We start from the raw sequence: 57671 nt of genomic DNA, 5'->3' as shown, positions 1-57671 counted from the left end.
AACTCTTTGGCAAGATCTAGTCCGATCAAACCTTTCAAAGAACGCGTCAGTCCCATATCAGGAACCAGTCCCCAACGGCTTTCCATAATCGACATTTTGGTTGCAGGGTGTGCGACACGAATGTCTGCCGCTAAAGCCAGTTGCATACCAGCGCCAAAGCAAAATCCTTCAATCGCGGCAATCACAGGAACAGGCAGTTCTTGCCAAATTAGGAAAGCTTTTTGAAAGAGGCTTTGTCCAGGTTTGATCAGTTCCCATGCGGCATAGGCGCGATTCTTCGGATTGTTCAAATCGGCAAGATCAATGCCTGCACTAAAGACTTGCGCTTCACCAGTGAGGATGACACAGCGAATGCTGCGGTCTTTTTTAATTTTTTCAGCAGTTTTAACCAATTCGCGTAACAAGTCAAAACTCATCGCATTGCGTTTATCTGGACGGTTAAGTGAAACAGTGGCAATGCCATTTTTGTTTTCAATGCGAAGTAAAGCCATGATGAGAACTCTTATTTTTTGCTCGCACGGAGCATAGCATAGCTCTCGTACGGATAAATGACACCAAGAGTCACGTCACAACTTGTCTTAGGTGTCATGCTCTTTTGAATGTTTTATGGGCTATGTTTGATTAAAATTTGCTGTGCCGCATGTTGTACTTGTTCAATCACGACTTTGAGTTCATTGAAACGCTTGATGGTTTCTTGAACAAATTGTTCATCTGCTTTACGACGCTCTTTACGTAAGGTTGAAACAAACTGTTCAAATGTCCCTGTTGCTTCTTGTAAGTTGGGTACACCGACATAGCGTGTTGCACCATACAGGCGGTGTAGCACATGCTCCAATTGTGGGAAATCTTCCATTTCAATCAATTGCTTCATTTCATGCAACTCAGTATCAAAACTGTCCATTAACATACGCAATAAGTCGACCGCTAAATCTTCTTTATTGGCGGCTAACTGTAAGCTTTGCTGCCAGTCGAGCACCTTAGGATCGAGTGCTTCAATCACGATAGCTTTTTCAACGGGTGAGCCTTTATTGAAGCGATCAGTGGTCCAATGGGTCAGGATTTGAATAATCTGATCAATTTGAATTGGTTTGGTGACATAGTCATCCATGCCGACTTGCAGTAGTTTTTGCTTTTCATCGGCCAATGCATGTGCGGTGAGGGCAATGATGGGCAAACGTTTATGGTTTTCAATGGTTGACTCCAGCGCACGAATGGCACGTGTGGTATCGACCCCCGACATGACAGGCATTTGAATATCCATAAATACCAAATCAAAAGCTTTGCTGTCGTGTTCAGCACGCTCTTGTAAAATCTCTAAGGCTTGTTGACCGCTTAAAGCTTTTGTTGTCTTGACATTCAATTCGCCCAGCAGGGCTTCAAGGACAATCAGGTTAGGGAGATGGTCATCCACCGCTAAAATATGTAAGCCTTGACCATTGAAGGACTCCATTTCATCTTCTTCAAATAGCGGTTGATTGCTGAGTAATTGAATCAAAGCACTCCGACTGAGCGGTTGGTATAATGGTCGTGCGCGATACTCATTCAGCGTAGTCAAATCGAGTGACATCTGGTAACCATAAACCGCAAGGTTACCGCTATAACGTTGACGAATTTCTTTTAATAAAGCTTCGGTATCCCCACTATGGTCAACAATCAACCATGTGTTTTCCACATCTTGAGGCAGTCTGTTGAGGTGACTGAACAAGTCTAAAATTGAACTCGATTCGATGTGCTCCACAGCATAGTCTTCAAGATAATGACGCAGAATATTGGCCGTTGCAGGATGTGCCAAATACGAGACCACTTGCATATCGCTAAACTGAGGATGCTCGACGTATTCATCTTCTTCATTGACCATAAACATGGCTGTAAACCAGAAGGTGGAACCTTTTTCGGTGGGTGCACGTTCTTGGTTGTCCTCAAATCCAATTTGCCCCTGCATCAAATGCACCAGTTGTTTGGAAATCGCTAAGCCCAGACCTGTACCGCCAAATTGACGCGTGACTGAAGCATCGCCTTGCGAAAAAGACTCAAACAATTTTTTACGGTCGGTTCCACTGAGTCCGATGCCGCTGTCCTGTACACTAAAGTGCAATAGGCACTGTCCAATATCATCTTGTTCCATTCTTGCACGGACGATGATCTCGCCATCAGGAGTAAACTTAATGGCATTGGAAATCAAGTTGGTTAAAATTTGTTTGAAGCGTAGGGCATCTCCAACCACATGCTTTGGTACATTGTCGGCATAGTAAAAGGCCATATCGATATGCTTTTGTGCAGCAAGAGGAGACAGCATATCCATAACATCAAAAATTGCTTCTTCTAGATCAAAAGTTGCAGTATCGAGTTCTAGTTTACCTGCATCAATTTTTGAAAAATCTAAAACATCATTAATTAGTGCCAGTAAGTGTGCAGATGATTTTCGGATGGTTTGTAAATACAGATTTTGATCATTGTTGAGGTTGTCTTGACGCAGTAAGAGATGAATAAAACCATCAATACTGTTCAGTGGCGTGCGCAGTTCATGGCTGATATTGGCCAAGAATACAGACTTGGACTGACTGGCTGAAATGGCTTGGTCACGCGCTTGACGATAGGTAATGTTTTGCACTTCTAAAGTGTCAAGGGTTCGACGTAAATCGTCTTCCGTCTGCTCAGTGTGTTCTTTCAATTCTAAAAAACTAAAATGCAGGCGTTTCACCACATTGGCAATATCGCGTTGTAGTAAGCGTAATTCACCGGTGCTGTTAATCAGCATGTGTTGATCAAGGGTGTCGGCATTTAAACGTTGCAGCTGCATGCGAATTTCATACATCGGCGCAATCCAGCGACGCGAGTAGAAATTTAAACAGAGTAAAAGCAATAAGAGTGTCAACAGACCTGTCGCAATCAATACAATCAACACGCGATAACGGGCAATTTGTAAGGGCTGGTTATCTAATTCAACCACCAACTGTGCAGGCGTGCCTGTAAATTGGTTGATGGGCAAACCATATACGGTATTACCTTTAAAATTCATCGGGCCAAAAAAATCAGTATTTTTTTTCAGCGCGGGCCAAGGCGCGTGGTCTTGATAGCCAATGCTCAGTTTGTTATTGCCTTTTTCATCAATAATTGCGGCACGAATCAGATGTTTTTCATCTAACATCTTTTGCATCAAATAACGTGCATTTTCATATTGCCAAGGGGAGGCATTCAACAGATTGATCGCCGCTTCCGCATCTAGCTGATAGCGCGTTAAAATTGCAATCGCCATTTGTCGCTGCTGGGCTTTGGCGGCATTTGAAGTTTCGGTAATAACCAGTAATGCACCTACACAAGCCAAAATCATAATCGGCACGAAAATAAGTGCAATCAGCTGTCCATAAGCATGGTTTAAGTGCAGACGATTAAATAACTTTTTATTGATATTTGACATGGTGCAAGTGATTTATTCCCTATGCTTTGAAGTGTAGCACGCTTTATAAAAAATCGATGGTGCTTTAATCACTTTCACGAAAAAGCACGCTAAATGAGTGCAGGGGCTGGCATTTTTCCATACAATAGGCGCACCTCGATCAAGGTAAAAAGAATGAGTACTACATCCACTGATTTTCAAGCAGACGAATTTTTGTTAGATCACTATGTTGGAAAAACGCCACTGGTGCGTTTACAGCGTCTGGCAAGTCACACTCAAGCAACAGTATTGGCAAAGTTAGAAGGCAACAACCCCGCAGGTTCTGTCAAAGACCGTCCCGCGTATAACATGATTATGCAAGCGGAAAAGCGAGGGCAAATCCAGCCGGGCGATACCTTGATTGAAGCGACCAGTGGAAATACCGGCATTGCACTGGCAATGGTTGCTGCGATGCGTGGCTATCAGATGAAACTGATTATGCCCAACAACATGAGTCAAGAACGTAAAGATGCCATGCGTGCTTATGGCGCGGAACTGATTGAAGTAACCAAAGAAGAGGGCATGGAAGGTGCACGTGATTTGGCTTTGCAAATGCAAGAAGAAGGCAAAGGGCACGTACTCAACCAGTTTGGTAATCCTGATAATGTTGAAGCACATTATGTAACGACTGGGCCTGAACTTTGGCAGCAAACAGGTGGAAAAATCACTCACTTTGTGAGTTCAATGGGTACTACAGGTACCATTATGGGGGTCTCTAAATATCTCAAAGAGATGAACCCCGACATTCAAATTATTGGCTTACAGCCATCAGATGGTTCAAGTATCGCTGGGATTCGCCGTTGGCCGGAAGAATATTTACCAACGATTTTTGACCGCAGTCGGATTGATCAAATTATTGATATTCCGCAAATTGAAGCGGAAAAAACCATGCGTAAATTGGCGCAAAAAGAAGGGATTAGCGCAGGAACTTCTTCAGGTGGTGCGGTGTGGGCATCGATTAAAATTGCTGAAGAAAACCCCGGTGCTGTCATTGCGTGCATTATTTGTGACCGTGGTGACCGTTATTTATCGACGGGTCTTTTCTCTGTGGTCGATCCTGAATAAAACAATAAAAGAGAATCTGATATATGCGCCTACCTGTGCTCACCTTTGATATTGAAACCATGACTGATTTGAGATCGGGGGCGCATTTATATGGTTTAGATTTGCCTGAGGCTGATTTGGAGGCGGCACTGACCAAATTGCGTCGCCAAGAATCAGGCATGGATTTTCAGCGTTTGGCTTTGCATGAAATTGTGTGTATTTCAGGCTTATGGCTGGATGACCAAGGCCAGATGAAACTTTTTTCTTTTAGCCGTGAGCAATATTCGGAAGCAGAAATCCTCAGTAAGTTTTTATCCATATTTAATAAGCGCTTACCAACTTTAGTGAGCTGGAATGGTGCTCAGTTTGACTTACCTGTAATTATGCTTCGCGCCATGTATCATGGTTTAACTGCACCTGCTTTGTTCGATCAAGGCGAAATTGACACACAAAAGCGCTATAATAACTATCAGAACCGTTATCATCAGCGTCACATCGACCTGATGGATGTGATGGCAATGTTTAATGGGCGTCATTTCCAAAAGCTAGATGATGTTGCCCATTTATTGGGGTATCCCGGTAAACGAGGCGATGGGGCTTATCATGTACCTGAATATGTTCGGGCACAGGAGTGGCTCAAACTCACCAGTTATTGTGAAGGTGATGTGCTAAATACATGGCTGGTGTATTTGCGTTGGCTCTTGCTCAAAGGGCAATTGCTCGCTCAAGACCACCGTCATTTTATCGATCAAACCATCCAGTTTTTACAGGGTCAACCGCAGCATCAAGACTTTTTGTCGGTGTGGCGCGAGACCTCACAGCAGACGGCTTTTACCGCTGCCGATTTTTCCCCTTCCCATCTTTAGGTACACATGAAACATAGAGCCAAACCTCGTCCAACTCAACAACCCATTTATATTTTTCAGGTTGAGTCAATTTCGCATGAAGGACGCGGCATTGCGCACTATGGTTCGCATCCAGACCATCCTGCAGACAAGCATGGGAAAAAAGTCTTTATTAGCTATGCGTTGCCGGGTGAAACGGTCAAAGCGCAGATTACACATGCTGTAAAGCGCTTAGAGGAAGCTGATGCTGTTCAACTCCTCAGTGAAGCCTCTGCTTTTCGGGTTGAGCCGAAGTGCCCGCATTTTAAAAGCTGTGGTGGCTGTAATATGCAGCACATTCATCCCGATGAACAAATTCGTTTAAAGCAAGAAGTGCTTAAATCACATTTGCAGCATTTTGCTGGGATTCAACCTGAAGAATGGTTGCCACCTTTGCGCTCTTTACGTGAAGACTACCGCCGTAAAGCACGCATTGGGGTGCGTTATTTGCCGCACAAAGACCAATTGGTCGTGGGTTTTCGAGAGCGTCAAACCAATAAACTGACTTCAATTGATCGTTGTTTGGTGTTAGATCAAGCGTTTGGTTCAATCACACGCTTGAAGCAGTTACTCCAAAGTCTAACAGCCAAAGCGGCCATTGGTCATATAGAATTGGCCATGGGGGATTGTGAGATCGCCCTTACGGTGCGACATACTGAAAAATTAAACACCGAGGATGTCAACCGATTAAAACAATTTGCGTTAGACAGAGGGTGGCAGTTGTATTTACAAGTTGCTGGCCCAGACAGTCTAAAGCGTATGGATGATGAGCATGCAGAGATGCGTTTACATTATCGTTTAAGTGATTTTGATGTGGCATTTGGATTTAACCCACACGACTTTACTCAAGTAAACTCAACCATTAACCCGCAAATGGTGAAATTGGCATGTGACTTGCTAGATTTAAAACAAGGAGAACGTGTTCTCGATTTGTTCTGTGGTCTAGGAAATTTCTCTTTGCCTTTGGCTCGATGCGTGGGAGCAACAGGACAAGTGGTTGGTGTTGAAGGCAGTGAAGAAATGGTTCAACGTGGTGCAGAAAATGCGAAACGTAATGCGCTTCGCCAGTTGGAGTTCTTTTCACAAGATTTAACAAAAGATTTCTCGCATCATTCTTGGGCAAATCAAGGATTTGATGCATTATTGATAGATCCTCCACGTGCAGGCGCAGAGGAAATAATGCATTATATGCCTAACTTTGGTGCAAAAAGAATCGTTTACGTGTCGTGTAATCCAGCGACACTCGCAAGGGATGCGGGGCTGTTGGTACAACAGGGTTATCGATTAGTCAAAGCCGGTGTGATGGATATGTTTACCCACACAGGTCACGTTGAGTCGATAGCATTGTTTGAAAAAGATAATGAGATAAACGATTAAAGAATATGAAGCGTAAAAGTGTAGGAGAAGGGTATGGTCACAGTACGTGAGCAACTACCTGGGCGACTCAATGAGTTGTCTCAGGAGGCGACTGTAGAGCATGCCGAACAAGCTCAACATGATTTGGCTGAATGGTTGGATCGTGTTCGAAGCATATTAGATGATGCGAAGCTTGAGCAACTCGAAGAAGTTGCCAATTTGACTTTACAAAAAGAGTTAGAAACCACGGTTAATCATCGTTCCAATACCTTTTATACCGGTATTGAAATGGCAGATATTCTGGCCCATTTACATGTCGATGAAGATACCTTGGCTGCTGCGATGCTCTATCGTGGTGTACGCGAAGGCGTGATTCCATTGGCGGAAGTACAAGAGCATTTTGGCGAACAAGTGCATGCACTGGTCAAAGGCACTTTGGCTATGGGTAAGTTGTCCGACCTCATTGAGCAGAATAAACGCCTCGAAGATCACTTTAATAACAATCAGCGTGAGCACTTAAACGGCATTTATAAAATGTTGATTTCGGTGACGGAAGACGTGCGCGTTGTACTGATCAAATTGGCTGAGCGGACTTATGCACTGCGTGAATTGGCGACTTCATCTAAAGAACGTCAAGAGCGTGTAGCACGAGAAATCTTAACCATTTACTCACCTCTGGCACACCGTTTAGGGATTGCGCAGTTAAAGTGGGAACTGGAAGATTTAGCCTTTCGTTATTTAGCACCTGATCGCTATAAAGAAATTGCGACCCTGCTGAATGAAAAGCGACTGGAGCGTGAGCAATATATTCAGTTTGTGATTGATACATTGCGTGCATCTTTGAATGAGCATGGCATTGAAGCTGAAATTAGCGGCAGGGTAAAACACATTTATTCGATTTATCGAAAAATGAAAAGTAAGAACCTGAGCTTCGATCAGCTCTATGACATTCGTGCCGTTCGAGTCTTGGTTAAAACGGTTCCTGAGTGCTATCACTCGCTGGGGATTGTGCATCAAATTTGGCGGCATATACCGCATCAGTTTGATGACTATATTACCAATCCGAAAGCCAATGGTTACCGCTCACTGCATACGGCTGTGATTGCGGAAAACAAATCACTGGAAGTTCAGATTCGTACCAAGAGTATGCATGAAGAAGCAGAGCTTGGGGTGTGTTCGCACTTTAACTATAAAGAGGGCGGTAAGAATACTGATCACTCTTTTAACCATCGTTTACATTCATTGCGTGCAGTCCTTGAACATTATCAAGAGCGCAATGATGCGAATGTACATAAGTCGGATGAAGACTCTGAAAATTTTGAGCAAATTCAAGATTTTGAGGATTTTGAGAAGATTTATGTCTTTAGTCGTGATGGTGATATTAAAGAGCTCCCACGTGGTTCGACCGTACTCGACTTTGCTTACCATGTACATACTCAAGTCGGTAACAAGTGTTATGCCGCGCGGGTGAATCAGCGCTATGTTCCGCTAACTTATACTTTAAAAACGGGTGAGCAAGTTGAGATTTTAACCAAGAAAGACCGTGAGCCAAACCGTGATTGGTTGGTGAACTCTTTAGGTTATATCAAGACGGCACGTGCGCGTGACAAGCTGCGCCATTGGTTCCGCCAACAAGACCGCAGCAAAAACTTGGAAGTGGGCCGTGACCTGCTCAACAAAGAACTTTCACGTTTAGCAATTCACCCAAAAAGTATTGATTTGAATGATTACTGCAATCATTTTAATGTCAAAGCGGGTGAAGATATTCTGATTGCCCTAGTCAATGGTGACATTAGTCTGCACGCCTTGATCAATCAGGTGAACCGCCATATGCATTTGGATCAGGATGAACCTGAACTGGTGCTGAAGCCGACGTTGAATCCACGTGCTAGTCATACTTTGTCAGCGCATGGCATTTTGATTGATGGTTTAGATAACGTTGAGCTGCATGTGGCGCAGTGTTGTCAACCTGTGCATGGTGAGTCAATTGCGGGTTATATCACCTTGAACCGTGGGGTGAGCATCCATAAAGTGGCATGTTCTGATTACTTACGCATGATTCAAAATGAACCGGAGCGTGCAGTAGAAGCCGATTGGGAAATGCAGCCAACGCGTGGTCAGAGTGTGCAAATTGTGGTGGAGGCTTATGATCGCCGTGGTTTGCTCAAAGATTTGACCCAAGTGATTTTCTCCGATCAAATCAATATTCGTCAGGTCAATACCATCTCTGAAGCAGACGGTATTGCCAATATGAAATTGTTGATTGAAGTTAAAGGTTTATCACAATTATCAAAACTGTTGGCACGATTGGAGCAACAACCAGGCATCATTAGTGCGCGTCGTTTAGTGCAAGGTAACTAAACAAACTGAAATAAAAAAAGCCTGCAATTGCAGGCTTTTTTATTTAGAAAGGTACAAATTAGTCAGGCGGTTGAGAAATTGGGGGCTGATTTTACTCAGTTGAAATAAAAGCTTGGTTTTGGTGCCCACGGCTTGATGCGTTGCTGTGAGTGCCGTATCTTTTGCAACAGCCCTTTGAAAAACGTGTTGCGCTACATCTTCTGCAGTTAAGTGTACCCCCATGTTTTGAATAGTCGTCGCTTGCATATCCTGCACCATGGCAGTTTGTACAAATAGCAGCATGACATCTAATACGCGAATGCCATATTTCTGCCATTCGGTATCTAAGCCTTCGGTGATGCCGCGTACCGCAAACTTACTGGCAGAGTACGAGACCAAATCGGCTTGACCATAGATCGCTGAGGCTGAAGAAAGATTGATGATGCGGGCAAAATTTGCTTGTTTGAGATAGGGTAATGCAGCGTGACAGCCATTCAGTACGCCATTGACATTGATCGACATGGTTTTATGATGTGCGCTGATCTCTGTTCGTTCAAAAGGCCCTGAGAATAGAATTCCTGCATTATTGACCAAGATATTGAGCTCGCCCGCCCATGCGACAAACTCGGCTAAAGCAGTTTGCCAGTCTTGATAGTTGGAAACATCGAGTTGTCCTGTTTTGGCATTTGGGCCGAGGCTGGCTGCCAGCTGTTGGGCTTGAGCACTATTAATGTCATAAATTCCCACTTTGTAGGGATGTGCATAAAATAAGCGAGCGATGGCCTCACCAATACCTTGGGCTGCACTGCTAATCAAAATACTGCGCATTGAAAGGGCTCCTTGTTGCTCTTTTTCTTGATGTTATTGTTGTGATTGGATTGAGCATAACAAATGAATGCCGTCATAATGTAATTTTTATCAATATGATTTTTGAAGAGAGATAAACATGGAACAATTGCTGAACGTGATGCGTGAGTTACGTGAAAAATGTCCATGGGATCAACAGCAAACCCCAGAAAGCTTAACCCGCTACGCTATTGAAGAGGCTTATGAAGTTGAAGCTGCTGTGCGTTCAGGTAACGCTGATGAGGTGCGTGATGAGTTGGGTGATTTACTGCTACAGGTGGTTTTCCAGTCACAGATATATGCCGAGCAAGGGACTTTTAATTTTCAAGATGTGGTTCATGTCATCACAGAAAAACTAATTCGTCGTCATCCCCATGTCTTTCAAGCACAGCAGTTTTCAGCTTTGTCTGCCGAAGATGTGGGCGAGCTTTGGAAGCAAATTAAACAACAGGAAAAGCAGGGTAAGGCACAGTCACGATTAGACAGCATCAAACATGGTCCAGCCTTACAACAAGCGGAACAGATTCAAAAAAATGCAGCACAAATCGGTTTTGACTTTCCTGATGTAGCAGGCGCTTATACCAAGCTTGAAGAAGAATTAGCTGAATTGAAACATGCTGTTCAACAGCAAAATTCCGATGAAATAGCAGATGAATTTGGCGATTGTTTATTTTCAATGATCAATGTTGGGCGTAAACTGGGCGTCTCAAGCGAAATGTCGCTTTTGAGTACGATTCATAAATTTCGTACTCGTTTTGCTTTCATTGAAGATCAGGCTTTGCAACAACAAAAAAAGATTGAGCAGATGTCTTTAGAAGAAATGGATCAACTGTGGGAGCAAGCCAAATTACAACTGAAATAATAAAAATGGTGGCTTGAATTGATAAAAATAAAAGTAAGTTTGTTGATCATCGCGTTGTTATTACTGAGTTTACTGGCGTGTATACCTAGTAGTTATGCACAGTCTTTTGATCAGAACTACCTGAATTGGAAAGCAGAGCAGCAGGCGTGGGATGATCGTATTCAAGCTCCTAAAAGCGTGAAACGTGCTGTGTCTCCTGTTCAGGCTCAACCTGTGTTGAGCACAAATAAAATTAGTTTAAATCAAGCCAGTGTCGATCAATTACAGCAACTTCAGGGTGTGGGTCTAAAAAAGGCACAGGCAATCGTGGCCTATCGCCAGAAACAAGGACAATTTAAGACTATAGATGAGCTGCAGCAGGTGCGCGGGATTGGACCGGCAATTTTTGCAAAAAATAAAGCCCGTTTGGGCTTGTGAAAAAAGCGGTGTCATTTATTGGTGAATTGATCAGAATCCTGCTTTGCTTTCGATAATCAAATTGCCCTTTGATTGTGTTAGATATATGATTAGCGTCATCTTAGAATTTTACGTTTAGGCGTAGGAGACAGCGGCTTTTGCAAACTTTGCGCGCGTCAAAATGTGGTTTATCAACCGCTCAATTACCTTCTTACATTTTAGATGTGATCGATGCATTAACTAAGGCAGGCTATGAAGCATATATCGTCGGTGGCGGTGTCCGCGACATGATGCTTGGCCTAAATCCCAAAGATTTTGATGCAGTGACCAATGCAACACCGTCACAGGTAAAAGAAGTTTTCGGACGACGTTGCCGTATTATCGGGCGCCGTTTTGAGCTGGCTCACGTCTATTCAGGTCGTGAGTTGGTTGAAGTGGCAACTTTCCGTGCACCGCCGAAGAAAGAAGTCACCTCTGCGCAAGGCATGATTTTGCGTGATAACAATTGGGGTACGATAGAGCAAGACTTTGCCCGCCGCGACTTTTCAATTAATGCGATGTACTATCAGCCACGTAAGGGTGTTGTCTTGGATTTCTGTCATGCTGTGGATGACATTAAAAATAAAACCTTACGTCTACTAGGCGATGCACAAACGCGTTTTGAAGAAGATCCTGTGCGAATGCTGCGAACTTTACGTTTTGCTGCAAAATTAGGTTTCTCAATTGATCATCAAATTCTCGACGTTTTCACCTTGGAAATGACGCAGTTGTTGCGTGATGTTTCGCCGCACCGTTTATATGATGAATCTCAGAAGCTGTTCACTATGGGACATTTAAATCGTGTGTTGCCAATGTTGATCGATTTCGGCATTTGGAAGCAGTTATTTGCAGATATCCAACCGAATATCACCCCATTTATTGAACGTGCCGCTAAAAATACCGATCAGCGTATTCAAGTGGGCAAAACCATCAATCCTGCATTTTTCTATGCGGTGTTATTATGGAAGCCGTTCTTGGACCGTTGTGAGTTTTATAGCAGTAAAGGTGTGGTTGCGGCTGAAGCTCGTGCGCAAGCGGGACTTGATGTATTAAAACGCCAAGCCACGCGGACTATTATTCCGAGATTTGCTGAAACCTTCATTCGTGAGGTGTGGGAAATGCAAACTCGACTACTCAACCCGAAAGCACAGCAAATTCAAGCCTTATCTAGCCATGCACGTTTTCGTGCAGGCTTTGACTTCTTGTTGCTTCGCGAAAAATCCGGTGATGAGGGTACGCTCGGCATGGGACAGTGGTGGGATGCCTATCAGTTGATGAGCACCGATGAAAAAGAGCGTGCCATCAGCCAATATAATCGCCAACGTGCAAAATCACGTCGCAGTGGTAAAGGAAGTGCTGAAGAAGCGGCGATTGCTAAAACGGTAAGTCATGAAATTGAGCCTTTAGTTCAAGAGCAAGAATCGCGCAGCCGTCGCGCACGTAAACCGAAGCAACACGCTGAAGCTCGTACCCAGACTGGTAAGGGAACAGGTCACAGCTCGACCGAGATTGGTGCAGACCACCCAATTTTAAAACGTAAACGTGTTCAGCGTGATTTAAGTAGCGTGATTTTTGGACCGACACAATGAGCATCGTCACGTACATTGGTCTAGGTAGTAACTTAGGCGACTCTAAAGTGATTTTGACTGAAGCGGTGCACAAGTTGGCCAGTCTTGGCGATGTGAAGATCTCCAAGCTGTATCAAAGCCCTCCGATGGGACCGCAAGACCAACCCAATTATTTAAATGCCGTGGTGCAACTCAGCACAAACTTAGCACCGTTGGCTTTGCTGGATGAATTGCAACGTTTTGAGCAAGAGTCGGGACGTGTACGTTTACGCCATTGGGGTGAACGCACTTTAGATTTAGATTTACTGATCTATGCAGAAGAGAAAATTCAGAATGAACGCTTAATCGTGCCACATGTTGGTGTGATGGAACGTGATTTTGTGTTGATTCCATTGCTCGATTTAGACCCAGATTTACACATTGATGGTATTGCGTTGAAACAGTTGCCTGTTGTACAACAACCCACGTTGAGCGTGCTGGATGCAGGCAATTGGGCAGAGATTTAATTTAGCCGAGCTAAAGATGTTGAAAGGAATAGTTTGATGATTAGTTTAAATGACTTAAGAAAATTTAAAGCAGAAGGTCGCAAATTTTCCTGCCTGACTTGCTATGATGCCAGTATGGCAAAGGCAATGGAACTTGCTGAAATTGATAGCATTTTAATTGGCGATTCGCTCGGTATGGCCATTCAAGGTCGTGATTCCACTTTGCCTGTTACAGTTGAAGATATGGCTTACCATACCGCAGCTGTACGCCGTGGTAATCAGCATGCTTTGATCATGACTGACTTACCGTTTATGAGCTATGCCACCTTAAATGATGCTTTGCAAAGTGCAAAAGTAGTGATGCAAGCGGGCGCACAAATGGTCAAAGTCGAAGGCGGTGCATGGCTGGCTGAAACGGTTCAGGTTTTGACACGCAATGGTATTCCTGTATGTGTACACTTAGGTTTAACTCCACAGTCTGTACATGTGTTTGGTGGCTATAAATTACAAGCACGGACACGTGAAGCTGCAGACCAACTGATTGCAGACTGTCAAGCGGTGGTTGATGCGGGTGCTGCGCTGTTGTTATTAGAGTGTGTGCCTGCGCAGCTCGGTAAAGAAATTAGTGAGTTGTTCCCACATGTACCTGTCATTGGCATTGGCGCAGGTGTGGATACCGATGGTCAAGTCTTGGTGGTACAAGACATGCTTGGGCTGACTTTTGGTCGTGTTGCAAAATTTGTGCGTAACTTTATGAAAGAACAAGCAGGGGAAACTGCGATTTTGGATGCGTTCAAGGCATACCATGCAGCGGTGCTAGATAGCTCATTCCCTGCGAAAGAACAAACATTCCAAGTCGAGCTGTAAAACATGAAAACTGAAACCACGATCCAAGGCCTATCAGCATCATTGAACCCTGCACGAACGGCTCGAAAAAGTATTGGTTTCGTCCCGACCATGGGCAACTTGCATCAGGGGCATTTGAATCTGGTACGCGAAGCGAAAAAACTCTGTGATGTGGTTGTAGTCAGCATTTTTGTGAATCCGATTCAATTTGGACCCAATGAAGATTTTGACAGTTACCCACGCACATTGGAACAAGATCAGCGCTTGTTGGCCGAGGTTGGTTGTGACATCGTGTTTGCACCATCGGTTGAGCAAATGTATGGCAATAGCCCACGTTTGACCAATATTACTGTTTCAGATATCACCAATGATTTGTGTGGTCTACAACGCCCAGGTCATTTTGATGGTGTCGCTGTTGTGGTGACGAAACTGTTCAATATTGTGCAACCTAATTTTGCTTTCTTTGGTGAAAAAGACTATCAACAGTTGGCTGTGATTCGTCAGTTTGTTCGTGATTTGAATATGCCGCTTGAGGTGATGGGTGTAGCAATTGCACGTGCAGAAGATGGTTTGGCTTTAAGTTCCCGTAATGGTTATTTAAGCGAAGAAAACCGTCAAAAGGCACCGACCATTTATCAAAGCTTAAAGGCGGCAGAACAGTCGCTACAAGCCGGTACAGCTTTAGCGGATGTGTTAGCAAATATAAAGGAGACATTGACACAGGCTGGTTTTGTTGTGGATTATGTGGAAGCACGCACACCTGCATTGCAGAAATTGGATGCGTTTGACCAAGATGTGGTGCTTTTCGTTGCGGCAAAACTCGGGGCAACTCGTTTAATTGATAACTTGAAAGTGAAACATATTTAGTCAAGCTCACCTCTAAAAGGATTAAGATGAAGCGCATTTTAATTGTTACAGGACAGTCTGGTTCAGGTAAATCCTCTGCATTACAGGTATTGGAAGACCTTGGTTATTACTGTATTGATAATTTGCCTTTGGCCTTACTCCCAGAGATTGTGGCTAAGCTAGATCGGGAAAATAACCTTGAGCAGTTGGCGCTTGGCGTGGATGTACGCAGTACGCGTGCAGATTTGCAAGAGTTCGACTTGGTGTTTGAACAATTGCAGAGGCATGGTACGGTCGATATTATTTATTTGACCACACGTGACCAAGAACTGATTGCACGCTTTAGTGCTTCACGTCGTCCGCATCCGTTGGCGACACGCTTTCAAAGTTTGAATCAGTGCATTCAAGAAGAAAAGACCCTTTTATTGCCGATTAATTTGCGCTCAACTGTGCATATTGATACCACCGATAAAAGTGTGCACGACTTAAAGCATACCTTGCTGTCAAAGTTGGGGCAGTCAGATAGCCTGATTTTGATTTTGCAGTCTTTCGGCTTTAAACATGGCATTCCATTAGATGCTGACTATGTGTTTGATGTTCGACATTTACCCAATCCGCATTGGGATTTAGAACTGCGGAAGTATTCTGGACTGGATGCTCCTGTGCAAAAATTTTTGGAACAAAGTGAGCAAACACACGAAATATTCCAAGATATTTATAAGTTTTTAGATAAATGGTTACCAGCTTTTGCTGAAGGGCATCGTCACTATATGACTGTGTCAATTGGTTGTACGGGTGGGCAGCATCGCTCTGTATATATTGTGGATAGACTAAAAAAAGCCCTTGAGGCAAAATGGTCTATTCAAGTCCTCCATCGAGAAATGAAGCACTGGGCATGATTGACACAACTGTTGACGTAATTAATAAACTAGGGTTACATGCGCGTGCATCTGGCAAGCTCATTGAAGTGACCACCAAATTCCGTTCTTCAATCCAAATTGGAAAAGGAGACAAATTGGTGGATGCCAAAAATATTATGTCCCTCCTGATGCTAGGCGCAGGAAAGGGCACCACTTTACGCTTGGTGCTTGAAGGCGCAGATGAAGAACAAGCTTTATCTGAGATTCAGGCACTATTTGCAGCAAAATTTTACGAGGCAGATTAATCGTGGCACGTCGACCGCATAGTTTTACTGAAGAGGACTTTGAATCTTTAGAAGGACGTGCAAGTAAAACTGAACAGAAAAAAGCCGTACAACGTATGGCATCTTTGGGTTCTCAACTTGCAGAGTTGAACACTAAACAAATTCAAAACTTACCTGTTGAAGAGCGTTTGATTGAAGCCCTTTTGGATGTGAAACTGATTACATCAAATGAAGCTCGTCGTCGCCAATTTTTACGCATTGGGAAGTTGTTGCGTAATGAAGATGAAACGGTGATTTTGTCTTATTTGACACCGCAACAAGGCGCGAAAAAAACCGCTCAATTGCAGCGTTGGGTTGATCGTATGATCAAAGATGGTGATGTAGTCATTAATGAGTTTTCCAAAACCTATAATGCCGCGGAACGTCATACCATTCGTCAGCATGTATTGCGTATTCACCGTGATATGAAACAGCAGGCTGATGAAGAACAACTTAAAGCTTCGCGTTTGAAGTTGTTTAACTACATTCAGCAAGTGGCTTTAATTTCAGATAATTAAGTCATTTAGACATAAAAAAAGCGACCTTCAAGGTCGCTTTTTTATTTGAGAGTATTTGCTTGTATAGACTGCTGAATGTTTAGCTAAACTCGCCCGTTGCACGCTCTTTGGCCCAATCGCGTAGAACAAATTTTTGTAACTTGCCTGTCGACGTTTTTGGAATTTCTGTAATCACTACATCTTTCGGGACTTTAAAACGTGCCAGATGTTGCTTACAGAATTCAATGATTTCCTCAGGTGTGGTTTCTTTACCTGCTTTGAGTTCAATAAATGCACAGGGCACTTCTTGCCAACGAGGATCGGGTTTCGCGACCACCGCAGCCGTTAAAATAGCAGGATGTTGATAGAGAATTTCTTCAACTTCTAGTGATGAAATATTCTCGCCTCCAGAAATGATCACATCTTTAGAGCGGTCAGTAATTTTGGCATAGCCATCGGGTTGGCAGACTGCAAGATCGCCTGTATGAAACCAACCACCAGCGAACGCTTCTGCGGTCGCCTCAGGGTTTTTGAGGTAGCCTTTCATCACAATGTTGCCACGGAACATAATTTCACCCATGGTTTGACCATCATGCGGTACAGGTTGCATGGTATCTGGATCAAGGACTTTCATGCCATCTTGCAGTGGGTACGGTACACCTTGGCGTGAGTGCAGCTGCGCTTGTTCTTGAATCGATAAGTCTGACCAACCTGCTTGAGAGGCACAAAGCGCAGAAGGACCATAGGTTTCAGTGAGACCGTAGACATGGGTGACATTGATGCCAATATTACGCATGCCTTCAATGATTGCAGCAGGAGGCGCAGCACCTGCCACCATCACTTCGACACGGTGCTCAAAGTGAACCCGTTGCTCTTCTGGAGTATTGATCAGCATTGATAACACAATCGGCGCACCGCAGAAATAATCGACTTTGTGTTCAGCGATGAGTTTAAAAATGAGTTCAGGGTCAATTTTACGTAAACAGATGTTGGTGCCACCATTGGCTGCCATAGTCCATGCAAAGCACCAACCGTTGCAGTGAAACAGTGGTAAGGTCCACAAGTAAGTCGCACGTGGCGTCATGCCACAGGCAATGATGTTACTGGCTGCATTGATATAAGCGCCACGGTGGTGATAAACCACGCCTTTTGGGTTGCCTGTGGTGCCAGAGGTGTAGTTAAGGCTAATGGCATCCCATTCATCTTGAGGTAAATGCCATTCAAAGTTCTCATCGCCTTCGGTTAACCAGTCTTCATACTCGATTTGCCCAATCGGGGCTGCAAAACAGTTTTCGTACTCAGCATCATCTACATCAATCACGAAAATATCGCGTCCGACCAAAGCCAAGGCTTCTTGTGCAACCGATGCAAACTCTGGATCCACCAATAAGACTTTGGTTTCTGCATGATCAAGCATAAATGCGATGGTTTTGGCATCTAAGCGCGTGTTCAATGTGTTGAGCACACCACCTGCCATTGGGACTGCAAAATGTGCTTCGATCATTGCAGGGACATTGGGCAGCAAAACAGAGACAGTATCGTTTTTTGTGATTCCCAGTTTTTGTAATTGTGAGGCAAATTGGCGGCAGCGAAGATAAGTTTCACGCCATGAAATATGGCGGTGCCCATGAATGATGGCATCTTGATGAGGGTAAATATAAGCAGCTCGTTCTAAATAACGCAGCGGTGACAAAGCCACAAAGTTTGCTGGGGTTCTTGGTAACTCATCATAAGCACTCACCATGTTGATCACTCCTGAATTTGGTATTATTTTTCCATTGATTAAAAGATATGCATTTTTCAGCCATCTTGCATTTATGCTTTAGTCGAGTTGCGCTTTTTAGATGAATTTATTGAATTTTTTTGTTTAGTTTATCTAAACTGAATCTATGGATTCTGTGCGATATAAACCTTTTTAGTTAGATTTTAGTTAGATTTTAGCCTGCTTTTTAAGCAAAATGTGTATGCTTGTGTTGCTGTATTGTTCAATAAAAAGTGACCGATAGAGTCATTATAAAATGTAGCGATAAGGATTGCGGAACATCAATCCCCCTCATTTTAGGGAGGCTGATGGATTGGCAAATAAATTCAAAATGCGCTGAAACGTGAATTTTATAGGGGAAAAGGTTTAATCCTGTGGATAACACGTGTAAAATTCGACTGATTTTATTTATCCACCGTTTTTATCTTTTGAGGTTTTACCTCGATCATAATCTCGCGGTGATATGCTCCATGGTACGGGGCATCACTCCTTAAGGATTTTTTATGCCAATTATCACTTTGCCAAATGGCGATCAAAAACAATTTGATCAAGCTGTATCTGTGATGGACGTTGCACTGAGCATCGGTCCGGGTCTTGCGAAAAATACAGTTGCAGGAAAAGTCGATGGTCGTTTAGTTGATGCATCTGACTTGATTACCACGGATGCCAGCCTTCAAATTATTACGCCTAAAGACGAAGAAGGTGTCGAAATCATTCGTCACTCTTGCGCTCACTTGGTAGGGCATGCGGTTAAGCAATTGTTCCCTGAAGCGAAAATGGTGATTGGTCCTGTCATTGAAGATGGCTTCTATTACGATATTTTTAGCGCAAAGCCATTTACGCCAGAAGACATGCTAGCCATTGAAGAGCGCATGAAAAAGCTCATCGATCAAGACTATGATGTCATCAAAAAAATGACACCACGTGATGAGGTGATTGCAGAATTCACAGCGCGTGGTGAAGATTATAAATTACGCTTGATTGCAGACATGCCTGAAGAAACAGAAATGGGCTTGTACTACCATCAAGATTATTTGGATATGTGCCGTGGTCCACACGTGCCAAATACTAAATTTTTAAAAGCATTCAAACTGACTAAAATGTCAGGCGCTTATTGGCGCGGGGATGCGAAGAATGAACAGTTACAACGTATTTATGGTACAGCGTGGGCAGACAAAAAACAGCTTGCAGCTTATATCAAACGTATTGAAGAAGCTGAAAAGCGTGACCACCGTAAAATTGGTAAAGCTTTAGACCTGTTCCATATGCAAGAAGAAGCACCAGGTATGGTGTTCTGGCATCCAAACGGTTGGACCATTTATCAAGTACTTGAACAATACATGCGCAAAGTACAACAAGATAATGGTTACCTTGAAATTCGTACCCCGCAAGTGGTTGATTTCACGCTTTGGGAAAAATCAGGCCATGCTGCAAACTATGCGGATGGAATGTTCACGACGCATTCAGAAAGCCGTAACTATGCAATTAAACCGATGAACTGTCCTTGTCACGTACAAGTGTTCAATCAAGGTTTAAAATCATACCGTGATTTGCCAATTCGTTTGGCTGAGTTCGGTTCGTGTCACCGTAACGAACCATCGGGTTCATTGCATGGCATTATGCGTGTTCGTGGCTTTACTCAAGATGATGCACACATTTTCTGTACCAAAGAGCAAATTGGTCAAGAAGTGGCTGACTTCATTCAACTGACTTTAGATGTCTATAAAGACTTCGGTTTCGAAGAAGTGCAAATGAAGTTGTCTACACGTCCAGAGAAACGTGTGGGTGATGATGCACTTTGGGATATAGCTGAAAAATCTTTAGCAGATGCTTTAGATGCTGCTGGTTTGGAGTGGGAACTTCAACCGGGTGAAGGCGCATTCTATGGTCCGAAAATTGAATTCTCACTGAAAGACTGCTTAGGCCGTGTATGGCAATGTGGTACAATCCAATGTGACTTCAATTTGCCAGAACGTTTAGATGCGTCATATGTCACTGAAGACAATGATCGTGATCAACCTGTAATGTTGCACCGTGCAATACTTGGCAGTTTTGAACGTTTTATTGGTATACTAATCGAACACTATGCGGGCTTTATGCCACCTTGGTTAACACCACTCCAAGCATGTGTGATGAACATTACCGATTCACAAGCGGAAGCATGTGAGTCAGTCGTTGCTAAACTTAAAGAAAACGGTCTCCGTGCGATTTCAGACTTGAGAAATGAGAAAATCGGCTTTAAGATTCGTGAACGTACATTAGAGCGAATTCCTTACTTACTGGTTCTTGGCGACCGTGAGGTAGAGGAAGGTACAGTGAACGTGCGTACCCGCTCAGGAAAAAATTTGGGTACTATGTCAATCGACGCTTTCGTTGACCTAGTAAAAGCAGCCGTTGCCGAACGCGGCCGGTACATTGTGGAGTAACAGCGATTAAACAGCCTGACCGTAATCAACAGGGCGGTAACAAATCAAACCGTCCTGCTTTGAATGATGAAATTCGTGCGAAAGAAGTCCGTCTTGTAGACGAAAATGGTGAGCAAAAAGGTATTGTTAGTTTGGCAGAAGCATTACGCGCTGCTGAAAGTGTTGAGCTTGATCTTGTTGAGATCGTAGCAAACGCTGAACCGCCTGTTTGTAAAATCATGGATTTCAACAAGCATTTGTTTGATCTAAAGCAAAAGCAGAAAGAGGCGAAGAAAAAACAGCATCAAGTACAGGTGAAAGAAATCAAACTCCGCCCGGGTACTGATGTTGGTGATTACAACGTAAAACTACGTGCAATCACTAAGTTCCTTGAAGAAGGCAACAAAGTAAAAATTACTCTTCGTTTCCGTGGTCGTGAAATGGCGCACCAACAGCTTGGTTTGGCTCAACTTCAAAAAGTTGAAGCAGATGTGGCTGAAATTGGTGTTGTTGAGCAATCACCAAAAATGGAAGGTCGTCAAATGGGTATGTTGCTTGGTCCTAAAAAGAAAAAGTAATCATCTGTCTTGTCCTGAAATAGATTGACAGTATTCCACTTCAAACCGAGTTAAGCAATTAGCTCGGTTTTAGTTTGCTCATACGTCTGATTCGGGGTGTTCATATTTAAACTTAAATGTGGTCTATAACAATTATAAATCATGATAGATTCCGTAATTAAGTGATCTAACTCCTTCATGGTTTGACATCGTGTAGTTAAAAACTCCTGCTTTAATATTCCATTAATCCGCTCTGCTAATGCATTTTGATAACAGTCTCCTCCATCTGTCATGGAAGGACATATCCCATAATGGCGCAATGCCGATTGATATAGCTCAGAGCAATACTGTGAGCCTTTGTCTGAATGATGAATCATCCTGGCTGCCCGATCTGTCACATGCTGCATCGCCATATGTAGAGCCTGCACAACATTCTCCGCACGCATATCATTCGATAACTTATAACCTTTAATCTGGCGGGTATAAGCATCTGTCACTAAGGATAAATAATGTACGCCTTCAGCACTCTCAACATAAGTAATATCACTAACAAAGACTTCATTGGCTTGCACTGCTGAATAATCCTTTAATAAATTTGGATGCTTCTTCATCCAGTGCTTGCTATCCGTAGTTTTTGTGTAACGACGCTTGGGGCGAATCAATAAATTATTTTCTTTCAATATTTTAAATAACTGATCCCGTCCACACTTTAAACCACGCTGCAACAATTTGCCTTGAATAAGCCAATACAGGTTACGTGTTACGATACTTGGCATGAGACAACGATATTCCATAACCAACTCGAGTATTTGTTCGGTTACTTGTGCAGTCATTTGAGCACGTTTTTCTGCTTGATAATAAGCTTGTCGAGTGATTCCTAACCACTGACAATAACGTGAAACGCTTAGTCCTCTTTGGCTTTGCCAATCTTTGAAACGTGCTCGGTATACTTTTTTCCAAGATCAGTCCCACACTCTTTATCAATGTGATAAATCACATCCTGTATAAATTCAGTTTTGAGCTTTTCTGCGGCTAACTGTTTTTCTAATTGGCGGATTCGTTGTTGGGGTGTCAATTGGCGTTTAGAAGAAGTCGGCATATTCGAAGTCCAGTCCTGTTGTCCGTGCTTGCGTAACCATACCAGCACAGTTGATCTTCCTTGAATACCATATTTTGCCTGAGCTTGTTTATAAGTAATTTGCCCTTTTTCTACTTCATGTACAACCATCATTTTAAAGGCGAAGCTATAATCACGTTGTGTACGTTTAACTCGTTGTTCTCGTGCATGTTCCATAAAATAAGTCTCTTAAGGTGTAAACTTATTTCAGGACGGAACAATCCAATCATCAAAAAAGCCCTGCTCGAATAGCAGGGCTTTTTTGATTTAAAGCATAATTACTCAGTGCTTACAGTTTTTTCTATAGAGTCAGGCTGATCAAGTAAAAGTTTTTTCTTACCAATTGGGATTTCGCGTGGAAGTTTCTCTTCTGGTATGATTCGTTCCAACTCAATGACCAATAAACCATTCTCATAATCAGCTTGTTGAACTTCAATATGTTCATCTAAGCGTAAAGACAATTTAAAGGCACGACGCGCGATTCCTTTATGCAGATATTCAGTTGTTTCTTTCTGAACAACCTCAGGTTTACCTGAAATGGTAAGAAGCTGATTTTCTAGACTAAGCCCTAATTCCTCTAGGCTAAAACCTGCGGTAGCCACCACAATGCGATAACGGTTTTCACCAGATTTCTCTATGTTGTATGGAGGATAATTGGGTGCATCACTTTGCATGGCGTAGTCAATAAAATCATTTAAACGGTCAAATCCAATGCTACGACGAAATAAAGGATGAAGATTTAGATTACTCATGATTAGAACCTCCTGAGGTCAGCAAAGTTTTAAAAATAAGAAGATAAAAACTTAAATCTGCCATGTATAAACATCGACAGAATGTTAAAAATCGTCATTTCTAACACAATAATTAATATGTGTTTGAGTTTAAAAAAATCAAGTTAAAGATCTATTTTTTTAAATAAATTTTATATATGTTTGATAATTATAAAATTATTTTTAATTTTCAGAGCTTGTTGTTTCTTTTTAAATCTATTAAGGTGTGTAAAGAGCCACCATCTACGGTGTATGGAGAATAATTTTAAAATGATTGATCTTTATTATTGGGGAACACCCAATGGACATAAAATTAGCATTGCATTAGAAGAGATGGGTTTGGAGTATCAAGTTTTTCCCATCAATATTTTAGAAAATGATCAGTTTCAACCCGACTTTCTGCGCATTTCACCCAACAATAAAATCCCTGCGATTGTCGATCAAGAGGGTCCTAAAGGTGAAGCCATTTCTGTGTTTGAGTCAGGGGCGATTTTGCAGTATTTAGGGCGTAAAACAGGGCAGTTTTATCCAAGCGATGAACAGGCTCGTGTTGAAGTTGAGCAGTGGTTGATGTGGCAAATGGGTGGTTTTGGTCCAATGCTTGGACAGAACCATCACTTTAGTAAATTTGCACCCGAACGTATTGCGTATGCGACTGAACGGTATGTCAATGAAACTAAGCGCTTGTATGCTGTACTAGACAAGCAGCTTTTTGGTCAAAACTATGTGGCTGGCGAGTATTCGATAGCGGATATGGCAATTTTCCCATGGATTTTGCGTTATGAGTGGCAGCAAATTAATATAAATGACTATCCAAATGTGAAAGCTTATATGGAGCGTATTCAAGCGCGTCCTGCAGTTCAGCGTGCGTTGGCGCTTCAAGTGAATTAGTTACAGAAGCGTTGACTTGAACTGTGTTAAGCTTAGCGCTTTCAAGGTATAAACCATTCTTTAAAGCCACCGATGGGTGGCTTTTTTGTTGAAAGGTTGTTTGGACATTAGTGTAATGAAAAAAGAGTTTTTCCTCAATTTAACCCGTATTATTGAAGCGAATCCTAAAATCTATCTCAGTATTATTGTGGGGATTGCGGGATGTTTGGTGCTATTTGTAGCTGAAGCGGTGCACATTCAAAAAATCATTGAACTGCTGAATACCAAAGATCAGATTGTACTCCGAGCTGCAATTGAACCGATTGCCGATAAATATTCATGGTCACGTTGGTCTTTGTTGATTCTGGCATTGATCTGGTCAAGTTTTGCCTATAGCTCAACCAAGAAAAAGCTGGGTTTAAAATCATAAAATGATGTGGGCCTTAGGACTACTTTTCCTTTCTGCTTTTGGAGCAGCGACACTGCTGCCGTTACAGTCAGAAGCAGTCTTGGTGGGATTGTTGGCTCAGACTCAATACTCAGTGTGGTTATTGATAGCTGTTGCCAGCCTAGGCAATATTTTAGGTAGCTGTGTGAATTGGTGGCTCGGCTTGAAAGTTGAGCAATACAAAAACAAAAAATGGTTTCCCTTCTCAGAACAAAAGATGTTGCAGGCGCAGGACATTTATAAAAAATATGGTTTTTGGTCTTTATTGCTCAGTTGGGTACCCATTATTGGTGATCCGATCACCCTCATTGCAGGATTGCTCAAAGAAAACTTTGTTCGTTTCTTATTGATGGTGAGCATTGCAAAAATAGGGCGTTATCTTTTTGTGTATTGGATGTTTAGTCAATTCTAATCGGTCTTCAAATACTGTTATTGGCCAAAAGATTTTTAAGGGTTTTTAGATTTGTAAGAAGTCAGGACACGAGCTATCGAAAACTCGTGTCCTTTTAGATTTTAGTGACAAGACTCAAGGTCAAATTCAATCACATCTTTAAATTTAGATTTTTTATAGAGCCACAGTGTACTTGCTGTGCGTTTAACACTGACTTTACTATTGGCAACGGCTTGTAAAACCTGCTGATCAAGCTCATAAATGCCAGAGCCTTTAGTAATCTTGGGCTTTTTCACGTTACCTTGTTTATCTGTTTTGAAGCTAAATTTAACTTGACGGTCATGACCATTTAACTGTGTTGAATCTAATCCAAGCGTAGGTTGAGTTTGATATTGAAAAGGCACTTTTTGTTGCTGTTGTTGCGCAAGCCAGTTCTTAGAGTCAAAGGTGTAGTGACATGCTTCGGCGTTATCTGGCGTTAGGTTTAAATTAAAAACTTGATAACCAATGACGGCAGAAGCACTATCATCTTCAACAAAAGGTTTTACTTTGGCTTGAAGCACAGCATTCACCAACTTTTCATCCAAAGCTTTGAGCCCAGTACTTTCCTGTACGGTGGCTTTGGTCACATCGCCTGTTTCATCTGCATAGATACGAATAATCGCTGCACGGTTTTGCTGATTTAAATCGCTATTTTTATATTGGGGTTTGGGAAAATCTACCCATTGAATACGCGTGGTCAAATGCGCCGATTGAGCTGAACTTTTTTGAATGGTGAGTTCTAATGGTGGCTGAGCTGCATGGCTTAAATGAACGGGCAATGTTGATAATGCAAGCAATAAGAGTGGTTTCATATGATCAATTTCTTTTATAACGCATCCAGTGCGTATGACTTAAATAATGGTTGCGAGTATTTCCTGAATTGAAAAGACTCGCAAGTTATATTGTTAAATTAAAAACTATTTCTGCTCGGCTTGAGTAATGTCGACGCCAAATAAGTCTTTGGTTTTAGCCCAAGTCAGTGCGACCACCAAGAGCGTCATGCTACCGCCAAAAACTGTTGCAATCACAGTGCCTAAATATTTTGCTGCAAGACCTGACTCAAATGCCCCTAATTCATTACTACTCGATACAAACATATAGTCAAACTACTTTATTATTCATACAGGATTCGAAAAAAACTTGAAATAATTCATCGACTGAGTCGATTAACCATTCTTTACGCTTACGTTTAACCCATGCCCAGATCTGTTCTATAGGATTTAAATCAGGGCTGCATGCAGGAAGCCAAAGAATTTTATGCCCTTGTTGTTCCAATAACTCCTGAATATCTGCTCTTTTATGAAATGCTGCATTATCCATAACCACTACACTATTTTCTGGTAATGCTGGTATGAGGAATTGCTCAATCCAAAAATGAAAAACATCTGAATTGATTTTGCAGTCAAATAAACCGACTGAAAATAAATACCCTTTATGGATTGCTCCAATGGCATTGGTCTGATTCTTTAATTACCAATTATATTGCCCTAGACGGGGTACTCCTTTTCGTGAGTAGCCATAAGGTCTGTAATCATGTGACTTAAAACCACTTTCATCCAGATAAATAATCGGGTGGTTTTTTTCTAATTCATTCACTTGCTGAATAAATTTATCCCTGAGCTTTGTATCTGCTTTAGGATGGCTTAACGTCTTTTTTTAACTGTAATATTTAAGCGCTTTAATGCAGCACCAATAGATGAAACACCACAATTAAAACGTGCAGCACGTTCATATTGATAAGCATCAGGATACTTTTCAACATCTTCACGTAAAGCATCATTGTTAATTTTAGAAGGTTTACGTACACGAGTTTTTTTAATCTCTATACGTTTCTTCCATTCAACAATGGTATTTTTATTAATTTCAAATTGTGTAGCTACCGCTCGAATAGAATAACCTTCCTCAAGCTTAGCTAAAATTTTACGTCTAAAATGTTCTGAATAACTCATTGCACCATTGTATTGGTTTTATAATGATTTGACTATAACGTTTACTGCCGCAACACGACCTCGCATATGCTCAGGAGGATAAATTTGTAAAATGGTTTGACGAATTACCACTGAAATACTGTCGCATGCACCCGTCATAGCAAGAGCAAATAAAGACAACCAGAGGTAATTTGAGTAAGCGAACAATAAGGTGAATAGGCCAAAACCTGCAACAGCAAGCAGCATATTGCGCCATGCATGTCGGGTGGGTGGAAAACGAGTCAGCACAATCATGGTGATGAGTGCACCAATCGATGGTGCTGCCCGTAAATAGCCCAATCCTTCAGGCCCAATTTTCAAAATATCTTCAGCAAAGATCGTGAGTAAAGCAATCACACCACCGAACAGTACCGAGACTAAGTCGAGTGAGATGGTCCAGAGGACAATTTTAGTTTTAGCAATAAAGTGAAAGCCTTCACCTAGGCTTTGCAGCACATGTTCTGTTTCAATTTTAGGAAACGTGCGTTTACTTAAAAGATTGACGAGTAAAAAGCACAGACCAAGTAGCACTGCTACACTGATTAAACTAGTTTCACGACCTAAAAAAGCCAGCTTAAATCCACCGAGCATCGGGCCAATAATCACCCCACTTTGCCAACCAATGGTGGTCCATGTGGCACCATTAGCATAAAATTCCCGAGGAATTAAAAAGGGTTTGAGAGACGTTGCAGATGGATTATAGAAACCTCGAATTGTTCCAAGGCCAAAATCACGGCATAAACACCCCATGACAGGGTAGATAGTTCAATGTGCTTTAAGCCATAAGCATGAAATAACCCCCATAAAACCAAGGGCAGTGGAATGGCAAAAAATAAGCGGATTTTCATGATGGTTTGCTTATTAAAGCGATCTGCAAAATAACCGCCCCATAAGGAGAGCGCAATAAAGGGGATTGCTTCTGCCAGACCAATCAAGCCTAAAGTGAGTGGGTCTTTGGTGATTTTATACAAAGAATAAGCCACAATAATTTCCTGAATCAAAATGGCAAGTATCAGACAAAATTGATTGAGTGTAACAATAGAAAAGTCTCGGTATCTGAGAGTGCGGCAAAAGCATCCTGTGTGGCGTTCATAAGGGTACAGGATGGAATGGATGAGGCATTATATAGCTGAATACTTAATTTATTATCACACCTAAAACCATAGGAAATGAGGTTTTACAGATGTTTCCATGTGCTAGTGTTTTTAGAATTTAACTATACGACTTGGACTAAACCTCGGTTATAAATTCATCGCTTAAAGCTTATCGGGAAATAAACTAAGCTTGCTTTTATTGTTGATTATTTGCTTTTGTTTTAGACAAAGTTCGATTAGAATATTCGCTCCCTTACCTGCAGGTCGTTTTGCAATGGTGCAAACGTTCCGAACAGGTGTTCAAAAGAGGTTGTTATGCCTAAGATGAAAACTCGCCGTGGTGCAGCTAAGCGTTTTAAAGCTACTGCTAACGGTTTCAAGCGTAAACAAGCGTTCAAACGCCACATTTTGACCAAAAAATCTGCTAAGCGTATTCGTCAATTACGCGGCTGTGTAATGGTTCACGTGAGTGACGTTGCTTCAGTTCGTCGTATGTGCCCATACATCTAAGGAGATTATAAATGGCTCGTGTAAAACGTGGTGTACAGGCTCATCGCCGTCATAAAAAAATTCTTGCTCGTGCTAAAGGTTACTACGGCGCTCGTTCACGCGTATATCGCGTAGCGTTCCAAGCAGTAATCAAAGCAGGTCAATATGCTTACCGTGACCGTCGTCAGAAAAAACGTCAATTCCGTGCTCTATGGATTGCGCGTATTAATGCTGGTGCTCGTCTAAATGGTTTATCGTACAGCCGTATGATTGCTGGCTTGAAAAAAGCTCAAGTGATTATCGACCGTCGCGTACTTGCTGACATCGCTATGCATGACGCAGTTGCATTTGCTGCTTTAGCTTCTAAAGCTAAAGATGCATTAGCTGCATAAGTCTTTAAGGCTTAAAGAAAGACCGCTTTTTAGCGGTCTTTTTTATGGCCGATTATTTTTTGAATCAAATTTTTTATGGGTCAAAGGTGAGACTGTGATACAACCATAATTACATATGATAAGAAAGACCGCATCAGCGTTAGGCCAGTACAATGAAAAGAATAAACGTAGTTGGTACATCAGCCACGGGCAAATCGACCTTTTCCAGAGCTTTGGCCGAAAAGTTAGATTTGCATTATATCGAGTTGGATAATTTGTTTTGGTTGGACGACTGGCAAGAATGTCCCGATGAGGTGTTCTTTGCCAAAATTGAGTCTGAAACACAAAAAGCGACTCAAGGTTATCTCATTGATGGTAATTATACTCGAGCAATTCCCGTAAAATGGGCGGAGATTGACACCGTTATTTGGTTGGATTTACCGTTTCCAGTCAACCTTTATCGTTCTGTGAAACGTGCTGTTCAGCGTGCATGGATGCAACAGGATTTATGGGAAAACTCAAATAACAGGGAGAGTTTATCCCGTATGTTTGGTCGTGATTCAATTATTTGGTGGATGGTGAAAACCCATGCTAAAAATAGAAAAAAATATCTAAACATGATGCAGATGCCTGAATATCAACATATAAAGTGGATTCATTTAAAAACACCTAAACAGGTAAAAAACTTCTTAGATCAATTGGTGGTTGAGTAAAATATGGTTTAAATGTATTCAACATGAACAAATGAAGTCTTGTATATAAAGCCATGGCCGAGCTTTGGTTACATAAATCTGCTTTAATCTGAAATGTGATAGGTGCCTAATAAATAAAAAGATTGATAAGACAAGGATCGGGGATATGCTTGTAGAGATTATAGGGATGGGACAAGGCAGTATTGCTGTAGAATTACAAATGGTTCCAAGGAAAGGAGAGTCGGTCAATCATTATATTAATCAACATGCTGATGAGCATAAGATACAAATTAAGATTCGACCTTTTAATTATTTAATTACAGCATGATTTAATGCTACGAACTAAAAAAGCGCCCACGATAAGTGTGGCGCTTTTTTATTTTTTGGGAGTTTATAACCCAAAGTAATAGCCCAATACACAAATCAAAATCGTAATTAAGATTAAAGCAAACACCCCAGTTTTCCCCGATTTATGGTGTATTTCATGAGGCTTGCTCTCTGTCGCACTTAATTTAGGTGTTGGATGATTACGTGCATCCAGTGGTGTGGTCGTATCTTTGGGTGTGAGCTGCGCTGTTTGATAGTGATTGGCCACTTTCACAATGAACTTGGTAGTTAAATCATCAACCTTTTGTTCAAAATGACGTAGGTTCAATTGCTCATCTGGCGTGAGCACTTGGCCTTCGGCATTGTAAGGATGTTGAATCTTAGTTTGGATCAATGCTGATAGGGCATCTAAACGATACAGCGTTTGATGTGCATAATCAGCAGCGTAGTCTGTCGGTAAAAGAGAGAGATGGTGGGCATCATCTATGGCATCTTGTTGCCCATAGTAAGGTAAGTCTATCGTCTCAGGCTCTACTAAACCTTGTGCAAATGGCGCACTAAACAGTTCTTGTTCGGTAAAGTTTTCGATTTCATCCCATTTCGGCGTTTGTAAGTCCGCTTCAATACGTTTGCCGAGCTTGTGATTCAGTTCAAAACGCCATAAATTTTCGCTACGGATTGAGCTTTGTTGTGCTTTTGGAATTATAAAATCGTGTTCAGCACTGTACCACTCAGCCAGTTCTTTACCGAAAATCCAAGCTGTTTTTTGCTGTGCTTGATGACTCACAATAATATGTGGTGTAGCAAGCAGTTCAACATTTGGATTGGGGTTCTTTTCATCTGCTAGCAATGTTGAACTATGTAGACTGAGTTGTTTGACCCCTTGTTTTTTTAAGGCTTCAAGCCATACTTGAAAATGCTGAGCCAGTAAATGTTGGCTATTCAGATCACGAAATTGAAAGCAATGTCGGTCAAAAATGGCATGTTCTAACCAACGTTGGAAACTTAGGTTGTTACGCAAATATTCATTGCCATAAGTCACTAAAGTAAGTTGTTGTTGCCAAATAGGATCAAGCGACATCGTTTGTTGTTCTCTTCTATGATGGCACTATCTTAACCTGTTTATAAAACCATGTACTAAACAAATTTTCCTGATCGTAGAGCTTCATCAACGTGCTTAAAAACTGATAGAATATGGGGTTTTATTAATTTTATAAATTGTTGCTTTGAGAGTTACTATGTCACTGGAAGCCCTGACCACTGAAGCGCTTGCTGCGATTGCAGCAGCAGAGGACCTTGCTACACTCGATCAAGTACGAGTGCAGTTTACGGGTAAGAAAAGCCAGCTCGCTGAGCAATCAAAAGCCTTGGGTAAAATGGACCCTGAAGAGCGTAAAAATTTTGGTGCGCAAATTCATGCAGTCCGCGAAGCGATTACCGGTGCTTTAACTGAACGCCAAACACAATTACAACAAGCAGCGTTGGCGCAAAAAATTGCAAGTGAAACGGTGGATATTACTTTACCGGGTCGTGGTCAAACGATTGGTAGTATTCACCCCGTTACTCAAGTGCAAGAGCGTATTTGTCAGTTCTTTACCAAAGCGGGCTTTGTGATTGAAACTGGGCCAGAAGTTGAAGATGACTACCACAATTTTGAAGCTTTAAATATTCCAGGGCATCACCCTGCGCGTGCAATGCACGATACTTTCTATTTCGATGCGACACATTTGCTACGTACCCATACTTCGGGTGTACAGATTCGTACCATGGAAACCCAGCAACCCCCGATTCGTATTGTGTGTCCGGGTCGTGTATACCGCTGTGACTCTGACCAAACGCATTCGCCAATGTTTCATCAAATTGAAGGTCTGTATGTAGCTGAAAATACAAGCTTTGCAGAACTGAAAGGTTTGTTGGTTAATCTCTTAAACGAATTCTTTGAAAAAGACTTAAAAGTGCGTTTCCGTCCATCTTATTTCCCATTCACGGAGCCAAGTGCTGAGGTGGATATTATGGATGAGCGTGGTAAATGGTTAGAAGTGCTTGGTTGTGGCATGGTACATCCAAATGTTTTACAGGCAGCAGGGATTGATCCTGAAAAATACAAAGGCTTTGCTTTCGGTCTAGGTGTGGAACGTTTTGCGATGCTTCGTTATGGCATCAATGACTTACGCATGTTCTACCAAAACGATGTACGTTTCTTACGCCAATTTGCTTAATAGTTTAAACAGTTATTTTAGAATTATTGAAATCCCCCTAAATCCCCCTTTATAAAGGGGGACTGGTCTACCTAAAACGGTGGTGTGTTTTCCTCTCTTTAAAAGAGGGGTTAGGGGAGATTAAGGACATTGAATTTATGAAAATTAGTGAAAATTGGTTGCGTACATGGGTTAACCCAGCCGTTGATAGCAACACTTTATCTGACCAACTGACCATGCTGGGTTTAGAGGTCGATGATTTATCGCCTGCGGCAAAACCGTTCACTGGCGTGGTTGTTGGTGAAGTGTTGACTGTAGAGCAGCATCCCGATGCAGACCGTTTACGTGTTACCACGGTGAATATTGGTTTGGGTGAACCATTACAAATTGTATGCGGTGCACCAAACGTACGGGTTGGTATGAAAGCCCCTGTGGCAACTATTGGGGCTGTGCTTCCGGGCGATTTCAAAATCAAGAAAGGCAAACTTCGTGGTATTGAATCACAAGGTATGCTATGTGGTGCGTCCGAAATTGATCTAGAAGATAAAATTGATGGTCTTTTAGAGTTACCCGTTGATGCACCTGTCGGTGTGGATATTCGTGAATATTTAAATTTAGATGATCATGTGATTGACATCAGCATCACACCAAACCGTGGGGACTGTTTCAGTATCCGTGGTATTGCTCGTGAAATTGGGGTGATTAACCAACTGACCGTGACTGCACCTGAAATTAATGCCGTTGCTGCGACTATTGCTGATGAGAAAAAAGTTGTGGTGAGCACTGAAGGCTGCCCACGCTATTTAGGTCGTGTGATTAAAAACGTGAATACCAAAGCAGCAACCCCAGAGTGGATGGAACGTGCTTTGGTTCGCTCAGGGATTCGCCAACATAGTATTTTGGTTGATATTACCAATTATGTACTGATGGAGTTAGGGCAACCACTCCATGCTTTTGATGCAGCAAAAATTCAAGGTTCAGTCCAAGTTCGTCAAGCGAATACGGCGGAGAAATTAGTTCTACTGAATGAACAAGAAGTTGAGCTCAATGAAAAAGTCATGGTGATTGCGGATGATGAAAAAGCATTAGCGATTGCAGGCATCATGGGTGGCTTGTCTTCATCTGTTACCGATGAAACCCAAGACATTTTCTTAGAGTCTGCATTCTTTGCCCCATTAGCCATTGCAGGTCGTGCCCGTAGCTTTGGCTTACATACCGATGCGTCGCAGCGTTATGAGCGTGGCGTGGATTTTGAACTCCCAATGCTCGCGATGCACCGCGCATCACAATTGATTGCTGAATTGGCGGGTGGCGAGTTCGGTCCGATTACGACTGCGGAACAAGTGGCTGTTTTACCGAAGCGTGAAGCGATTGAGCTAGAACAGGCACAAGTGGATCAATTGCTCGGTTATCGCGTAGATGCTGCATTTATTGCGGATGCCTTAACCCGTTTAGGTTGTGCTGTGACGGTTAAAGCAGAAGGTCAGTGGTCTGTAGTACCGCCTTCACACCGTTATGATATGGCGATTTACCAAGACCTGATTGAGGAAGTCGCGCGTATTCATGGTTATGACAATATTCAAATCAGTTTGCCAAAAATTGAAGCGCAATTGGCTCAATATCAAGACCAATTTGAAATGGCTCAGCTTCGTCAAACTCTCGTGACTTTGGGTTATCAAGAAGCGATTAGCTTTAGCTTTGCAGACTTAAAGCTTGAGAAGCAACTCAATGCGGCGGTGAATCCTTTGGCTTTGGCTAACCCGATTTCAAGTGATTTAGCCGTGATGCGTTCAACACTGCTCTCTAGTTTGATTCCGTGTGTGCAATACAACGTTAACCGCCAACAAAGTCGTGTACGTTTTTTTGAATTGGGCCTACGTTTTGACTATCAAGATGCTGAATCTATTCATGATTTGAAACAAATTCCTACCCTTGCAGTGATTGCAACAGGTGCAAAAACGTCAGAAACTTGGCATGCTAAACCTCAAGCTATGGATTTCTTTGATTTCAAAGGTGAAATTGAAGAAGTATTGGCAGCAGGTCGTGTGCAGGTTGAATATGTTAGCTCTGAACGTAGCTGGTTGCATCCAGGACAGTCTGCTGAGGTTTTAGTCGATGGCAAATCTATTGGTTACTTTGGTCGATTACATCCATCTTTAGAAGATGTGCTGGATTTGAGCACAACTTGGGTGGCTGAACTTGATCAATCGGCTGTTTTGCAAACTTATGTATCTAATTTTACAGAATTATCACGTTTTCCGTCGGTTAGACGTGATATTGCGCTTTTAATTAGTGATAAGATAAATGTAAGTGAAATTCAGCAACTTATCGAAAAAACAGGCGGTGAGCTTTTGGACTCGACTTGGTTGTTCGATGTGTACACTGGGCAAGGCGTTGAAGATGGCAAGCGCTCATTGGCATTTGCACTTCTTTGGCAACACCCATCACGTACGCTTGAAGATGCTGAAATTAAATCTGGTATGGATCATATTTTACAAGTGTTGGAAAACACTTATCAGGCGACATTGAGGGCTTCATGACAGCATTAACAAAAGCGGAAATGGCTGACCATTTAAGTGAGCTCACGAGTTTAAACCGTCGTGAAGCTAAGCAAATGGTCGAGTTGTTTTTTGATGAGATTAGCCAAGCGCTAATCTCTGGTGAGCAAGTTAAACTTTCTGGTTTCGGTAACTTTGAGTTGCGTGATAAACGTCAACGTCCAGGTCGTAACCCGAAAACGGGTGAAGAAATTCCGATTTCTGCACGCCGTGTAGTGACCTTCCGCGCAGGGCAGAAATTCCGCCAGCGTGTGGGAAATGAGCAGATCGATTGATCTGCTTTTTTTTGCTTAAAATTTTGGGTGATCGTTTGGCTGATTCAATGCTTGCAAAATAATAGAATGTCGTTTTTTGATAAAATTTGAGTATAAAAAAAGAGAGCCACAGGCTCTCTTTTTGACTAATCTCTAAGAGATTAGTGAGCTTTAGCTTCAGAAGCAGCAGCAACAGTAGCTTCAGAAGCAGCAGCAGTAGCTTCAGAAGCAGCAACAGTAGCTTCAGAAGCAGCAGCAGCAGCATCTACAGCAACTTCAACAGCTTCAGATGCAGCAGCAACTTCAGATGCAGCTTCAGCAGCAGGAGCTTCTTCTTTCTTAGCACAGCCAACGAAAGCTAAAGTAGTAGCAACTGCAGCAGCAATAGCGATTTTTTTGAATAACATGGCATCACTCTCTAAAATATGAGATTAAAAAAAACCGACGTTAGTCTGTTGTGTGCTTTTATTGTTCCTAATTTTGTTAGGGACTAACAATGCAGGAGCAGCCTAACTGGTCTGCAAATATGCTATCACTGCGCATTTTGAATTGCTACTAGCTGGGATGAAAAAAGTGATAAAAAAGGTCTAAAAACAGGGCTTTTTTAACAGAAAATAACAATCAATGATGAGGTTAGTATTGGATAAGTACTAAATAAACATTTAAAAAGATGAAGGTTTTTATTTCAAATTTTTGTTTATCAAAAACTTGCAAATAAGTTTACAGAGAATGGAATGAAATGTTGCTTTGTGTAAGCTAAGTCAACCAAATAAAAAGGCTGTCGTTAAGACAGCCTTTTTAGGTGAAGCAGGTCGGATCAACTAGTTGCTTTACGCTTCATTTGATCAAAGAAATCATCGTTGGTTTTAGTTTCTTTCATGCGATCAAGTAAGAATTCCATTGCTGCGAGTTCATCTTGGGTATGAAGTAACTTACGTAAAATCCAGACTTTACGTAGATTATCTTCAGACATTAAGCGCTCTTCGCGACGTGTGCCAGATTTTTTAATGTTCATCGCAGGGAATACACGTTTTTCTGCAATACGGCGATCCAGTGTAATTTCTTGGTTACCTGTACCTTTAAATTCTTCGTAGATCACTTCATCCATTTTACTGCCTGTTTCAATCAGAGCTGTAGAAATGATGGTTAGTGAGCCACCTTCTTCAATATTACGTGCTGCACCAAAGAAACGCTTAGGGCGTTCTAGCGCATGTGCATCCACACCACCAGTTAAAACCTTACCAGATGAAGGCACAACCGTGTTGTAAGCACGTGCTAAACGGGTAATGGAGTCAAGAAGAATCACAACATCTTTCTTGTGCTCAACCAAACGTTTTGCTTTTTCAATCACCATTTCAGCCACTTGAACGTGACGAGCAGGAGATTCATCAAACGTTGACGCAATGACTTCACCACGAACAGTACGTTCCATTTCGGTCACTTCTTCAGGACGTTCGTCAATGAGAAGAACGATCAGGAAGCACTCAGGATTGTTACGCACGATCGACTGAGCGATGTTTTGTAACAACATGGTTTTACCCGCTTTTGGTGGCGCTACGATAATTGAACGTTGGCCTTTACCGATAGGTGCAACCAAGTCAACTACACGTGCAGTTAAATCTTCTGTCGTCCCATTGCCAAGTTCCATCACCAATTGCTCGGTTGGGAAAAGTGGTGTTAAGTTTTCAAACAAGATTTTGTTGCGTGAGTTTTCTGGTGTGTCGTAGTTAATTTGGTTCACTTTTAACAGTGCAAAATAACGTTCGCCTTCTTTGGGTGGGCGAATAGTTCCCGTAATGGTGTCACCAGTACGTAGATTGAAACGACGAATTTGAGATGGACTAACATAAATGTCATCTGGGCCTGCAAGGTAAGAACCCGCTGCAGAGCGTAAGAAGCCGAAGCCATCTGACAGAATTTCCAAAACGCCATCCCCAAAGATCTCTTCGCCATTCATCGCATGGCGTTTTAAGATGGCAAAAATAATGTCTTGCTTACGGTTACGAGCCATTCCTTCGAGGCCCATAAATTCAGCAATTTTGATGAGTTCGCCAATCGGTTTTTTCTTGAGTTCGGTTAAATTCATAGGAGGTCAGATAAGAATCAAAAATTCTAAATTACAGGATGAAAAGGAAGCAACATTTAGCCGCAGACATGCAATGAAGTAACGCAATTGTATTTGAACTATAACAATTCAGAGGACTGATTCATTGTTTGAAGAGAAACGTGTCAAAACAATTTGTATTGCCGAGCGGCGATCTTATGTGTTGTGTCTTTTAAGAAAATGACAGGATTGAATAATCCTTTATCTCTTGATCATGCAATATAAGAGAGAAAGTCAGACTTGTCAATTTATAGCCGAAAAAAATACGCTGTTGTTTAGACAGCGTATTTCATTTTCAATCTAAACGGATGCTTAAATGTTTTCTTCAATGAAAGCAGTCAATTTCGATTTTGGTGCAGCGCCCACTTGTTGAGCAACAACTTCACCATTTTTGAACATAAGTAATGCAGGGATGTTACGGATGTTATAGTTCACAGCCGTTGCTTCGCAAGAAGTCACGTCAACTTTAACAACCTTCACTTTACCTTCGTATTCGTTCGCCAATACTTCTAATACAGGTGCAATTGCTTTACATGGCGCGCACCAGCCTGCCCAGAAGTCAACAAGCACAGGAACGTCTGATTGAAGTACATCAGCGTCGAAGTTTATATCAGTTGTATTTACGATATTGCCAGACATGGATAGCTCCAGTTTCAATTTTTGGATAGTTTTATGGCTAATAGTATGTCATAGCCTGCTATCACTGAGTAGATGGATTACTAAATTTTCAACCTTTAGTTTGGATTTGTCTAATTGAAGCTCACGATGTTACTGATCGTGTAACACAATTGTCATATATGCTGAAATTTTAAAAGCTCGTCAATTTCTGACCACAAATGGCTTTTAAATTGCATGGAGGTGAATTAATCTAAGCACAATTCTGTATAGGTTTATATTAAATCATGTCTGATTTTTTGATTGATGAAGAGTTACTTGCTGCCATCGATATGGGGTCGAACAGTTTCCACTTGGCAATTGCACGTGTGGATCATGGCGAAGTGAAAAAAGTTGCGTCAATGTCAGAAAAGGTACAGTTAGCTGCGGGTTTAGATGAAAATAAAAATTTAACAGAAGCTGCACAGCAGCGTGGTTTGGCCTGTTTATCCCGCTTTGTTGGTCGTTTAAGTTCAGTTCAACCAAACCGTTTAAGAATTGTGGCGACCAACGCGCTGCGTCAAGCTAAAAATGGTCATGAGTTTATTCAAAAAGCGGCAGAAATTTTACCTAAACATATTGAAATTATTGCTGGCCGTGAAGAAGCACGTTTGATTTATTTGGGCGTATCCCACACCATGGAGAATAGTGGACGTCGCCTTGTGATTGATATCGGCGGTGGTTCAACTGAGTTGATTATTGGTGAAGAATTTGAGCCGATTCATACCGAATCTTTACAAATGGGCTGTGTGGCGTTTACCAAAGCCTTCTTTGTCGATGGTGAAATAAACCAAAAAAGTTTTGATAAAGCCGTGGTCGCAGCACGTAAGGAGCTGTCAGGGATTGCCAATACCTATAAAGAAGCGGGTTGGGATACGGTGGTCGGTTCGAGTGGAACCATCAAAGCGTGTCGTCAAATTACCGTAAATATGGGTTGGAGTAATGAAAAAGAAGAACTGACCCGTGACGGTTTAGATAAGCTCAAAGAAAAATTGCTCAAATATAAACACGTCTCTGAGATGGAGTTTGATGGTTTAAAAGAAGACCGTCGAGCAGTTTTGCCAGCCGGGATTGCTATTCTTTACGCCATTTTTGATGTACTTGAACTGGATAAGTTGGTGTATTCAGATGGTGCCCTGCGCGAAGGGGTCATGTACGACTTACTGGGGCGTTTTCAACATGAAGATATCCGAGATCGTTCTGTACAAGCGTTGATGGGCCGTTATAACGCCGATCCAAAACAAGCGGAACGAGTTGTGAACATGGCTCAACATTTGTTTGATGGCGTGGCAGAGTCACTAAAATTAACCACAGAAGACAGTGATTTACTGCGTCGTGCGGCTTATTTACATGAAATTGGTTTGGCGATTAGCCATGCCGGCTACCATCGTCATGGCGCATATTTATTGCAACATTCGGACATTGCGGGCTTCTCGCAAATTGATCAAAACCATTTGTCACATTTGGTAGCGCATCATCGCCGTAAGCTGCGCAGTGACGCGCGTGTCGATGTGATGAAAGTCGGCGGCAACAAATTAGTCTATCTGTGTTTGCTACTTCGCCTTGCTGTTTTACTCAATCATAGTCGTAGCGATCAGATGCTTCCTGCCATTGAATTAACAGTAGGCAATGCGCAACAATGGCAGCTGAGTGTTTCTGGTAATGCCGCGCAATGGCCTTTGCTGGTTGCAGACTTGCATGATGAGCAAGCGCAATTTAAGCATTGGGATGTTGAGCTGGATATCCAATCAGAACAATTTGTCGATGAATAAATTGGTCAATTAGGGATTTATGGTTGAGCTATGAAGAATAAAGCTGCGCAATCCAAAGCATGGACGACGGTTCAAATTGCACGTCATCCTGAGCGTCCGCAATTTTTAGATTATGTGAGTGAAATTTTTACCGAATTTGATGCTTTGCATGGTGATCGCTTATTTGGTGATGATGGTGCAATGATCGGTGGATTAGCTCGCTTTGATGGTCAGCCAGTCATGATTGTGGGTCAACACCGTGGTCGTAGTACGCGTGAAAAGTTACAACATAACTTTGGTATGAGTAACCCAGAAGGTTACCGTAAATCACAACGTTTACTCGATATGGCTGAACGTTTTAATCTACCCGTCTTTACCTTTATTGACACCATGGGTGCATATCCAGGTGTGGGTGCAGAAGAACGTGGTCAGGCTGAGGCAATTGCCACGTCTTTGGCACAACTTTCAAGCTTGAAAGTGCCTGTGATTGCAACTGTCCTTGGTGAAGGTGGTTCAGGCGGCGCACTGGGCATTGGCGTGGCTGACCGTGTGGTGATGTTGTCCCATAGTATTTATTCGGTCATTTCACCTGAAGGCTGTGCATCTATTTTATGGAAAACAGCTGAAAAAGCAGAGCAAGCTAGTGAAGCTTTGGCATTGACTGCTGAAAAATTACAGAAAATGGGTGTTGTTGAATATGTGGTCGATGAAGGTGAAGGTGCTCACCTCCACCCAGAACAGGTCATGCATGCTTTAAAAACTGTTTTAAAAGATGCTTTGGCTGAGTTGCAACCGATGGATGCGAATGAACGATGCGAAGCACGTTACCAACGTTTAATGAAGTTTGGCAGCGACAATTTAGGACTAGCGTCTTAACCGAGTTTCAGGATACACCTGAACAGCCTCATTTTTTAATCGGATGTAGTGGTGGCATGGATTCCATGTTACTACTCCATTTGATGTCTCATTTATTTCCCAAGCGCACTCGCGCCATTTATATTGATCATCAATTGCAGGATGTCAGTCCACAGTGGGGCAGCTTTGTTCAAGAACAGTGCTATGTCTTGGATGTTCCATGTGTGATTCAAGCGGTCGATGTTGACACAGGCAATGTAGAAAGCCAAGCCCGCAGTGCACGTTATGCTGCCTTTCAGAAGCATCTTCTTGCCAATGAAATTTTAGTTCTCGCGCATCATCAACAAGATCAGGCCGAAACTATCTTACTCCGATTACTCTCTGGTGCAGGGATTCATGGACTTGCCGCCATGCAGAGCCTCGACATACGAGAGCAATTTACAATTTGGCGCCCGCTATTGGCTTTGTCCAGACAGCAAATTGAGCTGTGGGCTGCTGATATGCAACTGAGAAATATTCAAGACCAAACCAATTTTGATACCAGTTATGATCGGGCATGGTGTCGAGCCGAATTATGGCCAATCTTAGAACAACGCTTTCCGAAAATGCAGCAAGCTTTGGCACGTACCAGTTATTTGATGCAAGATGCTGAATCCATTTTGACCGATGTGTTGGCGCAAGACTGGGCCAGTTGTGGGGATGCTTCGGTTTTAAATTTAACTTCATTTCGTCAGTTATCAGCACCGAGACAGCGACAGCTGTTGTCTGCTTGGATGAAAGGTGAGGACTTATATCGTCCTGCTTTTGATATGGTGCAACGCCTATTTGATGAGGTGATTGAATCCAAAGTCGATGCTCAGGCCGCTTTGCATTGGAATCAATACTATTATGTGCGTTATCAACAGCAACTCTTTCGAGTCCATAAGACCGAGTATTTGGCGGAACAATTTCAGACACTTGAACCAATTGAACAGCATTTTAGCCTACATCAAAGCTATAATCTGGCATCTGGGCAATATCAGATTGAAACACAAAAATATGGGCTGTCTGCTAAATTATTAGAGCAGCCTTTACAAATAAAACCACGTTTAGGCGGGGAAAAATTACATTTACATGGGCGTGTTGGGGCTTGGCCATTGAAAAAAGCCATTCAAAGTGCACAAATTTTTCCATGGCAACGTCACACAATACAAATATTAAGCATAGATAATGTTATGCTTGGTGTTTTTACGCCTAAAGGATTTTGGTTGATCGAGTCAGCTTATTGTGAAGCGGGTGGATGGCAACCAAATTTAATTGCTTAGTTAAAAAATTCGAGATAGAGAAATAATCATGAGCGCAGTGCTGAATCGTAATATTTGTTTTATCGGCGGTGGCAACATGGCTCAAGCCCTCATTGGTGGCTTGATTTCACGTGGTTTACCTTCAACTCGCATTACGGTTTCTGATCCTGTTGAACAAGTTCGTCATTTATTGGCTGAAAAAGACTTGGTGGTGACTGAGGATAACGCATCTGCTATTCGTGAAGCCGATGTCGTGGTCTTAGCGGTTAAACCTCAAGTTTTAGCCCATGTTTTAAAACCATTAAACGGTTTATTTGACGGTAAGTTGATTGTTTCGATTGTTGCAGGTGCTGAAATTGCCACGATTGCTGCACTCGCTGGCAGTGATCGTATTGTGCGTGTAATGCCAAATACGCCTGCTTTAGTACAAACAGGTGCGCATGGTTTATATGCCACTGAGACTGTAGATAAAGAAGACCGTGATTTGGCGAGCCAAGTACTTGCTGCGACTGGCTTAACTTTATGGGTAGGCGAGGAAGCACAAATTGATGCTGTGACTGCGGTGTCTGGTTCAGGTCCTGCGTATTTTTTCTATATGATGGAAAGCATGATCCGTGCAGGTAAAAACCTCGGCCTAGATGAAAAAGTGGCAACGGCATTGACGTTGCAAACTGCATTGGGTGCGGCACAAATGGCAATCACCAGCTCAAATACACCAGCTGAATTGCGTAAAAATGTCACTTCACCGAATGGTACAACCCAAGCGGCACTTGAAGTGTTTGATCGTGCACAAATTTCACAAAATATCCAAGCTGCATTGGCTGCTGCTCAAAAACGCAGTCAGGAACTCGCTCAAGAGCTAAGTGAAAGTAGCAAATAATCGTTTTATTTAGGAAAGTTCAAGTATGGGTGCAAACTCTGCGCTAATTTTTGGCATCATTATTAACGTTGCAATTTTACTGGTGTTCTTCCGCTTTCTCATGCAATTGGCAGCGGTTAACTTTTATAACCCAGTGGTGATGTCGACCGTAAAAGCCACAAAAATTGTGGATATGTTTGGTCGTATTTTTCCAAATGTAGCGAAAGGCCGCGTTAACTTAGCGGCTTTAGTGCTTTTGGTTTTATTGTACTTACTGAAAATTTTTGGTGTCATGTATCTCTCTGGGGCGATGCCAAATAGTCCTGTGCATTTGGTTATTTTAACTTTTGTGACCATGATTCAGGACTTGATTCGTTTCTGTCGTTACTTGATTTTTGCAACGATTATTTTAAGTTGGGTGGTGATGTTTACGCAGTCACGATCACCTTATATTGAGGTAATTCAGGAGCTTGCTGAACCATTGCTGGCGCCGTTTCGCCGTTTATTGCCGAATATGGGCATGATTGACCTTTCTCCAATTGTAGCGTTCTTGGCGCTGTATATTGCTGAAATGATTATGAATGAAGTGGCGATAGTTCTGCTCACTGGTTTATAAGATTGTAGTGATATAAAAAAGGACTCGATTGTGAGTCCTTTTTTTACGGCTGAAATTTTTTAGGTGAAGACGTTTATCTTTCTTCTAGGAGGCAAATGACCTCCATACCAGCCTTCCTCCTAGGAGGAGGAAGGCGCAAATGTTTTAGTGGGCTTCATCCCAGTTCCGACCTTTGCCGACTTCAACCAACAATGGCACAGAAATTTGCAAGACGGACTGCATCACGTCTGCTAGTTTCGAAGCTAGTTCATCTGCAATACTTTCATCAACTTCAAAAACCAATTCATCGTGTACTTGTAGTAGCATTTTGGCTTGATCTTTCGGTAGCATTTGATCAACTGCAACCATCGCCATTTTAATAATGTCCGCAGCAGAACCTTGTAGTGGTGCATTAATTGCAGCACGTTCGGCCGCTTGTTTGATCATTTTATTGCTTGCCATTATATCTGGCGTGTACAAGCGACGACCCAAAATGGTTTCAACAAAACCTTGTTCGCGGGCAATTTGACGGGTACGTTCCATATAGTCGAGTACGCCCGGATAACGTTGAAAGTATTTCGCAATATAGCCACGCGATTCTTCGCGGCTAAAACCGAGTTGACGGGTTAAGCCAAATTCAGACATGCCGTAGAGTAGACCGAAGTTGACGGCTTTGGCCTGACGACGTTGATCTGAGGTGACATCTTCGAGGGCGATACCTAAGACTTCAGCCGCAGTACGACGGTGTACATCTTGCCCATGATTAAAGGCATCGACCAAGGCTTCATCTTGCGAGAAATGCGCCATTAAACGCAGTTCAATTTGGGAATAATCGGCTGCCAATAACACGCGACCTTGTGGTGCAATAAAGGCTTTACGAATTTGACGTCCAATTTCCTCACGCACAGGAATGTTCTGTAAGTTGGGATCAGTCGAAGACAGACGACCAGTTGCGGTCAGTGCTTGGTGGTAACTGGTATGCACACGGTGAGTATCGCTGTTGGCTTGTTTTAATAAGCCATCGGTATAGGTGCTTTTGAGTTTGGATAAACCGCGATAGTCCAAAATTAGCTCGGTAATTGGGTGGTCAATCTTTTCTAAAACACTTTCAGAGGTACTGTACTGACCCGTTGCGGTTTTTTTGCCGCCCTTAAGTCCGAGTTTATCAAACAAAATCTCACCGACTTGCTTCGGCGAGCTGACATTGAAACTTTGTCCTGCCAGTTCGGTAATTTGGTTTTCAAGATTGGCCATAGTATTGGCAAACTCAACACCAAGTTGGTCAAGGAAGCCTAGATCCAATTCAATGCCATTTTCTTCCATGATGGTCAGGACACGCGCAACTGGCATTTCGACATTGTGCAAGATATTGACCAGTTCGGGATGCTTTTTTAGTTTGGCATCTAGCACTTCAAACAGGCGATAGGTCACATGTGCATCTTCAGCGGCATAGTGCGCGGCGGTTTCGATCTCAATTTGGTTAAAGGTTTTTTGTTTTGCGCCTTTACCTGCCACCTGTTCAAAGGTCGTGGTTAAGTGGCTGAGGTAAAGACGAGAAACGTCATCCATCCCGTGGCGAGTCGCCACAGCATTGAGTACATAAGATGCCAACATGGTATCGAAATACCAGCCTTTTAGTTCTATGCCATGATTTTCTAAGACATGCGCATCGTATTTCAAATGATGACCGATTTTTTGAACCGACTCATCTTCTAAAATCGGTTTAATTTGCGCCAAGATCTGTTCACAATCTAACTGTGCAGGTGCATTTTCATAATCATGTGCAAGTGGAACGTAATACGCATCTTGCGCATCGAACGCGACCGAAAAACCAACAATTTGCGCTACGCGATAGTCTAAACTGGTGGTTTCAGTATCAAAGGCAAAACGTTTTTCTGTACTTAAACGTTTGAATAATTGTGCCCACTGTTCTGCACTGAGCACAGTATGATAGTTCGCTTGACCCAGTTGGTCATCGACACTGCTTTGAGTGGCTTGATCTTCTGTATTGATAACAGTTTCAGATTGTGCTGATTTGACAATTTCTTGCGTTGCTTGTTTGTAGGTTGCACTATTAGGATTATTTGGATGATCCAGTGATTGCAACTGTTGGCGGAATTCCAGCTCGGTATACAGTGAACGCAAGGCTTCGGTATTCGGGTCTTGCAGTTTAAGATCGTCGAAGGTCAGTCCTGTCTCTAAGTCGCAGACGATACTTGCCAATTGATGATCTAGAGCAATGCCATCGGCATGTTCTCTGATGTTTTGACCGACTTTGCCTTTAATTTTATCGACATTTTCTAAGATGCCACCAATCGAGCCATATTCTGTTAACAGTTTTGCCGCAGTTTTGGCACCGACACCTGGAACACCCATAATGCCGTCAGAGGCATCACCCATTAAGGTCAGATAGTCAATAATTTGGTTTGGCCACACCCCAAACTTTTCAAACACGCCATTTACATCCATCGGCTTGTCTTTAAAGCTGTCTTCTAAAGTGACTTTATCGGTCACCAACTGTGCCATGTCTTTATCGCCTGTCGAAATCAGCACTTGCTGTCCCGCTGCTTCCGCACGTTTTGCCAATGTCCCGATGATGTCATCTGCCTCTGCACCTGGGAGCATGTATAAAGGGATACCCAAGGCACGAATCAAGGCATGCAAATATGGAATTTGTTCTGATAACTCCTCAGGCATACTTGGGCGGTCACCTTTATAAATGGGCGACAGCACATGACGGAAAGTCGGTTCAGGGGTATCGAAAATGACCGCCATATGCGTTGGTTGAGTACGACGCATCAGTTTCTGGATCGCAGAAATTGCTCCACGAATTGCATTGGTATGTAAGCCAGTTGACGTGGTGAGCGGTGGCAAAGCATGAAAAGCACGAAATAAAAAGTATGAGCCATCGACCAAGACAAATGGTGGCATTGCAAGATTCCTTATCCAAATAACCTGTTCATTGTACGTGATTTTGACGTAGAACAAAGTGTATTGATGTACCGATTGGCATAGATGGTTACCGTTCAGCGCTTAAAGATGCACTACAAGCTGATGTATGATTTGAAGATGAGAAAAAGAGATTGAGAACGGATGCAAACTGGACAGCGTGAAATTCGCATGATGTGGTTAATGGGGCTCACGATTGTTGCTATTGCAGCATGGTTTCTGGCCGTGCCGCTGTTGAGTGCATTGTGTGGAATTGCTTTGATCATGAGTGTTATGCACTATGTTGATAGCATTGAAAACCCTAGTATGACCTTGGCGGAACAACGAGGCATTGCTCTTCAGCCAACGTCAAAAGTGCCGCTTTACCTTGCTGCTTTCGTCATTTTAATTGGCATGGTGGGACAATGGGGCGGACTCATTGGATTGGGGATCAGTGGCTGGCTATTCTTTTTCTTTCGTTGGTTACGTCGTCTAGAATATCTATTGTTATCCGTGCAAGCACAGCCACATCAGGTGATATCTGACCGATTCACAGAATTTGAAAATTCTCCCTCTTTACCCACTACTCTAAACAACACGGATGATTTAAGTCTCAGTGAGCAAGTGAAACGCTGGCTTTGGCAGGGTAATCCTGTCTTAAAAGTTGCGATTGTGATACTGCTGATTGGGCTTATTTTATTATTACGCTTTGCCACCGAACATTGGCAGTTGAGTCTTGCTGTTAAGCTGAGCCTCGTCGCTGCGGTAAGTGTGGGCGTTGTGATCTTTGGTTATGTGCTTCGGCACAAAAACCGCAGTTTTGCTTTGGCTTTGGAAGCACTTGGACTGTCAGGTTTATTTTTGACTTTGTTTTTTGCTTACTACAACGGTGTGATTGCAAGTTTAGCGATTGCAAGCCTGTGCTTTGTGGTGGTGATGGCGGTTACACTTTGGCTCAGTTTAAAGCAGCAGTCGATTGAGCTGGCGTTGATGGCGATGATCATTGCTTATTTGGCGCCTTTTACTTTGCCTGTACGGAATGCCACTGCGATAGAGCTGGTGGTCTATTATTTGGTCATCAATATTGCGGTTGCTGTTTTAAGCACGTTCAGGCCGTGGAAAGTCCTCAATCAAATTGCTTTTATAATGACTGTGGTCGTAGGCGGCGCTTATGCCTTTTATCAGGGTAAAGCGCCTGAGCGAGGCATGCTAGCCGTGTTGGTTTTGGCACATAGTACGGTCTTTATTTGGTTGAGTTTTCGTTATAGCCAACTGTTGGCGCGTGAGGATTTAACTCAGTTTAAGTTAAAACCGATTTTGGATGTAGCTTTGATTTTTGCTGCACCCATTGTTGCTTTTGCTTTTTTGTATGTGATGTATTTTGAGGAAATGATTTGGCAGGCAGGTTTTAGTCTAGGCTTCGCAGCGCTCTATGCCATGCTTTATCAACTGCTAAAAAGAGCCCATAGCGTTGAGCTGATTGCGCAAAGTTATCTCAGTTTGACCTTGGTCTTCTTGGCGCTGATTCCCCCTATTTTACTACCTGATCAATGGGGTGTGGTGGGTTGGAGTGTTGAGGGTGCACTGATCTTTATGTATTCCTTATATCGAAATTCCGCTCTGAATCGTTATTTGGCAATGGGCTTATTGGCGGTAGCAGGACTGTCGAGTCTCTACTATGTGGTGGAGCTTAATCGTTTTCCAACGGAAGTTTATTGGGCGTTGTGTCTGAGTTATTTTGCTGTAGTTGCCGTTGCCAACAGTATAGAGCGCTTTAGACAACAGTTGTCTTTTGCCACGATTGCCTTTTTTTGCTTACAATTGCTTTCAGCAACCAGCATGTTGTTTATTTTGCTTTTAGATGAAATCGACAATAAAAGTCAGGTAACAATAGCGCTACTGATCATTACACTTTTATATAGCGTGTTGAATCAGTGGCTAGTCTACCGCAAAGCCAGTTGGTCATGGCTATTGCCCAAATGGGTTGGCTTGATTCCGCTCTATGCGGTTGCCTTTATTTTCTTAGTTGACCTGAGCCATGATGGCATCATTATGTGGCATTCTGGCTTAGACCGTGTATTGTTTGCTTTAACGAGCGGATTACTCACCTTGCTGTGGTTACGACCGTTACAGGGTGTGGAAGATGAGCTGGAATGGGTGAGTTTGGGTGCTTTATTGAGTTTGGCGCTCACCAGTTTAACCCTCATTCCAAGTATGCCATATCTGAGCATCGTTATTTTACCGCTGGCCTTTGCTGCATGGTGCTATACACAACCAACTCAAACGGGATGGAGACAGTTTTGGCAAGCACGCAATACCTTAGTGCTCATGTTGTTGTGGATTGTGTGTTCTCAGATATTTAGCCAACAAGCTTTTGTAGGGTACAGGTTACCCATTTTTAACCCATTTGACTGGGTCAGTATTGCGATGCTGATCGGTTTCATTTGGATGCTGAATTTACAAATGAAAGCAGGTTTGGAAAAAAGTCTGGGTGCTATTTTGATGATGTCGAGTCTACTTTGGCTTAGTAGTTATGTGGTGCTACGTGCGCTGCATGTCTATTTCCTCACACCCTATAATGAGTGGGAAATGTGGGAAAATGCTTTGGTGCAACTGAGCTTTACTTTGCTTTGGGTCAGTTTAGCCTTCATTTGCATGCTGACAGCAACCAAGCGTAATCTGCGTTCACTTTGGATTTTTGGTGGCTGTATTTTGGTATTGGTGATATTGAAATTAGTCTTGTTTGACTTATCTCATATAGGGACACTCACCCGCGTGATTTCATTTTTAGGCGCGGGTTTGGTGATGTTGGTGATTGCGTACATTGCACCGATGCCTGAGCTTGAGGAAAAGACCAATTAAATAAGTTCAGCTCCTTATGTCTGCAGGGATCATAAGGAGCTGAAGAGATTTATTTGATGTTCGGTTCTCGTTTCAAGGCTTGTGCATTGGCATATTGATCAATTTCTTCATTGGATAATGGACGCGAAAGCGGATGATCGACAAAACCCATTTTCGGCACAGGAATTTCGATTTGGTTATCTAAGAAACCATTACGAATACGTTCCTGCATTTCATCGCGCACTTGCAAAAAGTGTTCTTGCTGACACCACACGGCAAACAGTAACTCAATCGAAGACTCACGAAAGGCAGTAACGGTGACGGCTGGTTTCGGGTCGGCCAGTACCAAAGGATATTTATTAGCCACATCAATCAGTACCTCGCGTACTTTAATGATGTTCTCATGAAAGTTAATCGCTAGGGTGATTGGAATACGCCGTATTGGGAACTTAGAGAGGTTGTGAACAGGCGCTCGAATCAGTTGTTCATTCGGCAGTCGTACATAAATGTTATCCTGAGTGAGTAACTTAACCGAGAGGAGGTCAATTGAAATGACTTCACCTTCAATGGTATTGCCACGTATAAGGGTGATTGAAATGGTGTCACCAATTTCAAAAGAACCTTCACCAATCAGGAACAATCCACTGATTAAGTTGGATGCAGAGGTTTGTGAGGCAAAACCTAAAGCAACCGTCAAAATACCTGCGGCACCTAAAAACACACTCAGTTTAAAACCAGCTTCTTTGAGGCTGGCCATCACAAAAATTAGGAAAATAAAATAAAAAATACCACGACGCCAAACCAGTCGTTGGTGGGCGTTAAACTTGGTGCCAATGGTTCGGATAAAGGTATTTGAAACCAGACGCGCCAAGAGGAAACCAACAAAACACAGCACTAAGGCAATTAAGATTTCCGTTAGTCGTTCTGTATTGATGTTGGTGAAAATGCCTTTTAGGCTACTGGTAATTTCTTGGGGAATATTTGAGTTTGGCATCTGTCCCCCTTAGAAGAATGAATCAAACATATTAAATAATACGCTCGCTGAAGAGCGCGGTGGATGCACATAAATCACTTTGCCTGCATGCGGAGGCGTACGGTTCTCGATACGGATTCTCGGTGGTCGATCAATTCCTTCATGCAAGACTTTAATTTGCGATGTCCAAAGTCGATCCGTACTTTCACTATAAAATAAAGGTAGGGCTGAAACAGGCACGTTCATGCGGTCAAAACGCAGTTGTAAATGGCTGGTGTTGTGGAACTCAATGGGCGTCACTGCACGAAATGCACGGGGTTTGAGTTGATGTAATTCAGTTCGACCATCGACAGCTGTAGCATAGGCAATTTCACCTGTACGGTGGTTTGGCCCAAACCAAGTTTCTTTGGGTAAAATCACAGGAATATCAAATAGGGGATCTCGCTGACCTTCAATAAAACCTGAAATCCATAATGGGGTGCTGATATACAGCGTTCCGCGCTGACCAGCTGGAATATAAATCGGATCGACAGGTTTAATCACGACTGAACGATCGGCCAAACGTGGCATCAGTTGGATCGTATGGTGAGTGTTTTTAAACATGTAGCGTTTAATTTCAACGGGTTGTGGAAAGGCGAAATGTGGGTCTTCTATCGCATGCCATTTTTGCTCATAGTCATACTGAACTTGAGGACGATGAAACTCTAAACGCCACTCTTGTAGACCACGAGTGAGGCGAAAGAGTAATGAGCCAAATTGCCATGCACGGGCTTGATTCAGCTCGAAGTTGTATTCCCCCCACCATTTTAAATTGGGGCTATCCGATTCAAACAGTTCATTCATATTAGGCAACAGCACATTTCCTTATATTGCAAATCAGTGAAAAACAGACTTCACGCTGTCATATGCTTAGAGTACACTCAAAATAATATTTTTCATCATTATTATAATTTTAAGATGCAAGTGCTTAAACAATTACAAATTCCCTATAGTTTTGCGAAGCGTCATGGCGTGCTGTTGCGTTACGAAGGTGATCAAGCCTTTATTGTGCGCCGTGAAAGTACCCCGTTGTTGGCTTTGCAAGAGGCACGTCGTTTTTTAGGTGTGGCAGCACAACATCAACTGTGTAGTGATGAAGAATTTCATCAGCTTTTAAGCAGTAGCTATGCAGGGGACAGTGGCGAATCACAACAAGTGGCCGCTGGTTTAGAAGATCATCCCGATTTACTTAGTTTAGCTGACCAAGTGCCTGAAGCTGAAGATCTGATGGATCAAGAAGATGATGCTCCAATTGTTCGTTTAATTAATGCGTTATTGTCTGAAGCCATTCGTGTTGGCGCATCCGATATTCATATTGAAGCCTTTGAAAAGAAACTGTCGGTGCGTTTACGTGTCGATGGGCAATTACGTGAAATTGTTCAGCCACGCCGTGAACTTGCACCGTTATTAGTATCTCGTATTAAAGTTATGGCAAAACTGGATATTGCAGAAAAACGGATTCCGCAAGACGGCCGTATTTCACTGCGTTTGGCTGGGCGTGAAGTCGATGTGCGTGTATCGACTTTGCCATCATCACATGGCGAGCGTGTGGTGATGCGTTTATTAGATAAACAAGCCGGTCGTTTGAACATGACCCATTTGGGCTTATTGAAACCTGACTATGAGCGTTTAACACAGTTGGTGCACCGTCCACACGGGATTATTTTGGTCACAGGCCCGACAGGTTCGGGTAAAACAACAACGCTTTATGCGGCGCTTTCAGACCTTAATGATGGTTCGAAAAATATATTGACCGCAGAAGACCCGATTGAATACCAACTGGAAGGGATTGGACAGACACAAGTCAACACCAAAGTCGATATGACTTTTGCGAGAGCCTTAAAGGCCATGCTGCGTCAAGACCCAGACGTAGTCATGGTAGGTGAAATCCGTGACTTGGAAACGGCTGAAATTGCGGTACAAGCATCACTCACAGGGCATTTGGTTCTATCTACACTGCATACCAATACGGCCATTGGTGCGGTGACCCGCTTAAAAGATATGGGCATTGAACCGTTTTTGCTGTCGAGTTCTTTGATTGGTGTCATTGCACAGCGTTTAGTGCGCACCTTATGTAGTCATTGTGTGACATGGCGTGAAGCCGATACTTTTGAAACACAACTGTTTCAGCATTTGAATCCAAAAGCAGAACTTCAGTTACCTCAACCGAATGGCTGTGAACATTGTTCACATACGGGGTTCACAGGGAGGACGGCGATTTATGAAATTGTCGCTGTGGACGATCAGATGCGGCGTTTAGTTCATGGCAATGCCGCTGAATATGAATTGGAAAGTTATGCACGACAACACTCTGGCTCTATTCGTGATGATGGTTTGCGTAAAGTATTGGCGGGGAAAACCACACTGGAAGAAGTATTACGTGTGACCAATGAAGCGGCAGAGTAATGAATACAGCTAAAGATTAAAGTTAAAAAATGAAATTTTAACGGGTTCATTTATTTTGAAATGGAATGCCTTTAAAAAATGCAAGTTCCAGTGCTCTGTATTCCGTAATGTCATAACCAACTTTTTGTTTCATTAACTCAAAAAATGCTGTAAATGCTTTTTCATTTTTTAGCTCTTCGATCAGCTTTAAATACTCAATATAAGCTCTGGGCTTTTCTAGTCTGTATTTATGTGGTTCTACATTGTTTAGAAATCTAAAAACACGGCTGTCCCAAATCGCATATTGCTTTGGGTTTATAAAATGTAAGAGTTTTGATGTACCAACAAGTGAATTGTTAAAGGTAGTTTTTAGCGTTGTAAGTTGTTGTTCATTGATAAGTTTGCCTTTTTTGACTTCATTTAATATGAAGAGAACTTCTTCTGTATTTTTAAGATTTAGCGCTTTTAGGATCGTGGGCATCCAAGAATAAGTAAAACTTATTCCGATAACCAAATTCTCTAAATTGATAGATTCTAAATTTTGGAAGTAATTTAAAAAATAAGGATAGGAAAAGAGATAATTTTCTTCAGTCGATTTAAAATTATTTGCAATATTAGTCAGTTGAAGAAAAGTTTCATCATTTGATTTGTCACGTTTCATTTTAGGTGTTTTTCTACATTGTTTAAGTCAATATGGAATATTTGAATAAATTAAATCCACCTAAAAATAATATTTATTTTTAAGTGGATATTCATTTAAAAATTAAACAATCACATTCAACGTCACATCAATATTGCCACGCGTTGCATTTGAATAAGGACAAACGATATGGGCTGCATCCACTAATTTTTGCGCTTCTGCTTGCTCTAAACCTTCTAAGTGAATGTTCAAGGTCACTTGAATACCAAAACCTGTTGGAATAGGGCCAATACCTACATCACCTTCGATATAAACATCAGGTGTAATTTTTAATTGGTCACGATTAGCAACAAACTTCATTGCACCTAGAAAACATGCAGAATAACCTGCAGCAAAAAGCTGTTCAGGGTTGGTTCCACCACCTGCGCCGCCCATTTCTTTAGGAACGGTGAGTTTTACATCTAAAATTCCATCAGAAGAGGTTGCGCGACCATCACGGCCACCTGTCGCTTTAGCATGTGCTGTATAAACTACTTTTTCTAAAGACATTGTGATTCCCTGAATATTGTATTTGAGTTCTTATCCTGTCCTAACTTGCAGAAAGAATAAGCAGTGTTTTTGTAAATTTATATAGAGTATGCTTGCGTTTAAATTGAGGGTTTAGTTAATTAAAAATCAATGGTATAGAATCCTATTGTTGTTTTTTTTAACATTCGCAATCGGGGCTTGTCGATGCGAATGAAAACTGAGAGTGATTCGAGGGATTATTAATTTTTAAAGATAAATAGAGTCATGTATTTTATGAGAGTTAGAGCTACTCAATGCAAGAGCAGCAAATCAATATCAAGTTTTTGTGAGAAGACTGACGTTATTTTAAATGATCGCGGCTTGATTAAAATTGCACTAATTTTCGGTGTTGAATTAACGGCATGCTTTCACGAATTTGAGCTTGTTCCGCCAAGTCAAAAGGAACCGTAATCAACTGTGAGCCAGGGTTAAGAATCAAATCCAAAACTTGACCACGGCTATTGGTTGCTGCTGCATGTCCCCAAGTTTGTCTCTTTTCACCATGCCAACCTTGTTGCGCTGCGCCTAAAACCTGACATTGACTGTCCATTGCACGGGCTTGTAATAATAACTGCCAGTGCATTTGCCCCGTAGTGTAGGTAAATGCAGCAGGAGCAGTCAAAATATTTGCACCACGCGCGCGTAAAGTTAAAGCCAGTTCAGGAAAGCGTAAGTCATAACAGACCATTAAGCCAATATTACCAAAAGGTGTTTTTGCCACAACGACATCTGTACCGGGTTCAAAAAACTTAGATTCTTGGTAACCACCCACAGCATCGCCAACTTGTACGTCAAACAAATGAATTTTGTCATAACGTGCTTCGGTCCGTTCAGGGCTAATACAAAGACTGACTGTACGAACACGACCATCTTCAATAACAGAACCATCTGGACGGAACGGGCATGGGAGAGTGCCCGCGACGATCCAGATCTGATATTGATGAGCAAGATTTTCTAAACGCTTTTGAATGTCTTCAAACTGTGCTGCGGTCTCACGTTGTTTGCCTGCGGCAAAACAAACGAAGTTTTCGGGGAACACAATAAGTTCAGCACCATTTACTTTACTTTGTTGAATGAGAGACTCAATGACAAGGAGGTTTGCTTCGATGTCATTTTGAGAGTTCATCTGTACAACAGAAAGTAAAGTCATAAATGGGCCTACAAAATTTGTTGTTATGCGTTTTGTTGCTGTGACACTTGATCGAGGCTGTCTTGTTCTTTTTGCAACTGTTTGACCAAAGGTTCAAACATATTTTGATTACTTTGATTCAGTTTCATCAAAGTCTTATGTGCATCTAGTACAGTGTTTAACATATTACGATGCGTAATGTGCTCTTCCATCAGTTCGAGGGTACAAACATTTGGATCGCCACAGTAGTTTAAAATCACAAAAACCTGCCCTAGCCCCATACTGTTGGCTAAGGTAGTGATATCGGAGTTGGTGGACAACATGACAGCTTGGATATTATGGATCTGTTTAAGCTTTAAGCCTAACTTTGCCAAAATGCCTAACACCGTGCTGTCGATGAATGTAGTTTGAGTTAAATCTACGATTGCACCAACAACATTTGACTGTTGTTCAATACGGTTTAAAAGTTTGTCTAGACTAATACAAGATTGGGCACGCACTTCGCCAATAAGCTTAAAAATATGCGTTCCATTCAAGCTTGCATATTCAACATGACCTGTTGACATATAAATGCCATTTGCAGAGAAGGATAGGAAATTATCCCATAGGGCAAATACTTACTCAAGTATCTAACAGTCTTAGAAGGTAGGATATTGTAATAAGTTATTGATAATTTGATTAATTCATTCGACGTAAACTTAATATAGCAATATCGTCTGCAACATGTTCTGGTGCTTCAAAGGATTGATTTTGCAAATGATAGACCAATTGTGTGAACTGATCATTCAGTCCACCATTAAAGGGTTCGAGTGCGCCATCGGAGCAAATAATGAAGCGGGCATGGCGGTTGAGCACACATTCATGCTCTTCAACTTCTAGCTCTTCAGTAAGGCCCAAAGGAAAACTGCTGGTATGTAATATTTTTGGAGCTTGATTTGGTTCAAAGATAATTGCGGGGGGGTAATGTCCTGCACTCGACCAACGAAGTTGATGTGTTTCGAGGTTTAAAATCCCTGCAATCATGGTGATGTGCTTCTCAATATTCTCCTGAACCAACATGCCATTGAGTTTCTTAATGAGTTCGCGTGGTGTTTTGGCACGACCATGAAAAGCCGCCATCCAAGAGGTTAATAAGCTGCTGGTGACCCCGTGACCGGATACATCAGCCAAATAGAACATCACTTCTTTATCGCTAATTTTCCAATAATCAAACCAGTCTCCGGACAAATAAGCAGAAGGCTGAAAAAACGTTTCAACGGTGTAGTTTTGGAGTTCTATTGGATTTGGTAAAAGTCGCTTTTGTAACTCTGCTGCGGAAGGTAAATCTCGACTGTCTTGATTACGTTTATATTGCGCATCAATTTTGAGTAAGGATTGTTGAGGATTGCTGGGTAGTTTATTCCACATCCAACCTGCTAAAGCACCGAGTTCCCATGCTTGGGCTAAAGCACTACCTTCATTTTCAAAGGCGAGGACAATGGTAGGCAGTGTCCATTTATAATCTAAATAATCTTGGATATCGGCAATAGCAATAATAGTCGGGTCATAAAGATCAATGTCTTCTATGCGAATCATTTGCACACTTGGTAGTGTGTCTAGCACCTGTTCTAAACATGGAATATGGCGAGAGGGTTGAATGAAATACATAAAAAAAATGGCTTATCCTTAGCATTAAGCTATTGCTTTACTATAACAAGCAAATTACAGCTAGAGAAAAAAATTTCAACTCTAGCTGGAATACATTGTTATTCCGTATCTAACATTTGATGTGATTCATTGGTGGATGGAGGGTTAGATGAATCATCATCACCGACATCATCAATAAACATCCCTTCAGCTTCTTGGCCTTTTTTCTCAGCAATAATGAAGTTTTTACGCTGTAAATAAATATCACGAATTGAAGAATATTTGTCGCCTTGAATCGCACCCTCAATATCAATCAGTTGTGATCGCACATCAATACCACGTAAAGTCTGTTCAGCCCAATACAGGCCTTCTTCATCTTCTAAAATGTATCTTTGAGGACGTGCATAGCCATCAACAACCAAGCCAAAGCCATCACGGAAAGTACTTGGCCCAAAAACAGGAAGTACTAGGTATGGGCCAGATGGAACCCCCCAATAGCCAAGAGTCGTACCAAAGTTTTCATCTTCAGTTTCTAAACCCAAACGCGAAGCAGGATCTGCAAAACCTAAAGTAGTTACCGTATTAATGGTGAATCGACCTAACGTTTTTGCGGCACGGCCAGGACGACCTTGTATAAGTTGGTTCACTGCATTCCAAGGTTCACCTAGGTTTTTACGAAAGCCACTATAAGAGTCACGAATCGGAGAAGGGATCTTTTCTTTATATTCCACCGCAATTGGGCGAACGATCGCACGATCTAAAGCATCATTAACGGCAAAAATTTGTCTATTTAAAGGTTGAAGCGGATCTTTTACATTATCAGGTTGTGCTGCGTTGGCATCTACTTTTAAATCTTTCGCTTTAATATTCTTTAATTCTTTAAGCGAAGAAGATTGAGCTGTTTGCGGATCAGCACTGGTATCTATTTCGCTGGCAGCTGTAGGTGCTACATCTTCAGCAAATGCAAATGTTGTAAAGCCTACAAAGAGTAGACCAGCACATAAGTGGCGAATGTGTTGCATATAAAAGAATTCCGGAACTTTATAATCAGCAGGTGAATTAAAAAAATAATCTCTTAACTATCTTAACAGCTCTTTATTGCTCATTGTTAAATCAAATTTTAAGAAATGTTAGTAAAAAAGCATTATTTTGCTGAATAAATAAACAAGTGGGAGTTTTTTTATAAATAATTGAGAAAAGGGGGTTGTGTTGGGTTAGAAATGCTGTAGAATGCACATCCATCGGCGGTGATGTTGATTAAAACTTGTTGAGAAACAAGGATTTAGCCCAAGTGGTAGAATCTGAAAGTCTTGAATGGGTTTAAAAATAATTAACAAAACCAGTTGACTTCTTCTTGAAAGAGAGTAGTATAGCCGACCTAGCTTGCTGATGACGAATCAGCAAGAAGATCATTAAGAGATTATGAAGAACAACTTGTGTGGATTTTTACTGATTGATCGATCGAAAATATTTCATTGATTGAATGGTAAAAATTACTCGAA

54 protein-coding genes and 2 pseudogenes (1 of these 56 running past the window's edge) are annotated in these 57671 nt (G+C 42.1%); 32 read left to right on the top strand and 24 right to left on the bottom strand.

Translation table 11 applies throughout. The features are described from left to right. Positions 1-491, bottom strand: partial view of a crotonase/enoyl-CoA hydratase family protein gene (locus tag ACG9ZB_RS02410; RefSeq protein ID WP_419323877.1) — the 5' portion only. It extends 298 nt beyond the left edge of the window; only the first 491 of its 789 coding nucleotides appear in the window; it begins with the start codon at positions 489-491; its stop codon lies beyond the left edge, outside the window. Positions 492-604: 113 nt separating this feature from the next. Further along, positions 605-3418 (bottom strand): ATP-binding protein, encoded by a 2814-nt coding sequence (locus ACG9ZB_RS02405; RefSeq protein WP_419323875.1) that lies wholly within the window; start codon positions 3416-3418, stop codon positions 605-607. 153 nt (positions 3419-3571) lie between these two features. Here ACG9ZB_RS02405 and cysM point away from each other — a divergent pair, with 153 nt between their 5' ends. Genes cysM through ACG9ZB_RS02385 form a run of 4 tightly spaced genes read left to right on the top strand, consistent with a single transcriptional unit; the run spans position 3572 to position 9081 of the window. Then, positions 3572-4501 carry a cysteine synthase CysM gene (cysM, locus tag ACG9ZB_RS02400; protein WP_419323874.1) on the top strand — a complete coding sequence of 310 codons (930 nt, stop codon included), beginning with the start codon at positions 3572-3574 and terminating at the stop codon, positions 4499-4501. A gap of 23 nt (positions 4502-4524) precedes the next feature. Then, complete coding sequence (locus tag ACG9ZB_RS02395; protein WP_419323872.1) at positions 4525-5346, top strand: 3'-5' exonuclease; 822 nt, start codon at positions 4525-4527, stop codon at positions 5344-5346. Positions 5347-5352: 6 nt separating this feature from the next. Then, positions 5353-6741 carry a 23S rRNA (uracil(1939)-C(5))-methyltransferase RlmD gene (rlmD, locus tag ACG9ZB_RS02390; protein WP_419323870.1) on the top strand — a complete coding sequence of 463 codons (1389 nt, stop codon included), beginning with the start codon at positions 5353-5355 and terminating at the stop codon, positions 6739-6741. A 33-nt stretch (positions 6742-6774) separates the two neighbouring features. After that, complete coding sequence (locus ACG9ZB_RS02385) at positions 6775-9081, top strand: RelA/SpoT family protein (protein WP_419323868.1); 2307 nt, start codon at positions 6775-6777, stop codon at positions 9079-9081. A gap of 39 nt (positions 9082-9120) precedes the next feature. Here ACG9ZB_RS02385 and ACG9ZB_RS02380 read toward each other — a convergent pair whose 3' ends face one another. Then, positions 9121-9888 (bottom strand): SDR family oxidoreductase, encoded by a 768-nt coding sequence (locus ACG9ZB_RS02380; protein ID WP_419323866.1) that lies wholly within the window; start codon positions 9886-9888, stop codon positions 9121-9123. Between the two features lie 118 nt (positions 9889-10006). Between ACG9ZB_RS02380 and mazG the strand changes: the two genes are divergently transcribed. The 9 genes from mazG to yjgA all read left to right on the top strand — a co-directional run bounded on the left by mazG (position 10007) and on the right by yjgA (position 16649). Next, positions 10007-10768 carry a nucleoside triphosphate pyrophosphohydrolase gene (gene mazG, locus ACG9ZB_RS02375; protein ID WP_419323864.1) on the top strand — a complete coding sequence of 254 codons (762 nt, stop codon included), beginning with the start codon at positions 10007-10009 and terminating at the stop codon, positions 10766-10768. Between the two features lie 18 nt (positions 10769-10786). Continuing rightward, positions 10787-11185, top strand: coding sequence for a ComEA family DNA-binding protein (locus ACG9ZB_RS02370; protein ID WP_419323862.1), 399 nt, complete (start codon positions 10787-10789; stop codon positions 11183-11185). A 137-nt stretch (positions 11186-11322) separates the two neighbouring features. Then, positions 11323-12792, top strand: a complete 1470-nt coding sequence (gene pcnB, locus ACG9ZB_RS02365; RefSeq protein WP_419323860.1) for a polynucleotide adenylyltransferase PcnB — start codon at positions 11323-11325, stop codon at positions 12790-12792. After that, a complete protein-coding gene (gene folK / locus ACG9ZB_RS02360) occupies positions 12789-13277 on the top strand; it encodes a 2-amino-4-hydroxy-6-hydroxymethyldihydropteridine diphosphokinase (protein ID WP_419323858.1) in 489 nt (162 codons plus the stop codon). The genes pcnB and folK overlap by 4 nt, the downstream gene beginning before the upstream one ends. A 36-nt stretch (positions 13278-13313) precedes the next feature. Next, positions 13314-14123, top strand: coding sequence for a 3-methyl-2-oxobutanoate hydroxymethyltransferase (gene panB / locus ACG9ZB_RS02355; RefSeq protein WP_419323856.1), 810 nt, complete (start codon positions 13314-13316; stop codon positions 14121-14123). Between the two features lie 3 nt (positions 14124-14126). Then, positions 14127-14969, top strand: a complete 843-nt coding sequence (gene panC / locus ACG9ZB_RS02350; RefSeq protein ID WP_419323854.1) for a pantoate--beta-alanine ligase — start codon at positions 14127-14129, stop codon at positions 14967-14969. A gap of 26 nt (positions 14970-14995) precedes the next feature. Next, positions 14996-15847 (top strand): RNase adapter RapZ, encoded by an 852-nt coding sequence (rapZ, locus tag ACG9ZB_RS02345; protein ID WP_419323852.1) that lies wholly within the window; start codon positions 14996-14998, stop codon positions 15845-15847. Beyond that, a complete protein-coding gene (locus ACG9ZB_RS02340; protein WP_010325935.1) occupies positions 15844-16113 on the top strand; it encodes an HPr family phosphocarrier protein in 270 nt (89 codons plus the stop codon). Before rapZ ends, ACG9ZB_RS02340 begins: the two co-directional genes overlap by 4 nt. Before the next feature lie 2 nt (positions 16114-16115). Continuing rightward, on the top strand, positions 16116-16649 hold the full coding sequence (gene yjgA / locus ACG9ZB_RS02335; protein WP_005400753.1) for a ribosome biogenesis factor YjgA: 534 nt from the start codon (positions 16116-16118) through the stop codon (positions 16647-16649). A gap of 79 nt (positions 16650-16728) precedes the next feature. Here the strand turns inward: yjgA and ACG9ZB_RS02330 are convergent, their stop codons facing one another. Next, the gene (locus ACG9ZB_RS02330) at positions 16729-18372 is read right to left on the bottom strand and encodes an acyl-CoA synthetase (protein WP_419323850.1); all 1644 of its coding nucleotides are present in this window, start codon (positions 18370-18372) and stop codon (positions 16729-16731) included. A 521-nt stretch (positions 18373-18893) separates the two neighbouring features. On the opposite strand from ACG9ZB_RS02330, the gene thrS reads away from it, so the two are divergent. Both thrS and infC read left to right on the top strand, forming a co-directional pair. Further along, complete coding sequence (thrS, locus tag ACG9ZB_RS02325; RefSeq protein WP_419323849.1) at positions 18894-20816, top strand: threonine--tRNA ligase; 1923 nt, start codon at positions 18894-18896, stop codon at positions 20814-20816. A gap of 5 nt (positions 20817-20821) precedes the next feature. Further along, a complete protein-coding gene (gene infC / locus ACG9ZB_RS02320; protein WP_050796974.1) occupies positions 20822-21373 on the top strand; it encodes a translation initiation factor IF-3 in 552 nt (183 codons plus the stop codon). 50 nt (positions 21374-21423) lie between these two features. On the opposite strand, the gene ACG9ZB_RS02315 is transcribed toward infC, so the two are convergent. Together ACG9ZB_RS02315 and ACG9ZB_RS02310 are read right to left on the bottom strand one after the other, a co-directional pair. Beyond that, positions 21424-22646, bottom strand: a protein-coding gene (locus ACG9ZB_RS02315) for an IS3 family transposase (protein ID WP_419323847.1) whose coding sequence is annotated in 2 segments (ribosomal slippage) — positions 21424-22310 and positions 22310-22646 — 1224 coding nt in all. Because the reading frame shifts where the segments join, the coding sequence is not laid out codon by codon here. A 101-nt stretch (positions 22647-22747) separates the two neighbouring features. Then, positions 22748-23221, bottom strand: a complete 474-nt coding sequence (locus tag ACG9ZB_RS02310) for an Hsp20 family protein (RefSeq protein ID WP_058868963.1) — start codon at positions 23219-23221, stop codon at positions 22748-22750. Between the two features lie 288 nt (positions 23222-23509). On the opposite strand from ACG9ZB_RS02310, the gene ACG9ZB_RS02305 reads away from it, so the two are divergent. From ACG9ZB_RS02305 to ACG9ZB_RS02295, 3 genes are all read left to right on the top strand, one after another. Continuing rightward, positions 23510-24130, top strand: coding sequence for a glutathione S-transferase family protein (locus tag ACG9ZB_RS02305; protein WP_419323845.1), 621 nt, complete (start codon positions 23510-23512; stop codon positions 24128-24130). A gap of 115 nt (positions 24131-24245) precedes the next feature. Continuing rightward, positions 24246-24539 carry a hypothetical protein gene (locus ACG9ZB_RS02300; RefSeq protein ID WP_419323844.1) on the top strand — a complete coding sequence of 98 codons (294 nt, stop codon included), beginning with the start codon at positions 24246-24248 and terminating at the stop codon, positions 24537-24539. A gap of 1 nt (position 24540) precedes the next feature. Beyond that, a complete protein-coding gene (locus ACG9ZB_RS02295) occupies positions 24541-24969 on the top strand; it encodes a YqaA family protein (protein WP_419323842.1) in 429 nt (142 codons plus the stop codon). 101 nt (positions 24970-25070) lie between these two features. On the opposite strand, the gene ACG9ZB_RS02290 is transcribed toward ACG9ZB_RS02295, so the two are convergent. The 5 genes and pseudogenes from ACG9ZB_RS02290 to ACG9ZB_RS02270 form a co-directional block, all read right to left on the bottom strand. Further along, positions 25071-25802, bottom strand: a complete 732-nt coding sequence (locus ACG9ZB_RS02290; protein ID WP_419323840.1) for a TonB family protein — start codon at positions 25800-25802, stop codon at positions 25071-25073. A gap of 105 nt (positions 25803-25907) precedes the next feature. Next, a pseudogene (locus ACG9ZB_RS02285) lies at positions 25908-26087 on the bottom strand (MFS transporter); the annotation flags it as partial. A 4-nt stretch (positions 26088-26091) separates the two neighbouring features. Continuing rightward, positions 26092-26430, bottom strand: a complete 339-nt coding sequence (locus ACG9ZB_RS02280; RefSeq protein ID WP_419324175.1) for a transposase — start codon at positions 26428-26430, stop codon at positions 26092-26094. Positions 26431-26633: 203 nt separating this feature from the next. Beyond that, positions 26634-26939 (bottom strand): IS630 transposase-related protein, encoded by a 306-nt coding sequence (locus ACG9ZB_RS02275; RefSeq protein WP_419323838.1) that lies wholly within the window; start codon positions 26937-26939, stop codon positions 26634-26636. 39 nt (positions 26940-26978) lie between these two features. Then, positions 26979-28050, bottom strand: a pseudogene (locus ACG9ZB_RS02270) (MFS transporter); the annotation flags it as partial. Between the two features lie 316 nt (positions 28051-28366). Between ACG9ZB_RS02270 and rpmI the strand changes: the two are divergent. The 4 genes from rpmI to ACG9ZB_RS02250 all read left to right on the top strand — a co-directional run bounded on the left by rpmI (position 28367) and on the right by ACG9ZB_RS02250 (position 29931). Then, positions 28367-28561: a 50S ribosomal protein L35 gene (rpmI, locus tag ACG9ZB_RS02265; protein ID WP_004278281.1), complete on the top strand. Its 195-nt coding sequence runs from the start codon at positions 28367-28369 to the stop codon at positions 28559-28561. 11 nt (positions 28562-28572) lie between these two features. Next, positions 28573-28932, top strand: coding sequence for a 50S ribosomal protein L20 (gene rplT / locus ACG9ZB_RS02260; protein WP_004692276.1), 360 nt, complete (start codon positions 28573-28575; stop codon positions 28930-28932). 152 nt (positions 28933-29084) lie between these two features. Beyond that, positions 29085-29624 carry an adenylate kinase gene (locus tag ACG9ZB_RS02255; RefSeq protein ID WP_419323836.1) on the top strand — a complete coding sequence of 180 codons (540 nt, stop codon included), beginning with the start codon at positions 29085-29087 and terminating at the stop codon, positions 29622-29624. 145 nt (positions 29625-29769) lie between these two features. Continuing rightward, on the top strand, positions 29770-29931 hold the full coding sequence (locus tag ACG9ZB_RS02250; protein WP_419323834.1) for a hypothetical protein: 162 nt from the start codon (positions 29770-29772) through the stop codon (positions 29929-29931). 63 nt (positions 29932-29994) lie between these two features. On the opposite strand, the gene ACG9ZB_RS02245 is transcribed toward ACG9ZB_RS02250, so the two are convergent. Continuing rightward, the gene (locus tag ACG9ZB_RS02245) at positions 29995-31011 is read right to left on the bottom strand and encodes a hypothetical protein (protein ID WP_419323832.1); all 1017 of its coding nucleotides are present in this window, start codon (positions 31009-31011) and stop codon (positions 29995-29997) included. Positions 31012-31168: 157 nt separating this feature from the next. Here ACG9ZB_RS02245 and pheS point away from each other — a divergent pair, with 157 nt between their 5' ends. The 3 genes from pheS (at position 31169) to ACG9ZB_RS02230 (ending at position 34961) form a co-directional block, all read left to right on the top strand. Continuing rightward, entirely contained in the window at positions 31169-32149 is a 981-nt protein-coding gene (pheS, locus tag ACG9ZB_RS02240) for a phenylalanine--tRNA ligase subunit alpha (RefSeq protein WP_419323830.1), read from the top strand. 137 nt (positions 32150-32286) lie between these two features. Further along, a complete protein-coding gene (gene pheT / locus ACG9ZB_RS02235; RefSeq protein ID WP_419323828.1) occupies positions 32287-34668 on the top strand; it encodes a phenylalanine--tRNA ligase subunit beta in 2382 nt (793 codons plus the stop codon). Next, the gene (locus tag ACG9ZB_RS02230; protein WP_004649746.1) at positions 34665-34961 is read left to right on the top strand and encodes an integration host factor subunit alpha; all 297 of its coding nucleotides are present in this window, start codon (positions 34665-34667) and stop codon (positions 34959-34961) included. The genes pheT and ACG9ZB_RS02230 overlap by 4 nt, the downstream gene beginning before the upstream one ends. A 140-nt stretch (positions 34962-35101) precedes the next feature. Here ACG9ZB_RS02230 and ACG9ZB_RS02225 read toward each other — a convergent pair whose 3' ends face one another. The 3 genes from ACG9ZB_RS02225 to trxA form a co-directional block, all read right to left on the bottom strand. Beyond that, positions 35102-35347, bottom strand: coding sequence for a hypothetical protein (locus tag ACG9ZB_RS02225; protein WP_419323826.1), 246 nt, complete (start codon positions 35345-35347; stop codon positions 35102-35104). A gap of 410 nt (positions 35348-35757) precedes the next feature. Next, positions 35758-37026 carry a transcription termination factor Rho gene (gene rho, locus ACG9ZB_RS02220; RefSeq protein WP_004692266.1) on the bottom strand — a complete coding sequence of 423 codons (1269 nt, stop codon included), beginning with the start codon at positions 37024-37026 and terminating at the stop codon, positions 35758-35760. Between the two features lie 330 nt (positions 37027-37356). Then, positions 37357-37683, bottom strand: coding sequence for a thioredoxin (gene trxA / locus ACG9ZB_RS02215; RefSeq protein WP_419323824.1), 327 nt, complete (start codon positions 37681-37683; stop codon positions 37357-37359). 263 nt (positions 37684-37946) lie between these two features. Between trxA and ppx the strand changes: the two genes are divergently transcribed. From ppx to ACG9ZB_RS02190, 5 genes are read left to right on the top strand one after another with little or no spacing between them, the layout of a single operon-like run. Next, a complete protein-coding gene (ppx, locus tag ACG9ZB_RS02210; protein WP_086209831.1) occupies positions 37947-39470 on the top strand; it encodes an exopolyphosphatase in 1524 nt (507 codons plus the stop codon). Positions 39471-39500: 30 nt separating this feature from the next. Next, positions 39501-40325, top strand: a complete 825-nt coding sequence (locus ACG9ZB_RS02205; protein ID WP_086209830.1) for an acetyl-CoA carboxylase carboxyltransferase subunit alpha — start codon at positions 39501-39503, stop codon at positions 40323-40325. Further along, positions 40262-41608, top strand: a complete 1347-nt coding sequence (gene tilS, locus ACG9ZB_RS02200; protein ID WP_419323822.1) for a tRNA lysidine(34) synthetase TilS — start codon at positions 40262-40264, stop codon at positions 41606-41608. Before ACG9ZB_RS02205 ends, tilS begins: the two co-directional genes overlap by 64 nt. A 28-nt stretch (positions 41609-41636) precedes the next feature. Next, positions 41637-42467, top strand: a complete 831-nt coding sequence (gene proC / locus ACG9ZB_RS02195; RefSeq protein WP_419323820.1) for a pyrroline-5-carboxylate reductase — start codon at positions 41637-41639, stop codon at positions 42465-42467. 25 nt (positions 42468-42492) lie between these two features. Then, a complete protein-coding gene (locus ACG9ZB_RS02190) occupies positions 42493-43062 on the top strand; it encodes a YggT family protein (protein WP_004979206.1) in 570 nt (189 codons plus the stop codon). Between the two features lie 144 nt (positions 43063-43206). On the opposite strand, the gene polA is transcribed toward ACG9ZB_RS02190, so the two are convergent. Beyond that, the gene (gene polA, locus ACG9ZB_RS02185; protein WP_419323818.1) at positions 43207-45972 is read right to left on the bottom strand and encodes a DNA polymerase I; all 2766 of its coding nucleotides are present in this window, start codon (positions 45970-45972) and stop codon (positions 43207-43209) included. A 162-nt stretch (positions 45973-46134) separates the two neighbouring features. On the opposite strand from polA, the gene ACG9ZB_RS02180 reads away from it, so the two are divergent. Then, positions 46135-48831: a DUF2339 domain-containing protein gene (locus tag ACG9ZB_RS02180; protein ID WP_419323816.1), complete on the top strand. Its 2697-nt coding sequence runs from the start codon at positions 46135-46137 to the stop codon at positions 48829-48831. Positions 48832-48880: 49 nt separating this feature from the next. Here ACG9ZB_RS02180 and ACG9ZB_RS02175 read toward each other — a convergent pair whose 3' ends face one another. Together ACG9ZB_RS02175 and ACG9ZB_RS02170 are read right to left on the bottom strand one after the other, a co-directional pair. Further along, entirely contained in the window at positions 48881-49804 is a 924-nt protein-coding gene (locus tag ACG9ZB_RS02175) for a mechanosensitive ion channel family protein (RefSeq protein ID WP_004692251.1), read from the bottom strand. A 9-nt stretch (positions 49805-49813) separates the two neighbouring features. After that, a complete protein-coding gene (locus ACG9ZB_RS02170) occupies positions 49814-50626 on the bottom strand; it encodes a hypothetical protein (RefSeq protein ID WP_419324173.1) in 813 nt (270 codons plus the stop codon). A 114-nt stretch (positions 50627-50740) separates the two neighbouring features. On the opposite strand from ACG9ZB_RS02170, the gene gspE reads away from it, so the two are divergent. Continuing rightward, on the top strand, positions 50741-52228 hold the full coding sequence (gene gspE, locus ACG9ZB_RS02165; RefSeq protein ID WP_419323814.1) for a type II secretion system ATPase GspE: 1488 nt from the start codon (positions 50741-50743) through the stop codon (positions 52226-52228). A 46-nt stretch (positions 52229-52274) separates the two neighbouring features. Here gspE and ACG9ZB_RS02160 read toward each other — a convergent pair whose 3' ends face one another. From ACG9ZB_RS02160 to ACG9ZB_RS02135, 6 genes are all read right to left on the bottom strand, one after another. After that, a complete protein-coding gene (locus ACG9ZB_RS02160; RefSeq protein WP_419323812.1) occupies positions 52275-52868 on the bottom strand; it encodes a hypothetical protein in 594 nt (197 codons plus the stop codon). 102 nt (positions 52869-52970) lie between these two features. Then, positions 52971-53396: an organic hydroperoxide resistance protein gene (locus tag ACG9ZB_RS02155; RefSeq protein ID WP_005400731.1), complete on the bottom strand. Its 426-nt coding sequence runs from the start codon at positions 53394-53396 to the stop codon at positions 52971-52973. A gap of 343 nt (positions 53397-53739) precedes the next feature. Beyond that, positions 53740-54564 (bottom strand): carbon-nitrogen hydrolase family protein, encoded by an 825-nt coding sequence (locus ACG9ZB_RS02150; RefSeq protein ID WP_419323810.1) that lies wholly within the window; start codon positions 54562-54564, stop codon positions 53740-53742. Positions 54565-54587: 23 nt separating this feature from the next. Further along, positions 54588-55109, bottom strand: a complete 522-nt coding sequence (gigB, locus tag ACG9ZB_RS02145) for an anti-anti-sigma factor GigB (protein ID WP_004979226.1) — start codon at positions 55107-55109, stop codon at positions 54588-54590. A gap of 112 nt (positions 55110-55221) precedes the next feature. Then, positions 55222-56190: an RsbU family protein phosphatase GigA gene (gigA, locus tag ACG9ZB_RS02140; RefSeq protein ID WP_126037913.1), complete on the bottom strand. Its 969-nt coding sequence runs from the start codon at positions 56188-56190 to the stop codon at positions 55222-55224. A gap of 98 nt (positions 56191-56288) precedes the next feature. Beyond that, a complete protein-coding gene (locus ACG9ZB_RS02135; RefSeq protein WP_348958303.1) occupies positions 56289-57191 on the bottom strand; it encodes a VacJ family lipoprotein in 903 nt (300 codons plus the stop codon). Positions 57192-57671 lie beyond the last annotated feature (480 nt).

This window comes from Acinetobacter johnsonii, assembly GCF_048551975.1.
Taxonomy (GTDB): Bacteria; Pseudomonadota; Gammaproteobacteria; order Pseudomonadales; family Moraxellaceae; genus Acinetobacter; species Acinetobacter johnsonii_A.
The sequence above is the reverse complement of the archived record's forward strand: the minus strand, read 5'-3'. Positions and strand labels throughout refer to the sequence as shown.

Coding starts and splice junctions, on each gene's coding strand:
- ACG9ZB_RS02395 (WP_419323872.1), top strand. CDS start 4,525: ATGCGCCTACCTGTGCTCACCTTTGATATTGAAACCATGACTGATTTG.
- ACG9ZB_RS02205 (WP_086209830.1), top strand. CDS start 39,501: ATGAAGAATAAAGCTGCGCAATCCAAAGCATGGACGACGGTTCAAATT.
- ACG9ZB_RS02135 (WP_348958303.1), bottom strand. CDS start 57,191: ATGCAACACATTCGCCACTTATGTGCTGGTCTACTCTTTGTAGGCTTT.
- ACG9ZB_RS02190 (WP_004979206.1), top strand. CDS start 42,493: ATGGGTGCAAACTCTGCGCTAATTTTTGGCATCATTATTAACGTTGCA.
- thrS (WP_419323849.1), top strand. CDS start 18,894: ATGCCAATTATCACTTTGCCAAATGGCGATCAAAAACAATTTGATCAA.
- trxA (WP_419323824.1), bottom strand. CDS start 37,683: ATGTCTGGCAATATCGTAAATACAACTGATATAAACTTCGACGCTGAT.
- pheS (WP_419323830.1), top strand. CDS start 31,169: ATGTCACTGGAAGCCCTGACCACTGAAGCGCTTGCTGCGATTGCAGCA.
- ACG9ZB_RS02380 (WP_419323866.1), bottom strand. CDS start 9,888: ATGCGCAGTATTTTGATTAGCAGTGCAGCCCAAGGTATTGGTGAGGCC.
- ACG9ZB_RS02250 (WP_419323834.1), top strand. CDS start 29,770: ATGCTTGTAGAGATTATAGGGATGGGACAAGGCAGTATTGCTGTAGAA.
- ACG9ZB_RS02295 (WP_419323842.1), top strand. CDS start 24,541: ATGATGTGGGCCTTAGGACTACTTTTCCTTTCTGCTTTTGGAGCAGCG.
- mazG (WP_419323864.1), top strand. CDS start 10,007: ATGGAACAATTGCTGAACGTGATGCGTGAGTTACGTGAAAAATGTCCA.
- rpmI (WP_004278281.1), top strand. CDS start 28,367: ATGCCTAAGATGAAAACTCGCCGTGGTGCAGCTAAGCGTTTTAAAGCT.
- ACG9ZB_RS02155 (WP_005400731.1), bottom strand. CDS start 53,396: ATGTCTTTAGAAAAAGTAGTTTATACAGCACATGCTAAAGCGACAGGT.
- folK (WP_419323858.1), top strand. CDS start 12,789: ATGAGCATCGTCACGTACATTGGTCTAGGTAGTAACTTAGGCGACTCT.
- ACG9ZB_RS02175 (WP_004692251.1), bottom strand. CDS start 49,804: ATGCCAAACTCAAATATTCCCCAAGAAATTACCAGTAGCCTAAAAGGC.
- tilS (WP_419323822.1), top strand. CDS start 40,262: ATGCGAAGCACGTTACCAACGTTTAATGAAGTTTGGCAGCGACAATTT.
- rho (WP_004692266.1), bottom strand. CDS start 37,026: ATGAATTTAACCGAACTCAAGAAAAAACCGATTGGCGAACTCATCAAA.
- ACG9ZB_RS02385 (WP_419323868.1), top strand. CDS start 6,775: ATGGTCACAGTACGTGAGCAACTACCTGGGCGACTCAATGAGTTGTCT.
- ACG9ZB_RS02225 (WP_419323826.1), bottom strand. CDS start 35,347: ATGTTATTCAAAAAAATCGCTATTGCTGCTGCAGTTGCTACTACTTTA.
- ACG9ZB_RS02150 (WP_419323810.1), bottom strand. CDS start 54,564: ATGACTTTACTTTCTGTTGTACAGATGAACTCTCAAAATGACATCGAA.
- ACG9ZB_RS02180 (WP_419323816.1), top strand. CDS start 46,135: ATGCAAACTGGACAGCGTGAAATTCGCATGATGTGGTTAATGGGGCTC.
- ACG9ZB_RS02230 (WP_004649746.1), top strand. CDS start 34,665: ATGACAGCATTAACAAAAGCGGAAATGGCTGACCATTTAAGTGAGCTC.
- gigA (WP_126037913.1), bottom strand. CDS start 56,190: ATGTATTTCATTCAACCCTCTCGCCATATTCCATGTTTAGAACAGGTG.
- ACG9ZB_RS02245 (WP_419323832.1), bottom strand. CDS start 31,011: ATGTCGCTTGATCCTATTTGGCAACAACAACTTACTTTAGTGACTTAT.
- ACG9ZB_RS02300 (WP_419323844.1), top strand. CDS start 24,246: ATGAAAAAAGAGTTTTTCCTCAATTTAACCCGTATTATTGAAGCGAAT.
- panB (WP_419323856.1), top strand. CDS start 13,314: ATGATTAGTTTAAATGACTTAAGAAAATTTAAAGCAGAAGGTCGCAAA.
- rapZ (WP_419323852.1), top strand. CDS start 14,996: ATGAAGCGCATTTTAATTGTTACAGGACAGTCTGGTTCAGGTAAATCC.
- rlmD (WP_419323870.1), top strand. CDS start 5,353: ATGAAACATAGAGCCAAACCTCGTCCAACTCAACAACCCATTTATATT.
- ACG9ZB_RS02305 (WP_419323845.1), top strand. CDS start 23,510: ATGATTGATCTTTATTATTGGGGAACACCCAATGGACATAAAATTAGC.
- rplT (WP_004692276.1), top strand. CDS start 28,573: ATGGCTCGTGTAAAACGTGGTGTACAGGCTCATCGCCGTCATAAAAAA.
- panC (WP_419323854.1), top strand. CDS start 14,127: ATGAAAACTGAAACCACGATCCAAGGCCTATCAGCATCATTGAACCCT.
- ACG9ZB_RS02290 (WP_419323840.1), bottom strand. CDS start 25,802: ATGAAACCACTCTTATTGCTTGCATTATCAACATTGCCCGTTCATTTA.
- ACG9ZB_RS02275 (WP_419323838.1), bottom strand. CDS start 26,939: ATGAGTTATTCAGAACATTTTAGACGTAAAATTTTAGCTAAGCTTGAG.
- ppx (WP_086209831.1), top strand. CDS start 37,947: ATGTCTGATTTTTTGATTGATGAAGAGTTACTTGCTGCCATCGATATG.
- ACG9ZB_RS02255 (WP_419323836.1), top strand. CDS start 29,085: ATGAAAAGAATAAACGTAGTTGGTACATCAGCCACGGGCAAATCGACC.
- ACG9ZB_RS02405 (WP_419323875.1), bottom strand. CDS start 3,418: ATGTCAAATATCAATAAAAAGTTATTTAATCGTCTGCACTTAAACCAT.
- ACG9ZB_RS02310 (WP_058868963.1), bottom strand. CDS start 23,221: ATGAGTAATCTAAATCTTCATCCTTTATTTCGTCGTAGCATTGGATTT.
- pheT (WP_419323828.1), top strand. CDS start 32,287: ATGAAAATTAGTGAAAATTGGTTGCGTACATGGGTTAACCCAGCCGTT.
- polA (WP_419323818.1), bottom strand. CDS start 45,972: ATGCCACCATTTGTCTTGGTCGATGGCTCATACTTTTTATTTCGTGCT.
- cysM (WP_419323874.1), top strand. CDS start 3,572: ATGAGTACTACATCCACTGATTTTCAAGCAGACGAATTTTTGTTAGAT.
- ACG9ZB_RS02330 (WP_419323850.1), bottom strand. CDS start 18,372: ATGGTGAGTGCTTATGATGAGTTACCAAGAACCCCAGCAAACTTTGTG.
- ACG9ZB_RS02340 (WP_010325935.1), top strand. CDS start 15,844: ATGATTGACACAACTGTTGACGTAATTAATAAACTAGGGTTACATGCG.
- proC (WP_419323820.1), top strand. CDS start 41,637: ATGAGCGCAGTGCTGAATCGTAATATTTGTTTTATCGGCGGTGGCAAC.
- gspE (WP_419323814.1), top strand. CDS start 50,741: ATGCAAGTGCTTAAACAATTACAAATTCCCTATAGTTTTGCGAAGCGT.
- ACG9ZB_RS02170 (WP_419324173.1), bottom strand. CDS start 50,626: ATGAATGAACTGTTTGAATCGGATAGCCCCAATTTAAAATGGTGGGGG.
- ACG9ZB_RS02160 (WP_419323812.1), bottom strand. CDS start 52,868: ATGAAACGTGACAAATCAAATGATGAAACTTTTCTTCAACTGACTAAT.
- gigB (WP_004979226.1), bottom strand. CDS start 55,109: ATGTCAACAGGTCATGTTGAATATGCAAGCTTGAATGGAACGCATATT.